Raw genomic sequence first — 55,688 nt, 5'->3', positions numbered from 1 at the left:
CGGCATCCTGCTCGGCGCGCATTCGCAGTGGTCGGCGCCGTTCTGGCTGCTGGTGGCCTTGTCGCTGCTGATCTGGCTGGCCGGCACGCGGGTCGTGCCGCCGCTGGACCAGCACCTGTCGCGCCAGCGCGAGCCGCTGGCGCGTGCGTTGCCGAACCTGATCGGGCTGTTCGCCAATGCGCGCCACCTCAACGCCTTCGCCCTGACGCTGATGCTGACCACCTCGCAAATGCTGGTGATTCCCTTCATCTCGCCGATGCTGGTCGCCAACCACGGCATCGAACCTTCGCAGCTGTCGTGGATGTACATGGCCGGCGGCGTGGCGGCGTTCTTCACCTCGCGCCTGATCGGGCGCCTGGCCGACCGCCACGGCAAGCAGCGGGTGTATCGCATCGCGGTGGCGGTGTCGCTGTTGCCGGTGCTGTTCGTGACCCACCTGCCGGCGGTCGGATTCCTCGCGATGCTGTTGTTCTTCCCGTTCTTCATGGTCTCGATGAACGGCCGCATGGTGCCGCTGCAGGCGCTGCAGACCACGGTGCCGCAGCCGCAGCAGCGCGGCGCCTTCCTCAGCGCGAACAGCGCAGTGATGTCGCTGGGCACCGGTCTGGGCGCGTGGTTGGGCGGGCTGATGCTGAGCACCGATGCGAGCGGACACATCGCCGGTTACGGCACGGTGGGCTGGGTCGCCGCGGGTTTGGCGCTGTGTTCGGCGCTGTGGGTGGGACGCGTGAGCGCGGCCGATGCGCCGGCGGTGGCGCCCGCGCAGGCGGACGCGCGCGGCGACGCGGCCTGAGATCGCCGCCGCCGCTTCGATCCGTCCGACGATCCCTTCGATCCCGCAAGGCGCGCAGGGCGCCGACGCATTGGCCTGCGTCGGCGCCGTTTTGCGTAGAGATGCCTAATCATCGAGCGAACGACCGAAGACGTTTCGTCTTCGCGCCGCCGCTTGCGCGCCGAGCTACGCAACCAGGAGACCGACCGTGTCCGATCCCCATCCCAAAGTCCCCAAGCCGTCGTTCGCGGATCGGATCAAGGGCTTCGCCGAATCCTTCGCCAAGCATTCGGCGAACGAGTTCGATCTGTCGGGCACCTGGCAGGATTTCTCCCACAGCGCGCCCGAACCCCCGACTGCGAAGCCCTCGTTCGCGTTCAAGCCCATGGCGCCGCAACCGGTGCCCGTGCCGACGTTCTCGATGCCGTCGTTCGGCGCGCCCCATCACGGCCCGACCGGTCGCCCGGCGCCGCTGCCGCCGATGCCCGCGCCGTCGTCGTCTTCCTCCGGCACCGGCGGCATCGAACTCGATCCGCTGACGGCCGCGGCGATCATGCACGACGGCTACAAGGACAAGAGCACGCGCGACCTCAACGGCTGGACCCGGGTCGGCGACGAGGAACTGCGCGCGTTGCCGCAGCCGCTGAACCCCGACGATTTCCACCGCCATCCCAGCGGCATGCGCGCGGACCTGTATCGCAAGGGCGACGCCTATACGCTGGAATTCCGCGGCACCCAAGTGGCGGCCGACTGGCCGCACAACATCAGCCAGGCCACCGGCTACGGCAGCGGCCAGTACGACGCCGCGGTGGAGTTGACCGAACAGGTGAAGGCGTCGCTGCCGGACGGCCTGAAGTTCGTCGTCGGCCATTCCAAGGGCGGCGGCCAGGCCTATGTGAGCGGGCAGGCCAACGGCGTCGATAGCGTCATCGCCAACCCGGCGTGGCCGCATGTCGCGACGTTGGAAAAATACGGCGTGGTCATGGACGCGTCCGAGCTGCGGCCGAAGAACACCACCTTGCACGTGAACGGCGAGCCCTTGACCGCGCTGCAACAACTCGGCGCGACGTCGCTGGTGCAGCCGCACGGCCCGATGCTCGACTTCCAGCCCCCGCCGCACGTCCCGCGCCAGTCGCCGCTGCTGCGCCACTATGTCGAGGGGATGGAGCCGGACATGGACATGGCCAAGAACATCATCAGCGGCCTGGACCGCATGGGCTACCAGACCTTCATCCACGGCGCCAAGGTGTTGGAGAACGCATGCGCGGACCAGCGCGCCGGCGAACTGGCGACGCTGGCCAAGAGCCAGCACATGCCGCAGGTGGACGCAATCATCAAGGGCGAGAAAGGCGGCGGCTTCCTGGTCTGCGGCGACGTGCACGACTCCAGCGCGCAGAGGATCCATTTCGGAGGCGCGGTGCCGGAAGGCGAACTGGCGCGCGACACCTGCAAGCGGATCAACGATGCGCTGCAGGCGAACCCGGCGCAGACGCAGGGCGGCGCGCCGCAGCAGGCGCAGACGGGACCGGGTTTCGCGCGCTGAGCGAACGCGGCGGGAGCCGCGGCGAAGGCACGCGCCGGTCCGCGCGCCTTCGCGCGCCGCGAACGCATCGGTGCCACAATCGGGACCGCCAAGAACGCTAAGGAGAGCTGTGATGGGTGATCCCAACCGCGTCGCGAATCCGCCGCCGCCGCCGAACCAGGTGCCGCCCGAGCCGAACCCGGCCAGCATCCTCGGCCCGGGCCGCGCCACGGCCGGGGTCGATCCGCCGGTTCCCCCGCTCGCCGGATCGGGACAGGGCACCGCGCTCGGCGGCCTGTTCATCAACGACCGACTGTTCACCTATCGCTTCGAACGCGACCTGTTGCCGGTGCCGGGCGGTCACGTGGTGTCCACCGGCGCCGCGCTGACCGGCCTGGACGGCGCGACCACCCGGCTGGAAGCGGGCAGCAGCACCGGCCGGTACACGCTGGCGGTATCCGGCGATCCGCGCATCGGTTCGGCGGTCGGCGCGCTGCGCATCGGCGACGGCGTCGATTCGGCGACCCTGGGCGGCGCGATCAATCCCGCCACCGGCGCCAACATGGTGTTCGGCGGCCTGCAGTTCGATCGCGACTCCATCGCCGCGCGCTATGGCTGGGACCGCAACGGCAGCACTGTCGGCGTCGACGGCCGCCTCGGCTTGTCCGGCGGGACCGCGCTGACCGGCGCGTACGAATACGCCAGCGCCGCCGACCGCCACCGCGTCTCGCTCGGCTACGAGGGCGGCAACGCCGGGCCGAACCTCGGCACCGGCGTGGCCTGGGCGCCGAACGGAGTCAATTTCAACGCGTTCGCCAATGTGCCGGTCGGCGGCGGCGAACACCCGTGGCGGCTCGGCGCCAGCGGCGCCTACGACACCGGCACGCGCCAGGGCAACGCGCTGGCGACCCTGACGGCGCCCAATTTCCTCGCGCCGAACCTCAACCTGGATCTGGCGGCCGGCGCGGACATCCGCGACGGCCGGATCGCGGGGCCGCAAGTCGATGCGCGCTTGCGCTATGCGCCGCCCGATGCTGGCGGCGCCAATGCCTTCATCCGTTTCCAGGGCAACCAGGACCGCGAGGCCGTCACCTTCGGCCTCAGTTTCCCCCTCGGCGGCGACGCGCCGCGCTCGCGTCCTTCCGGCGAAGGTCTGCCGGGCTTGCAGGTGCCGCCGCCGCCGGATCGGCGCAGCGCGAACGAACCGCAGACGCGCGGACTGGATGCGGCGCTGGGCGAACCGCGGATCGGCCCGCCGGCGCCGGCGGACGGCGGCGCGCGCCGTCCGGGCGATCTCTCTTCGCTGCTGCACGACCTGGGCAACGGCGACCGCACCGCGCTGGCGGCCGCGGCCGCCCTGGGGCCGGGCCAGGAACTGCGCCGCGCGGCCGTCGCCGAAGCCGACCGCCAGCAGGCGCAGCAAGCCACGGCCGCGCCGATCCAGACGGCGCAGGCGCCGGAGCGACCGGACGCGCCAACGCGCGGCGCGCGTTCGCTGGGGTGAACCTGTGGCGCGTCTGGCTGGCCGTGTCGTGCGTATGGTCCGCCGACGCGGATCGGACGGGACGCGCCGACGGCCATCGATAAAGGCAGCGCTCGCAGCGCGTCGAACCGACGCAGCCCCGCCGCGCGGAGCTGCGTCGGCCGCCTCGCGCGGCCCCGCTCAGTTCACATCGATCGCCCGCGGCGACTTGCCCAGCGGGCCGTAGCCGCTCAGGCCGAAATCGCTGACCGTGCGGCGCACGCCGGTGGCCGGATCGACCTGCAACAACTGGCCTTTGCCATCGGTGCCGCTGTCGCCGTCGACGACGTAGATGACCTGCTGGTCGCGCGACCAGCGGATCGCGACCGGCCGTGAGCCGAGCGGACCCTGCGCCTGCGCGCCGAGATCGCTGATCAGGTGACGATAGCCCGAGGCCGGATCGATCTTGACCACGGCGCCGCGTCCGTCGCTGCCGGCGTGGGCGACCAGCACATGGATGCTGCCGTCGCTGCCGGCGATGACCGAGTTCGGAGCGCTGTCGCGGCTCGGATCGACCCAGCCCTGCAGCACGTCGCCGAAGTCGCTGAGCACCGAGCGGCCCTTGTTGATCGGATCGATGGCCAGCAACGCGCCCTGTCCGTTGGTGCCGGTGGTCATGTCGGTCACCAGCATCTTGCCGCCGAGGCCGAGCGCGCCCGGCCGCCAGGTCAGGGCGACGGCCTGCGCGGCGCGCGCGCCGCGGCCGTCGCCGAGGTCGGAGAACACGCTCCGGCGGCCGTTGCCGTCGAGCTTGAAGATCGCCGCGCGGCCGTCGGTGCCCGCGCGCCGGTCGAGCACGAAGAAGCCGCTGAGCGGCCCCAGCAGCACCGGCGGCACGTAGATCACGCCCTCGGGCTGGCTGCCCAGCGGGCCGCGCGAGGCGTCGCCGAAATCGCTCATCACCGTGCGCTTGCCGTTGGCCAGGTCGATCTCGAACACCGCGCCGCGGCCGCCGGTGCCGGCTTTGGCGTCGGTGGCGACCCAGCGGTCGTCGCCGCCCCACAAGCCGGTCGAGACGCGGGCCAGGCCGCTCGGCGTCGCGCCGAGCGTGCCCTGGGCGATGTTGCCGAAATCCGACAGCGTGCGCCGATAGCCGCTGACCGCGTCGATGGCGTACAGCGCGCCGCGGCCGGTCGCGCCGCCCGCCTGGTCGAGCACGATCAGGGCGCCGGGCGCGGGATAGGTCGATTGGGCGTTGGCAACGGCGGCGGTGCCGAGCAGTACCGCGAACAGCAGGTGTCTTGCGCGCATGGACGATCTCCGTGGGGTGAGGGCTGCGGCACCGCCGCGCCCGCCGCGGACGCGCAAGCGCGAGCGGCGTGCCAGGGAGAAACTCACCACGGTCGCGCCGGCGATGCCGTGATCCATCGCGTGCGGTGAGCGAACGATAGAAGCGGTGAGCGCGAAGCGCGGCCGCGCGCAACGCCGCAGCGTGAAACTGGTCGCGCCGGTTTATCGAATTCGGGCCGTCGAGGTTGCGTCGATGAAAGTCGGTCGCCGTTGCTCGATCGTCGGCGCGCGGTCGTCGGCGTCGGTTGGCGATGTCGGACCGCTATGTCGGAGTCTCGCGCCCGAAGCGGACGCACGCGCCGCGACTGCCGCCGGGCGCGCAAAACAGCGCGAAAACAAAAAGCGGAGCCCAAGTCTGGGCTCCGCTTCTCGTCGCGATCCTGTCCGCTCGTGGCGAGCGTTCAGATCTCCACGATCGGACCGCCCGGATCCGGCGCCGGCGGGCAGCCCGCGCTCTGGCTGCAGACGGCGATCAGGCGCCAGGCGCCGCCGCGGCACTGGTAGTAGTAGCCGGGATCGCGCGGATGATCGTAGGGCACCAGGAACATGTGGCCCTCGGCCGACGCCGTGCATTCATAGGTCGGCTCGGCCGCGGCCGGCGCGGCGGCGATCATGAGCCCGACGAAGAAAGCCGATGCGGCCCCTTTGCCAATCCATCCCTTCATGCGGTATTCCTCCGTTGAAAGCCGCCGCGGCTCATTCCCTTTGCGGGGTCATGACGACGCGCGTCCTTGCGGTACCGCGATGCGCGCGCGTTCCGGAAGCGGCGGCGGCTTCCGGACATCCTGGCAGGCGACGCTAGCACATGATGCGGCGCGTCATGGGGTGCGTACTGAGCCTCACTATCGAGCGCGGGCATGTCTCCGGTTTCGACACGAATGTTCGGCCGCCGCCACGCGCCGCGCGCCGCGACGTTCGCGCACGCAAGTCGCTGGAAATGCGCGTGGTCCGGCATCGGTATGGCTCGTGCGACGCAGTCGTGGCGCGGCAATTTGCGGTCGCGACCCGGCACGAAACCTCCTTGCGCTTCGCGATTCGGCCCGCGCTGTCGCATTGACTTGCCGGTGAGGCCGGTGCAAGGCTGAAACGGTGTCTGGAACGGCACGGACGGGACGAAACACCGATGCGGCGATCGCGCCGCTCCGTCCATCGGGGTCTTCAGGCATGCACAGAAGTGTCCTCGCAACGTACCCGAACGCAAAAGGAGGGCGTGCTGTTAACGATAGCGATCTGGTCGCGATGGCGGATCCATTTCCATAGCGACTTTCATCCGCACGGGGTGCGGCACGATCCGGTGCCGCCGAATCGTTGAATTCCGATAATGCTCCACAAGGAGGAATCGTCATGGCAATGGACAAGCAGGCCGCGGATCTGACGATCGCGTGGCGTAATCAGGCCGGCGCCGATCATCCGGCCGGGCCGTTGTTCTCGAGCGGCGAGTTCGCGCAGGCGGATTTGGTGTTCGACAGCGTGGACGGCTGCACCGCGTCGCTCTGCACGGGATCGTGCACGGTCATGTGCTGCATCCTGGGTTGATATGGCGTCTGTAGCGGACGCACGCGGTTTCGAAGCATCGCTGGGCTGCCTGACCTCGTCCGCGCTGGACGATCTGGCAGCCCAGCTTCGTTCCAGCCCCGGCCTGGGCGAGCGCGAAGCCGAGCGGGTGCTGCAGGCGACCGGCGAATCGCTGACCACGGTGGTGCACGCCAAGGTCGGGCGCCTGCTGTTGCTGGAACTCAACGCCGCGCGCGTGACCGGCCGGCTGGGCGAGGACGGCAGCGCGCAGGAACGTTGGCAGCGTTTCATCGAACTGGCGTCGCAACGCGAGTTCTGGGACGGGCTGCATCCGCACTATCCGACCCTGCTGCCGCGGGTGCGGCGTATCGTCGAGCATCGCTGCGCGGCGTCGCTGTCGTTCGCCCGGCGCTGGAGCGAAGACCGACCGCGCCTGGCCGAACTGTGCGGGGGCGACCCCGGCGAATTGCAGTCGCTGCGTTTCGGCGCGGGCGACAGTCATTGCCAGGGACTGACCGTGGCCGTGGTGGCCTGCGAAGGCGGCCAGGTGGTGTACAAGCCGCGCTCGCTGGCGATCGACATCGCGTTGCGCGGATTCCTGCGGATGCTCGAACGCGCGCACGGCGCAGCGTTGCCGATCGCGGTGCCGCGAGTGGTGGATCGCGGCGGGCACGGCTGGAGCGAATTCGTCGCCCATCGCCATGCGGCCGGCGAAGACGAATTGCGCAGCTTCTACCTGGGCATCGGCCACTGGCTGGCGGTGATGCGCCTGCTCGGCGGCACCGACCTGCACGCCGAGAATCTGATCGCGCACGGCGGTCGCCCGGTGGTGGTGGATTGCGAAACCCTGTTCACGCCGAGACTGCCGACGCTCGCCTCGGGCCTGGGCGACGGCCACGACCGCGCCGTCGATCTGGTCTCCGGCACCGTACTCAACATCGGCCTGCTGCCCACGCGCGGCGCCGGCCTGGGCTGGCGCGGCGTCGACAATTCCGCGGCCGGCATGCTGCCGGGCCAGCAGCCGATGATGAGCCTGCCGGGCATCGTCGACGCGGGATCGGACCGGGCACGGCTGGGCCAGCAACTGGTGGCCGCGCCGGTCGCGCAGAACCATCCCAGCGCCGAACCGATGCTGCATCGTTATTGGCCGCAGGTGTTGCAAGGCTTCGATGCCTCGACCTCGACGCTGCAGCGAATGGACGCGGACGGCACGCTGCGCGCGACGCTGGCCGCCTTCGCCGATTGCCAGGTGCGGGTGGTGCCGCGCGCCAGCGAGGCCTATGCCGAGATCGGCCGCATGCTGTGGCATCCGGTGTCGTTGCACGACGAAGCCAAGGCGCGACGCACCGCGCACGAACTGCTGGCCAAGATGGCCGCCAACGTCTCCATCGCGCCCGACGATCCGCACGTGATCGACGCCGAGATCGACGACCTGCTCGACGGCGACATTCCGCTGTTTTCCACCCGGGTCCGCGAGGGACGCCTGCACGGGCCGCGCGGCACCCGGTGGCTGGCGCCGGGCGATCTGGCGGAGCGATCCTGGCGCCGCTGGAAAGCGGCGGATTTCGAGATGGAGCGGCGCTTCATCGGCGCCTCGCTGATCAGCGCCTACGCCAACGACGGCTGGATGCCCGATATGCCGCAACTGCGGGTCGAGCCGCGCGTCGAGGATCTCGACCGGCGCCGGCGCGAGCAGGTCGCGCGCATCGTCGGCCGCATGATCGACAACGCCATATTCGGCGACGACGGCACGGTGGCCTGGGTCGCGCCGGGTTTCACCGCCGCCGGCTGGGCGGTGCAGCCGCTGGGCGTCGACGTCTACAACGGCGTGTCCGGCATGGCCTTGCTGGCCGGCGCGTACCTGCGCGAGGCCGCGGCCGGACGCGCGGACCGGCTCGACGGAGTCGAGCCCTTGTTCGCCGCCAGCGTGCGCACGCTGGCCTTCGCCGAGGCCCGGCGCGCCGAGCAGCGACGCGGACGGCTGAAGCTGCGGCCGCGCACGCCCGGCGCGTACGTCGGCCTGGGCTCGCAGATCTGGACCTGGCTGCAACTCGCGCGTTGGGGACTCGATGACGGCGACGGCCTGGCCCGCGCGCGCGCCCTGGCCGAGGAACTGCCGGAGTCCGCCGCGGCCGACGAGGTCAACGATGTGCTGATGGGAACGGCGGGCGCGATCGCGCCGCTGTTGATGCTGGCGCGCGCCAGCGGCGACGCCGGCTACGCCGATCTGGCCAGCGACCTGGGCCGGCGCCTGGTCGAGCGCGGACGACGCGAGGACGGCCGCCTGTTCTGGACCCACGAGCGCTGGCCGCAAGGCCTGGGCGGGTTCGCGCACGGCGCCAGCGGCATGGGCTGGGCGTTGACGCGGCTCGCGCGCGAGACCGGTCGCGGCGAGCATCACGACGCCGCGCAGGCCGCGTTCGCGTTCGAAGACGCCTTGTTCGATACGCAGGAGGGCAACTGGCGCGACCTGCGCATGCTGCCCGGAGTGACCGCCTCGACCGCGTGGTGCCACGGCGCGACCGGCATCGGTTTGGCGCGCGCGGACCTGGACCGGCGATACCTGCAACCGCGCACGCGCGAAACCTTGCGCGCCGCCGCCGCGGCCACCTGGCGCGCAGGCTTGGGCTGGAACCATTGCGCCTGCCACGGCGATGCCGGCAACGGCGAATTGCTGGCGCATGCGATCGATGCCGGGGTCGGCCCCGAGGGCGTGAGCAGGACCGACCTGCTGGCCGCGCTGGTGACCGGCCTGGAACGGCACGGGGCCTACTCGGGCGGCCCGCGCGAGGTGTTCTCGCCGGCGCTGTTGCCCGGCATCGGCGGCATCGCCTATCAGTTGCTGCGCGCGCACGCGGACAGCGATTTGCCGACGATCCTGGTGCCGGCGGTCGACTAGCGCCGCCAACGCGGCCGGCGGCCGCCGAGCGCACGGACGCGGCCGCGTCCGTGCGCGCGACGCATCACCAGATCTTGATCCGCTGCTCCGGCGCCAGATACAGCGCTTCGCCCGGCTTGGCGCCCCAGGCGTCGTACCACGCGTCGATGTTGCGCACGGTCTGCGCGCGCTGCGCGGCCGGGGCGTGGCCGTCGGTGAGGATGCGCTGGCGCAGGGCGGCGTCGCGGATCTTGCTGCGCCAGGTCTGGCCGAACGCGAGGAAGAAGCGCTGGTCGCCGCTGAGGCCGTCGATCACCGGCGCGTCCTTGCCGCCGAGCGACTTGCGGTAGGCCATGTAGGCGATGGTCAGGCCGGAGACGTCGGCGATGTTCTCGCCGGAGGTCAGCTTGCCGTTGACGTGCAGGCCCGGCAGCGGCTGGTAGGCGCTGTACTGCGCGGCGAGTTTTTGCGTGGCTTCGGCGAAGTGCTTGCTGTCTTCCGGCGTCCACCAGTTGTGCAGTTTGCCCTGGCCGTCGAATTCGGCGCCGGTGTCGTCGAAACCGTGGCTGATCTCGTGGCCGATCACCGCGCCGATCGCGCCGTAGTTCGCGGCCGGGTCGGCGTCGGGATCGAAGAACGGCTTGTCGAGGATCGCCGCGGGGAAGTTCATCGCGTTCTGCAGCGGCAGTTGCACCGCGTTGACGGTCTGCGGGGTCATCCACCACTCGCCGGCGTCGACCGGCTGGCCGAGCTTGCCGATCTGGTGGCGGTATTCCTGCAGTTCCGCGCGCAGGCGGTTGCCGAGCGCGTCGTCGGCGCGGATCTCCAGCTTGGCGTAATCGCGCCAGCGCTCGGGATAGCCGACGCCGACCCGCATCGACTTGGCCTTCTCGCGCGCCTTGGCCTTGGTCTGCGCCGACATCCAGGCCAGCGAGTCCACGCGCTCGTCGAACGCGGCGAGGATGTTGTGCACCATCTCCTCGACCTTGGCCTTGGACGAAGCCGGGAAATACTTTTCCGCGTAGAGCTTGCCGACCGCGTCGCCGAGCGCGGCGCTGGTCGCGTCGAGCGCGCGCTTGCCGCGCTCGCGCGCCTGCGGGGTGCCGGCCAGGGTGGTGCCGTGGAAACCGAAGGCCAGATCGGTATAGGCCTTGGGCAGCTCGCCGGGGCCGCGCAGGGGTTCGTTCCAGGCGGCGTGGTCGAGCGCGTGGAAGGTCAGGTAATCCTGCCACGCCGGCAGCGGTTCGCTGCCGACCAGACGGGCGATGCCGGCGATCGCGCCGGGCTGCCAGGCGACGACGGTTTTCTGCGCCGACAGTCCGGCCGCGTCGAAGAACGCGGTCCAGTCGATGCCCGGCGCGCGCTGCGCGAACGCGGCGGCCGGCCACGGGTTGTTCGACTTGTGCACGTTCTGCGAATCGATCACCGGCGCGTGCGCCTTGGCGATCTTGGTTTCCAGCGCGAGGATCGCCTTGGCCTTGGTTTCGGCATCGGCGACGCCGGCTTGCTTCAACAGCGCGGCGATGTAGGTTTCGTAGGCGGCGCGGGTCGCCGCCATGTCCTTGTCCTGCGACAGGTAGTACTCGCGGTCGGGCATGCCCAGGCCGCCCTGCATCAAGGTGGCGACGTAGGCCGGTTCGTCCAGGCTCTTGGCGACGAACACGCCGAACAGGTTGTCGGTGTGGAAGTTGGTCGCGTTGAGCGGATCGGTGTCGGCGCGCACGCCGGCGCCGAGCACGCGCGAGAGGTCGGCGCGCGAGGCGATGGCCTTGATCGAATCCAGTTGCGGCTGCAGCGACTGCAGGCCGCGCTTCTCGATCCCGGCCTCGTCCATGTAGGCGGCGTGGAAGTCGGCGATGCGGCGCGCGTCGCTGCCGTCGGCGGGCTTGCTCGCGGCCAATTGCGCGATCAGTTCGGCGTTGCGCTTCTCCGCGGTTTCCAGCAGCACGGTGAACGCGCCGTAGTTGGAGCGGTCGGCGGGAATCTCGAAGTTCTTGCGCCAGCCGCCGTTGGCGAAGGCGTCGAAGTCGTCGCCGGGCTTCACCGACTTGTCCATGCCGGCGAGATCGACGCCCGACACCGGCGTCGCCGCTGCGGCGGGCGCCGCGGCCGCGGGCTTGGCGGGCTCGGGTGCGGCCGCTTCGTTGCCGGCCGGCTTGCACGCGGCGAGGCCGCCGGCGAGCGCCAGCGCCAGGCCGAGGGAGAGGAGGTTGGGACGCAGGGACATGGGCGTGATTCCGTGGCGGAAGCGTAGGGACGCGGCCGACGGGCGCTTGCCGGCGTCTCGCCGCCGCCGGTGCGGGCGGCGCTGGGCCAGCGGTCGGCGCGCGGCCGGTCGCGGGGAACGGGGAACGGGGAACGAGGAGCGGGCCGACAGGCGACGGCCTTCGAATAGCCGGCGCATTGTGCGCCAGCCGGTCCCGGGGCTGGAAGTGCGTGAAGTCCGCGGGCCTTTTGCCGGCGCGCGCGCGCGACCGGCGGCCGGCGGCGCGGTGGCGGCCGCCACGGTCGTGGCATGACGACGCGGCAGCGCTGCCGCGCAGGCGACGATCATGGGCGCCGCGGCGAAACCGACAGACCCGGCAAAACGCGGGCCGGCCGATCCCCGCCCCGGTGTCGCGGCGGGGGGGGATCGGCGAACGTCGCCGCGGAGCGCCGGCGAGGGGACGTCCGGACGCGTCGGGCCGACGTCGACGCGACGTGTCCGCGCGCCGCGCGTTCAGTCGCCGTCGGAATCCTGCGACAGATCGCAGAAGCCGCCCTGGGCATCGCACAGGTTCGGATACCACTTGCTGGCGGTGCCCTTCTCGATCTCCGGCCGCATCTCGGAGATCACGCTGTCGACCAGCTTCTTGATGTTGTCCGCTTGGGTCAGGTCGAGCTTGCAGTCCTGGCCGTCGTTCTTCTTCTTCATGTAGCGGGCTTCGATCTCGGCGCTGTACTTGATGTGGCTGCCGCGATGGATCGGCAGTGGCGTGGCCATCGCGCTCTGGGTGGCGGCGTCGGACGGCAGCGCGATCAGGTTGGCCGCGCTGTCGGAACTCCAGACCTGGTTGAGCGGGGTCTTGTACGCATCGGGCAGCGCCCGCACCTGCGCCATCGGAAACACGTGATGGGCCTGCATCTTGTCGTTGACGCTCAGGCCGAGCAAAGACCTGCGCCGGTCGCCGTTGGTCATGAGGTTGGGATAGCTCTGCAGGCCCGCGTTCTGCTCGGAATCGCCGAGCGGGCCGACGTGCGCGCGCGGGTGCGGCGAGGCGGCTTCGCGGTCGAGGGCCGCTCGTTCGGCTTCGAGCAGGTTCAACGGCGAGGGATCGCCGGTGGCGGGCCAGTCTGCGCAGTTCACTTGCGCCGAGGCGGTCGCGCACGCCATCGACAGGACGAGCGCGGCCAGCGCGGCGGCGGTCTTGCGGGGTGGGGGAATGAGGCGCATGTGATCTCCTTTCACATAGGGTCGATGGCGAGCCGGGGCATCGGCTCTGGCGGCGGACCGGCATCGATTTACGCTTGCGGCGCATGCATCGCGGCGCCGATCGCGGGATGCGATCGGTCCGCGGACATGCATTGCACTGCATCGCGTCGTGCTGCGCATGCGCCGCGATGCGCGATGCCGTCCGGCCATTCGTTATCGGCAAGCGCGCGGGAAATGGCAACGACGCAGTTCACTCATTGGCGATCGGCATCATGAAGATCGTGACTGTCATGACGCGGCGTGCGGATTCAGGCACGCAGGCGATGTTCGCTTCGCGTTGTCTTCATCGAGCTGAAGACGTGGCAGTCCGCGCGAGGGGCGCGACATCGCGGTGCGCAACCATGGCCTCGCTTCACCTTGCAACGCGGGGAGGTCGGTCTGCAGACGCGAGCCCGCAGTCAGGCCCGTCGATTCGTTGCGATGAGCAAACGCGGCGCGCGGCGCTCAACGCGCGGCGCGCGGGCGATCCGTGCGCGGTTGCGCTTGCCGCAGGCGCATCGGCTCGTACGGCGTCCAGTCCACGCACATCAAGGTGAAGTCCTGGTCGGCCGGCACCAGCGTCGGGCCTTGAGTGGCGGCGAAGGTGCGCACGGTGTAGACGATGTTCGCGTCGTAGTCCGGGCCAACGGTGTCGGAGTACTGGCTGGGCTTGATGCTGGAATGGATCGAGATGCTCGATGCGCGCGCGGTGCCGTCGCTGAGGCTGGCGTTGCAGATGCCTTGGGTGAACGAGTAGGTGTAGACCCCGGATTCCTCGTCGATCTCCGAGTCCAGCGGATAGCCGACGCTGACCCGGTAGACGCCGGGAGCGACGCGTACGGAAGACGAGCCGGCGTAGCAGTCCGCGCCGTAGCGATAGGCCCGCAGCGAGCCGTCGGCATTGATGTACGCGGCGCATTTGGCGTGCGCGAGCGGCGCGGCGATGGTCGCGGCGACAAGAACGGCGAGCGCGGCCCGGGCGCGAAGTCCGCGGCCGGTGCGTCGCGTCGATGGCGTCGATGGAGTGTTCATGCGCGTGAGGCTCCTCGCCGAAGCGGCGGCAGCGCCGGATCGCCGGCCGATGCCTGCCATCAGTTGATGCAGAGCATCGAGAAATCCAGGTCGGCCGGGACCAGGGTCGGGCCCGTGCCGGCGGCGAAGGTGCGCACCGTGTAGGTGACGCGGCCGTTGTGCGTCGAGGGGACCGGCTGCGGCGACATGGGCGGCTTGAAGTCCGGAACCATCTTCACGCTGGCCGCGCCGGCGTGCTCGCTGCCGGCGCTGATCGTGCAGATGCCGGGGTGGAACGTGCGGATCGGCGCGCCGGTGGCCGGATCGGTGTCGTCCATGAGCGGATAACTCACTCCGACCGTATAGACCCCGGTGGCGATGCGCGTGGGCCAGCCGATCCAGCAGTCGCCTTCGCCGCGTACCGCCTGGACGGTGCCGTCGGCGTTGATATAAGCGTTGCAGGTGCCGTATGCGGACGCGAGCGCCGGCATCAGCGCGGCCAGTGCGAGGCCGCATGCGGCGTAGCGGCGAAGCGCGGCGGCGGTGTCGCGCTTCGGCGCGGGTGCGGCGTGCGTGGTTTTCATGCGCGCGAATCTCCCATCGATATCGCCGCATCGACGGCGTCGGCGCGGCCACCAAGGTGCGCGGCGATCATGGTCGCGGGCGTTGCCCGTGTCTGTGATCGAGCGCCTCGTTGTCCGCGGCGGATTGCGCGTTCTGGGAGGCCGCTCGCCGTTTCTCGGCGCGCGCCGATACGGCAACGCAGTCGTGGCGATATCAGTCCGGCACGACTTGATGGATTTCGAACCAGTCGTCGAACTCGTTGTCCTGCGCGGTCGGGAAATCCGCGGGCAGGTCGGCCAGCAGCTCGCCGCCGGTGACGTTGTCCGCCGGCAGCACATGGCGGTCGTACATCGGCGTCGGCAGCGCGGGTAGGCGCAGGTCCGGGGGAAACGACGCCACCGGCTGGATCGGATAGCTGTCCATGTTCTTCAGCGCCTGCAGCGGCGTTCGATCGACGGGCTTGTCGATGCGCACCGCGCGCCAGTCGATGCGGATGAATTCCGGCGCGTAGGCGTACAGGTGCGCGTCGTCGGTCTCGGACGGATCGGACAACGGGTTCTTCGACGCGCGCACGCAGTAGTACACGCCGTACCAGTGATCGCGCTGGGCCTGTTCCTCGTAGCGGCGGCAGGCGTCGAGGTAGTTGTCGATGTATTGCTCGACGGTGGCGTGGTTGGGATTGGCGATGGTGGTCAGCGGCACCAGGTTGCGCCAGGTGTCGCCGCGCCCGTGCCAGCGGCCGTTGACCAGATGGCCGCGGATCCAGCCGGGCGGGCGGTCGCCGACGAAGGTGTCGGGCGGGCCGCCGGCGAGCACGCGGTCCCACGGCGCGCCGCCCACCGACGGATAGTTGGTCTGCTGCGCGTCGGGCATCTTGAGGTCCGGTCCCAGCACCGCCGCCGCCCAGCTCGCGCCGAAGTCGGCGATCTGGCGCCGGGCGAGCGCGCCGGCGCCGGCGCGGATGTTGAGGAAGATCGGCGTGTTCGGGCTCCAGCGCTTGCGGTCGTAGACGATGCGGCTCATGGCGTCACCTGGGGTGTGGGCGATCGGCCCGGCGGGCGATCGGTGCGGCGCTACGTGCGCGGGAAACCGCGCGCGGCCGGCGTCGCCCGGCACGGCGCCACGGCGCATGGGCGCATCGGCGCAACGGCAGCTGGTCGGATGGGCCGGCACAGGGAAAACGCGCGCGGCGTCGCGGCGTGAAAGCGGCCGGGTCCGGCGCCGCCGGTGTCGGGCGCGGGCGACGGGTCGGCGTGGCGACGGCGGCGTCCGCCGCGGGCGCCGCTCGCGGCGGGGTGACAGCGCGAAGCCCGCCACTACAATGCCGCATCGCACCCCTGGAACGCCGCAATGGAACCCCACGTCGACCCTGCCGCGGCGCCCGGCCCCGGCGTCGCTCCCACGCTTGCGGCGACGTCGCTGAAAGCGCCGCCGGCGCGCATCGCGGCCTGGCTGTTCGCCGCGGCGGCGCTGTTCCTGGTGCTGAAGTTCGGCCTGCTCAGCGCGCTGCTGTCGGGGTTGCTGGTGTTCCAGCTGGTGCACACGCTCGCGCGCCTGGCCGACCGGCGGATCAAGGGGCAGTGGGCGCGGCTGTTCGCGGTGATGCTGATCGCGGCGCTGGTGGTCGGCGGCCTGACCCTGGCGACCCTGGGCCTGATCGCGTTCTTCCGCGCCGACACCGGCGGCGAGCAGGCGCTGCTGGCGCGGCTGATGGACGTCATCGACGCCTCGCGCGCGCAGGTGCCGGCCTGGGCCCAGCCCTACCTGCCGGAAGACCTCAGCGACCTGCAGCGCGCGCTGAGCGCGTGGCTGGACGAGCACCGCGGCGAGTTGAGCCTGGTCGGCGCCGAAGCGGTGCAGCTGGGCGCGCGGCTGGTGATCGGCATGGTGCTCGGCGCGATGATCGCGCTGCAGGACGAACTGCAGCCGCTCAAGCTCGGTCCGCTGGGCTCGGAAATGCTGGCGCGCGCCGCGCGCCTGTCCGACGCGTTCCGCCGGGTGGTGTTCGCGCAGATCAAGATCTCCGCGCTCAACACCGCGTTCACCGCGGCCTTCCTGCTGATCGTGCTGCCGTTGTTCGGCGTGCACCTGCCGATGGCCAAGACCCTGGTGGTGCTGACCTTCGTGGTCGGGCTGCTGCCGGTGGTCGGCAACCTGATCTCCAACACCCTGATCACTGTGGCCGGTCTGTCGGTGTCGGTCTACGTCGCCGCGGCGGCGTTGCTGTATCTGGTGCTGATCCACAAACTGGAATACTTCCTCAACGCGCGCATCGTCGGCGGCGAGATCCAGGCGCGCGCATGGGAGCTGCTGCTGGCGATGCTGATGATGGAAGCCCTGTTCGGCATGCCGGGGCTGGTGGCCGCGCCGATCTACTACGCCTACCTCAAGCGCGAACTGGTCGAGCAAGGCTGGATCTGAGGCCGCGCGGGCCGCGCCCGCGCCGTTGATCTGCGACGCGGCACCGAACAGCCGGGCCGCGCGGCTCGCGCCTGCGCGCGCAGGCGGTTGCATCCGAAACGAACCGATGCGCGCTGGGTCCATCGCGCGGCGGCGCGTGCGCGGCCGACGTCATCGCGGTCCGCGCAGCGTGCGCGGGAGCGCTGCGAATCGCCAAGGCGTTCAGTTTCTGTTTCGTAAAAACGCCTTGTATCGAGTGGGGTGTCGCGGAGAAAAAACGTTCTGGATATTAGACGGGTCGCATTTTCTGTGACCTTCGTCGCTGGTACGCGCGGCCCGGTCGGCGGCGCCAGTTCATCGCGTTGCGCCGGCCGCACGATCCGTGCGGCGCGGCCGCAAGGAGAAGCAGTGAATCCGAAAGCGCTCATCGCAGCGAGGGCGGTGCGGACCGGCGCGGCCGTGCCGCGCGCATTCGCGGACGAATCGGCGGGAGGCCGGATGTTGGCGGCGGCGCGTTCGCGCGCGAGCGGCGACGATCATCCGCATCCGCGCTCGGCACAGACGCGGACCCGGCTCGACGACGCGCAGTGGCGGGCCATCGCCGCGCGCCTGCCGCCGACGCTGACCCGGCGCGCGCAACGCAACGCCCCTCGCTATCGGCGCTTCGTCGAGGACGTGCTGCAGGTCGCCGCCGGCGACCTGCGCTGGCGCGAACTGGAGCCGAACGCGGGCAGCTGGCGCACGGTGTACATGCGTTTCCTGCGCTGGTGCGAGGACGGCGTGTGGGACGGCGTGATCGATGCGTTGCAGGCCGAGCCGGAACTGGCCCGGGCGCTGCGCCGGCGCGTGGACGAGCATCGGCGCGCGAGCGGGCGGCGCCGGCAGACCGCGGCGCCGAAGACCGACGCCGCCGCGCACGCGCATCGGCGCGGCGACCGCGCGCGCTGACGCGCGAGCCCGCGTGCTCACGTGTCGCCGCGCAAGCCGATGCATCCATGCGCCGCCGCGCAAGCCGACGGCGCTTGCGCGCATGCATCGCCGATGGCGCCGCGCATCGCGGCGCGAAATGTTACCCGGAATACATTTGCATCCCGATGGTGGGGAGCGAGCGGAGCCGGCGCGTTTCTAATGAGGACGACGCGCGCTTCGCCGGCGCGAGTGGTCCGGGCCGCGCACGCGGCACCGTCCCGACCAACGCCGACGCGCGCCGCGATGCGCGGCCGCGGCGCGGACCCAATCCCCTGGAGATCAGCAATGAAGCGTGCTTCCGCAATCGCGTTCGCCCTCGCCCTGGCCGTGCCCGGCGCGTGTTTCGCCGCCGACGGCACCGTCCACTTCGAAGGCTCGGTGATCGCGCCGACCTGCGTGCTCACCAACGGGCCGTCGCCGGCCGACATCCGGGTCAAGCTGCCCGCGGTCGCGGTGTCGGCGCTGTCGGCCGCCGGCGAAGTCGCCGGCCGCACGCCCTTCATCATCCGCGTCGCCGATTGCGATGCCAGCACCACCCAGATCCAGACCTTCTTCGAGCCGGGCCCGACCATCAACACCAGCAACAACAACCTGACCCTGCAGGGCGGCGCCGGCACCGCCGGCAACGTCGAGCTGCAGGTGCTCAACGCCGATTACTCGCAGGTCTTGCTGGGCAACCCGCTGGCGCTGCAGAACAGCCAGCAGGTCGCGGTCGATACCGGCGGCGCCGCGCTGCGCTATTACGCGCAGTACTTCGCGACCGGCGCGGCGACCGCCGGCTCGGCGAACAGCAGCGTCACCTTCACCATGATCTACCAGTAAGTCCCCCATCCCATCTGCGTGCCGCCGACGACGGCCGGAGCGACGCTCCGGCCGCGACGGGCGCGGCATGTCCGGAACAACCCGAGGAGTTGGCGGTATGCGACAAGATTGGAAGAAGCAGACGGCGCTGTGCGTGGCCACCCTGGCCGCGCTGTCGGCCGGCGCGGCGCAGGCGCAGCAGGGCGACCCGCTGTATCGGTATCAGTGGCACCTGATGAACTACGGCCAGGCGGTGATCGGCGATACCCGGCCGGTCTCGGGCATCGACATCGGCATCGACGACCTGCACGACTACAACATCCGCGGCAAGGGCGTGATCGTCGGCGTGCTGGATCGCGGCATCGAGATCGCCCACCCCGACATCGCCGCGAACATGGTCCCCAACGGGTCGTGGAACTTCATCAACCAGACCCACGACACCACCCCGACCAACGGACAAGCGCATGGCATGGCCGTCGGCGGCATCATCGGCGCGGTCGGCTGGAACGGCATCGGCGTGCGCGGCGTGGCGCCGAGCGCGCGGCTTAAGAGCTTCAACTTCCTCGATGCCGGCGGTTCCAACGACCAGGTCCGCTATGCGTGGTGGGATGGCGCGCTGGCCAAGGACCAAGACGTGTCCAACAACAGCTGGGGACCGGGCTTTCCGATCTTCCTGCCGACGATCTCCGAGAACGAGCTGGCGGCCTGGGAGAACCCGATGTCGGCCACCCGCGGCGGACGCGGCGTGGTGTACGTCAAGGCGGCGGGCAACAGCTTCAGCTACGTGGGCGGGTCGTCGTTCCGCAACGGCGAAAACCTGTGCGCCGCGAACCGCCCGGCGGTCGGCTGCAGCCAGTCGATCTTCGCCAGGGAATCCAACTTCTTCAACGTCATCACCGTGGCCGCGGTCAATGCCGCCGGCAGGCGCTCCAGCTACTCCACGCCCGGCGCGTCGATCTGGGTCTCGGGCCTGGGCGGCGAGTACGGCTGGGAACGCGCGACCCTGGCTGCCCAGCAGACCACGCCGGAGGACCAGGCGGCGCTGGCGCGGTTGTCGGCGGTGAACTTCGACCCTGCGATCATGACCACCGACCTGTCCGGCTGCGCCCTGGGCTACAACACCAATCAGGTCCGGCCGGCGACGACGTGGTCGCACGACAACGTCAACCGCCTGGAATCCGACCAGTCGGCGATCGACAACACCTGCAACTACGCCGCGACCATGAACGGCACCTCGGCCGCGTCGCCGACCGTCAGCGGCGTGGTCGCGTTGATGCTGCAGGCCAATCCCAAGCTGAGCTTCCGCGACGTCAAGTACATCCTCGCCACCACCGCGCGCCAGATCGATCCGCAACAGGCGCCGGTCGTCGACGCCGCCGGCAACGTGCTCGCGGCGGGCTGGACGGTCAACGCCGCCGGACGTCCCTTCAGCGCCTGGTACGGCTTCGGCCTGGCCGACGCGACGATGGCGGTGACCCGCGCCACCGGCTTCAAATCGCTCGGGCCGTTGCTCGACAGCGGCTGGCAGCGCGCGGCGCTGGACCAGGCGCAGCCGATCGGCAACACCGCGGCGCCGGCGCGCGCGACCATCCGCATCGCCGGCGGCGCCGCCCGCATCGAAGGCGTGCAGATCGGCTTCGACACCAGCGCGCCGGCCCGCAACGCGTATCCGTATGTCGCCACGACCGTGCGGATCTCCTTGATCTCGCCGAGCGGAACGCGCGCGATCGTGCTGCCGCCGGGATCGCTGCCGGTCAACGACGGCGGCACCCTGAGCGCGTCGCTGGCGTCGGTCAACGCCTTCCTCGACGAACCCGGCAACGGCGACTGGACGCTGGAAGTCGCCGACACCGCGCTGGCGGCGGGTGCCGCCGCCAACGCCAACCTGTCTTCGTTCAAGATCCGAGTCCTGGGGCGCTGAACATGAAAATCCAAACCCAAACCTTGTACGGCGCGCTGCTGGCCGTCGCGTTCGCACCGGCCCTGGCCCAGAACGCCGCCTCGCCGGCCGAACTGACCCAGGCGGCGACCGGCCCGGCGTTCACGGTCGGCTCGACCGAGTTCCGCCTGGCGCCTTCGGCGGTGGTGCGCCCGGCCGACGCCAGCGCCGCCGGCGCGGGCATCGGCCTGCCCACCGCCGGCTACACCGTGGACCTGCCGGCGAAAACGACGGCCGCGCGCGCGCAGGCGCAGTCGACCAGCAACCCAGGCGGGCTGGTCGCCGCGGCGCCCGCGGGCGGCGGCGAGAATCTCGCCGTCGCGGTGTCCGCTTCGGGCGGCACGGTGATCGTCAAGCCCGAGCTCGACGTCTACATCACCCACATCGGCGTGGTCGATGCCCTGGTCAAGGACAGCGGCGGCACGCTGCTGTACTCCTCCGACGTCGGCGGCAAGGCGACCATCGGCTTCGGCTCGGTGGATCAGGCGATGGCGGCGCGCGAGCGGATCCTCGGTCGCGCGGGCGTCAAGGACGTGGCCCCGGTCTTGCTCGAACAGCGCCAGGTCGCCTGGTAAGGCGCCTTCCGCGGCGCCGGCCGTAAGCCCGGCGCCGCGATGAAGGCAAGGCGTTCGCGGCGCGCCGGCGACGGCCCGCGCATCGGTCGTGGTGCGCGGGTTCTCGCCGGCGCGGCGCGTGCGCGCGGCGAAGAGATCGATCGAAATGCATTCTCCGATCCCAATGCATGGCCCGCTCGAAAAGCCGGGCGAAGCGCGGGCCGCGGCGCGCACGGCGGCCGACGATGAGGCCGGATTCGTGCGCTTGAGCGAACACGAGTGGGCTCAGTTCGTCGAGGTCGCCCGCACGCTGATCCAACTGCGCCCGGCCGAAGAGGACAACACCCGCCGCTTCGTCGAGGCCGTGTTGACGGTGATGTCGGGGCGGCGCTTCTGGGCGCAGCTGCCGAGCGAACGCTTCGGCAAGTGGTATCTGCACCATCACCGCAATCTGCGCTGGCTGGAGCGCGGGGTGTGGCTGGCGCTGGCGCAGCGCGGCGCGTTCGGGCCGGAGCGCTCGCGGCAGATGATCGGGTTCGTCGAACGCCAGCGCGCGAGCCTGCAGCGCCAGCGCGCGCGCAGGCGGGCGCGGCTGTTGTCGAAGGACGGTTGAATCGCGGCGCCCGCGCCGGACACGGCGCGGGACAACGGCGGTTGCGGCGTGCCGGCGTTATCGCGGCCGGACTGCCAGGCCTCGCGACATCGAGCGGATGCGTTGAGCGCGGCGGCGAGAGCCGCCGGCGTTCAGCACGGCAGATTGCACGAACTCGCGCAGTACGCGGCCTTTTGCGCGCGCGAGTAGAACGTCGACACGCAAAAGCCGTTCGCGACCCAGGCGCCGCAGCGACTGTGCTTGTCGTGGCAGGCCGGCATCGGATTGGGCAACCGCAGCCCGGGATAGCCGCCTTCGGCTGCGTCGGCGTGCGCGCGCGCCGTGTTCGCGGTACGCGCCCTCGCGCCGCGCCGGGACGCGCCCGCTTCGGCCGGGCCGATGCGATACGCCTGCCGATAACCGGAAACGGTGGTGGACACGCCGGCGATCCAGGCGCCGTTCGGGCTCATCGCCGCGGGCAGGTTGGTGTGGCCGCCGAGCGTGCCGAGATCGCGCATGTCGTCCGCCGGCGTCCACGAGAACGCGATCTGCGCGCCCTGCGCGGTCTCGGTCATGCCGAGGATGCGGCCGTCGTCGGCGATCTGGCGCGCGTAGGCCTGGCTGCCGCCGAGCAGGCCGAGGTCGAGGCCGTCCTCGTGCGCCGGCGCATCGGCCGGCGCCCAGACGAAGCTGCGCGCGCGGCCGTCGCTGGCGATGTAGTTGCCGGCGACCAAGCCGGCGGCGTTGATGTCGGCGGCGAACACCTGCTGGCCCTGCGCGGCTTCGCGCGGCAGGCCGCGCAGCAGCGCCGGCGCGGCCAGCGTCGGCAGCCAGCGCACCGCGGCCATGTCGCCGGCCGCATCCTCGCAGGTACCGGCGATGTGGCCGGACGCGGCCACCGCGACGGCGATGCAGCCGCCGCCGCTGGCGATGCCGGGCAGCATCGCGACGCCGTAACCGCCCAGCGCGTTCGGCGTCCAGCGCACCGCGACCGTGCCGCCCTGGCGCAGATCGCAACTGCCGACCGCGACCGGCGCGGGCGCCGGGTCCAGCGCCATGACCCGGCATTGGGTCACCGGCGACAGCAGCGGCGGCAGCGTTCCGGGCACCGGCAACGCGGTGGCCGCGGTGCGGTCGCTCTTCCAGATCACCGGGACGTCGCGGCCGCCGGGGCTGGTGCTGACGCCGACGACGGCGCCGGCCGGGTTGATCGCCGTCGCCATCGCGCGGTCGTCGCCGATGCGGCCGTTCAACAGTTGCGGCGCTGCCGCCGGCAGCGACGGCGTGCGCCACACCACCGGCCGCCGTTCGCCGGCGTCGCCGAGTTCGCAATTGCCGGCGATCTGCCCGTCGCGGGCGATGCCCAGCGCTTCGCAGACGCCATCGAGTTGCAGTCCGCGCAGCGGCAACGCCACGACGCTGCCGGCGGCCCAATAGGTCGGCAGGAAATCGCCGGCGGCGTTGCGGCATTGGCCGGCGGCCGCGCCGCTGTCGTTGACGCCGACGGCGGTGCAGGCGCCGCCGCCGAGACCGCCCAGCGCGGTCGGCGCGGCCTGCGCGGCGGGGATGGCGAGCACGGCCAGCAGCGCGGTGTGCAGGAACGGATGCGAGGCGAATCGGCGCATGGACGCTGCTCCAGCGAAGCGGGTGCGGGGGACGAAACGGGGCGGTGCCCGCGGGTGCTGCGGAACGATCCTAGTCGGCGTCTGTGCGCGCGCTCGAAAGCGCATCACAAGGTGAGGGTGGGTGAGGTTGCGAAGGCGGGCCGCGCTCGGCGACGTGTTCGCGCCGTGACGGATGCTCGCGTACGAGGCGCGGCTTCGTCGCGGTGCGGCAACGCGGATGCGCACGCATGACGCGCCCGCTTCGCGCGCAGCGTCGAAACCGACGCGATCCGCCATGCGTTGTGCTCGCGCTCAGCAGGCGGCGCCGCGCCCGGCCGTCGCCGCGTCTGCGAACGATTCAGCCTCGCCGGGGCTTTTTCGCGCCGCGCTAACGCCGGCCGCTCCAGTTTGTAGCGGTACGCATTCGAACGCGCCCCACGGCGGGCGCCCACTACGGCTTCGACCGGTTCATTCAAGGAGAAACGGCATGACCATGCGCATTGCAGGCATCGCAGTTCTGGCGTTCGCGTTGGCCGGCACCTTCGCTGCACAGCCGGCCCGCGCCGCTGGCGCCGAGACCAAGTGCCACATGACTTTCGACACTTCGGGCTGGGCGGTCATCTACAAGCACATCAACGGCAGCGGCCGCGTCACCTGCGACAACGGCGAGACCGCCAAGGTCAAGATCCACGTCCGCGGCGCCGGCCTGACCGCGGGCAAGTACAGCATCGAGAACGGCAAGGGCGAGTTCACCAAGCTCAACAGCATCAGCGAGATCTACGGCACCTACGTCACCGCCGGCGCCAACGCGGGCGTGGTCAAGAGCGCGGAAGGCCTGGTCATGACCAAGGGCCAGGTGTCGCTGGCGGTGAGCGGCACCGGTCGCGGCTTCAATCTCGGCGTCGATGTGAGCGGCTTCGAGATCGTGCGCGCCAAGTAAGTCCGGCGCGCATCTCCGGCGACGCGGCCGCGCTGGCTGCCTCGCCGATCGCAGCAACCAGGGCGCCGCGAGGCGCCCTGGTCGTTTGCGGTGTGCGAGCGCGGGATCGCGCTCGGCGCGCGCCGTCGCGCCGCCTTGCGCTGGACCGCCGTCGTTGCGCGGTGGGCGCCGGCCGGCCGCGGCGAATACTGTATCCGCGCCGGCCGTGCGCTGGCGCGCGTTTGTTTCAACGCGGCGCCTGCGGCCGGCGCGCACGGCGATATTGCCCAGCAACATCGCCGGGTGCCCAGCCCAATCGCCTTCACGCCGCGAGCGTGCGCGCGTCACGCATCGGCGCGAAAAGCGCCGAAGTGGCGGCCCGGCGCGCGCGCGCGGCCGCGCGCTCGCCTAGGATCGGAGCCCTCCAGCGCGCCCGGGACAGCGTCGCCGGAGGAAGGCGGGAACCGCCATCGCGAATCCTTCCGGTGTGTTCGTGCGCCGCACAGCGTTGCGGCGCGCGGCTGCGTCGTGTCCCGCCTGTGTGGGGTGTCCACCACCCCGCAAGGAGAAGAACCATGAAACAGCTGATGCGGGTGGCCGCATTCCTGGTCGCGTCCCTGTTCGCCGGCGGCGCCTGGGCGCAGAACTGGCAATTGGTGTGGAGCGACGAGTTCAACGGTTCGATCGGGCCGGACTGGGTGTTCGAGACCGGCAACGGATCGGGCGGCTGGGGCAACAACGAACTCGAATACTATCGGCGCGAGAACGCCGGCATCGAGAACAACGCGCTGGTGATCACCGCCAAGCGCGAGGACTTCGGCGGCTTCCGCTACACCTCGTCGCGGATGAAGACCCAGGGCATCCGCAACTTCCGCTACGGCAAGATCGAAGCGCGCATGCGGCTGCCGTCGTTCATGGGCGCGTGGCCGGCGTTCTGGGCGCTGGGCTCGAACCTGCCGCAGGTCGGCTGGCCCGATTCGGGCGAGATCGACATCATGGAGCACGTCAACAACGAAGACCGCACCTACGGGACGATCCACTGGCGCGACCACAACGGCAACTACGCCCAGTACGGCGGCAACACGCCGGTCAACGTCGCCGACTGGCACGTCTACGCGATCGAGTGGGACGCCAACGCGATCCGCTGGTACGTCGACGGCAACAAGTTCCACGAGGCCAGCATCCAGGGCAGCGTCAACGGCACCGAGGAATTCCACCGCGACTTCTTCTTGCTGCTGAACTTCGCCATCGGCGGCAACTGGCCCGGCTTCAACGTCGACGAGAGCAAGCTGCCGGCGAAGATGCACGTGGACTACGTGCGCGTGTACAGCGGCGGCGGCAGCAACCCGGGCCCGAGCACGACGCTGGAAGCGGAGAACTTCAGCGCGCAGAACGGCGTGCAGGTCGAGGCGTGCTCGGAAGGCGGCTACAACGTCGGCTGGATCGAGGCCGGCGATTGGATGGCCTACAACAACGTCAACTTCCCCAGCAGCGGCAGCTACCGGATCGAGTACCGCGTGGCCAGCCCCGGCGGCGGTTCGCTGTCGGCCGATCTCAACGCCGGCGCCACCGTGCTCGGACAGTTGAACGTGCCGGCGACCGGCGGTTGGCAGAACTGGACCACGGTGTCGCACACGGTCAACGTCAACGCCGGCACCTACAACTTCGGCGTGTTCGCCCAGCAGGGCGGCTGGAACATCAACTGGATCCGCATCACCAAGCTGTAAGCGCGATGCGCTAGCGCAGCGGGCGCCGCCGAGGCGGCGCCCGTTGTCGCGCGCGGATCAATCCCAGGAAGGGGGTGGACGAAATACAGCAGTCACGGGAACGGCGGATGAGGCAGGTGCGCGTCGCCCTGAGTCGGCTGCATCGGGGCTCAAGCCCCCGGAACGCCCTGCGTGCGTTATCGTAACTTTTGTGGTTACATGTTGTTTCCGGCCCCGGCCGAAACTCCCGTGCGTACATGAACGCCCCCGATTCCGCGTTTTCCGATGCCGCCGCCGTGGCCGGCTATGCCGAACGCACCGCGCGCCTGGTTCCCGGCCTGCACGACCTGCAGCGGATGGCCGCGCTGCTGCTGGCCGAACGCGCGCCGGCCCAGGCGCGGGTGATGGTGCTCGGCGCCGGCGGCGGGCTGGAGCTGAACGTGTTCGCCCAGGCGCAGCCGCAGTGGCGCTTCGACGGCATCGATCCGTCGGCGGAAATGCTGCGGCTGGCGCGCGCGGCGTTGGGGCCGCTGGCCGCGCGCGTGGCGTGGCACGAGGGCTATGTCGACACCGCGCCGGACGGGCCGTTCGACGCGGCGGCCTGCCTGCTGACCCTGCATTTCCTGGCCGAGGACGAACGCCGCCGCACCGTCGCCGAAGTCCATCGCCGGCTCGCGCCGGGCGCGCCGTTCGTGGTCGCCCACCACAGCTTCCCCAACCAGGGCCCGGCCATGGACCGCTGGCTGGCGCGCAACGCCGCGTTCGCGATCGCCAACGGCGTCGCCCCGGCGCAGGCGCTGGGCGGCATCGAGGCGTTCAAGCAGCGCCTGCCGGTGTTGCCGCCGGCCGTCGACGAAGCGATCTTGCGCGAGGCCGGTTTCGCCGACGTCGAGTTGTTCTATGCGGGGCTCACGTTCAAGGGCTGGGTCGGCTACAAGGCCTGAGCGCGCGACGTCGCGGCCGAACGCGGCGCCATGCCTCGGGTATCCTGCATCGCGATACGCACGAGGCAGGGAGCCACGCAATGCACAAGCCAGCGCTCGACAGCGGGCCCGATGCGCACGCCGTTGCGGCGGATGCAGCGTTCGCACAAGGTCAGGCATGAACCCGAAACCCGAGCGCGCGCGCCCGGCTCTGTGGATCGCGCCGCTGGCGTACGGCGTTTTCGGCCTGGTCGCGGCCGGCGCGCTGGCGTTCGCGCTGGCGCTGGCGCCGTTCCAGGCGCGGCAGCTGCTGGCGAACCTGTCGATGTCGCCGACCATCGAGGCCAGCGACAGCTTCCTGGTCTCGCGCCTGGCCTACCTGCGTTCGCCGCCGCGGCGGGGCGACGTCGTCGTCTTCGCCGTCGCCCCGCGCGCCAACGGCAAGCGCTACTACGCCGCGCGCATCGTCGGCGTGCCCGGCGACCGGGTGCAGATGATCGCCAGCCGCCTGCATCTCAACGGCCGCGCGGTCGCGCGCGAGCCGGTGGCGCCGCCGGGTTCGCCCGAAGCCGCTTCGCCGGGCTATCGCAACAGCTTCCGCGAGCGCCTGCCCGACGGCGCGAGCTACGAAATCTACGACGCATTCGACGATGCCCCCGGCGACGACACCGCGGCCTATCCGGTCCCGCACGGCTGCTACTTCGTGCTCGGCGACAACCGCGACAACGCGGTCGACAGCCGCGATGCGCGCACCATCGGCTGCGTGCGGCGCGAGGCCATCGTCGGCCAGGCGACCTACATCTACGATGCGGTCTGGCGACCGCGGGTGGGGCGCAAGATCCGCTGAGCGGCGGATGCGCCTCGCGCATCGCGCCGCTCCGGCCGGCGCGCGCTGCACCGGCCGAAGCGGGAATCACAGGGTCATGCGCCAGGCCCGGTGCGGGTTGGGCACTTCGGTGAAATCGCAGGCGTATTGCTTGAGCCCGCTGCCGTTGTGGCCGGGTGCGGCGTCGACATAGCGCGAGATCACGCACAGGTTGCTGTAGTTGCTCTTGATCGCCCGCCGGTCGTACGGCGCGCCGTTGTTGAGCAGCACCCATTGCTGGGTGATCGAGCCGTTGCAGGTCGCCTGCTGCAGGCCGATGCCGGCCGCGGTGGAGACCGATTGCAGGTCCAGGCACAGGCCGCTCTTGACGTTGACCAGCCGCGCGATCGCCGCGGCGTTGTCGCCCTGGCGCGAGGACACGCCGATCATCTGGGTCTCCCATTGCTGGCTGGGGTCGCCGCCGCAGGTCCACGGATACACCGTGGCGCCCGGCGCGGTCGAGCCTCCCGCGGCGCTGAAGCAGTAGCCGCCGATGTTGGCCTGGGGGCTGGCCATCGCGATGACGGTGGAAGCACCCGCGACCGCGTCCTGGCCGAAGCCGGCGCAGGCGAGCAGGGTGGTGGCCAGGGCGAGCGCGGCGCGGCGCGCGCAGAATCCGTCGATCATGTCCGTCTCCGTTGACAGTGAGTGAAGCGGCGGCCTGGCGGCGCGCCGCTGCTTTCTCACTCGGGAAACGGCATGGGAACGGCTCATGCGCGCGGGCGCGGGACTGGGATCGGCGGCGTCGGTGCGGCGCGCTTCGATGGTGCGCGCTTCGATCGTGCGTGCCTCGATCATGCGTGCTTCGACGGGACATGCGTCGATGCGGCGCGCCGCGATGCGGATCGCCTGGTTGCCGGTGCGGCGTATCGCAGTTGCGGCGCGGCGGATGGTTCTTCGCGGCGGTTGGGGTTTACCCAGCGCCTTCGGGGAGGCGCGCAATTATCTTGATCTCGAAGTCGAACCCGGCCAGCCAGTTCACTCCGATCGCGGTCCAGTTCGGATACGGCGGCTCGCCCATGACCTGCAGGCGCACCTGCTGGATCGTATCGAACTGTCGCTGCGGATCGGTGTGGAAAGTGGTGACGTCGACGATATCGTCGAACGTGCAGCCGGCGGCGGCGAGCACCGCGGCGAGGTTGTCGAAGGCCAGCCGCACCTGTGCGGCGAAGTCGGGCTCCGGCGAGCCGTCCTCGCGGCTGCCGACCTGGCCGGAGACGAACAGGAAGCCGCCGCTGCGGATCGCCGGCGAGTAGCGATGCTGGCGATAGAGGTCGTGGCGGGTGGCGGGAAAGACGGCGTCGCGTCGGGACATGCTGCGGTTCCAGTGGGGGAGGGGCGCTGCGCGGGGCTTGCCAGCAGGCTGCAGCGCGGCCACTGTAATTCGTGCGATCCGCGGCGATAATCGTCGCCGGAACCAATTGACTCATGCATCCCATGCACGAACGCAACGGCAGCGAACTGCAGCAGATCGAAGCCTTCGCCGCGGTCGCCGAACACGGCGGCTTCGCCGCGGCGGCGCGCGCGCTCGGCCGCGACGCCTCGGTGGTGTCGCGGCGCATCGACGCGCTGGAGGCGCGGCTGGGCGTGCGCCTGCTCGCGCGCACCACCCGGCGCGTGGTCCTGACCGAAGTCGGCGCGACCTACCTGCAGCGGGTGCAGGCGATCCTGGGCGAACTGTCGGCGGCCGACATCGAGGCGCGCGAAGCTGCGGCCGCGCCGCAGGGCCTGCTGCGGCTGGCGTTGCCGGCGGCGTTCGCGCAGCGCTGGATCGCGCCGTGGCTGCCGCGGTTCCTGGCCGCTTATCCGAAGCTGCGGCTGGAGCTGTCGCACAGCGATCGTTTCGTCGATCTGGTCGCCGACGGCTTCGACGCGGCGGTGCGCATCGGCGAACTCGCCGACAGCCGGCTGGTCGCGCGGCGCCTGGCCGGGTTCGAGACGATGCTGTGCGCGGCGCCGTCCTACCTCGCCCGCGCCGGCCATCCGCAGCGGCCGGACGAACTCCAGCGCCACGCCTGCCTGGGCATGCCCAAGGCGCGGTTCTGGCCGGAGTGGAAGCTGATCAAGGGCAAGCAGCGCAGCGTCCAGCGCATCGACGCGGCGATCGTCTCCGACGACGGCGAGGGCCTGTTGGCCGCGTGCATCGAAGGCGCCGGCCTCCTGCCCGCGCCGCAGTGGCTGGTCGGGCGCGAACTCGCGCAGGGACAACTGGTGCGGGTGTTGCCGCAGTGGCGCATGGACTACGACGGCGCGATCCACGTGGTGCTGCCGCCGGGACGGCTGGTGCCGGCGAAGACCCGCGCGTTCGTGGACTGGCTGGCGCGCGAGTTCGAGCCGCAACCGCCGTGGTTGCGCGCGCCGCGCGCGCGCGGACGACGCGAGGCTTGAGCCTGCGCGCGCGGCGCGCGGCCGCGCGGGTGCCGCGCCGGTAGCGCGGCCGCTGGCGTCGCGGTGTCTACCCGTCGAGCGCGCGCCATCGCGACCGTGCCGACGATCCGGCGCGCGTGAAGCGCATGCAGTACGAGTGGCGCGGCAGGAGCGGGTCGCGGCCGAGCGGCCGATCAGGGCGGTGGCTCGCGAGTCGGCGCCGGCCCTGCGCGAGCGCGCGGCATCCGCCCGCGCCGCGATGAAACGACGGCTTCGTCGCCCGCGCCGATGCGCCGGCGACGAAGCCGCGGCGGCTCAGCGCTTGGACACGCCGCTGCCGATGCCGGTCACCGACGAGGCCGGGCGGCCGTTCTTGGTCGGCGCCGACTTGTAGTAGACCTTGCTGCCCGCGCCGGTGATCTCCACGCGCTTGACCGAGTCCACCTGGACCGTGTTGCCGGCGCCGTCGACGGTGACCGAGGTCAGCGGGCCGGACACGGTGATGCGGTTGTTGGAGCCGACGATCTGCAACTGGCCGCCGGTGCCGACGAAGCTGCGCTCGATGTTGGTGCCTTCGATCGAGATGTTGCCGTCGGATTCCTCGACGGTTCCGGTGTCGCCGATGCCGGCGGCAAGCGACGGACCGGCAAGGCCCAGGGACAGCAGCAGGGCCAGCGAAGCGATCTGGTTCTTCATGAATTCCTTCCTTGATTGGGTTGCGGCGCATCGCGCGGCCGTGCGGTGCACGGTCTTGGGGGACAGGGGAGCGCGGATGCCCGGCGATTCTAGCCAGCCGGCGACGACGGGTTTGCGACCGGCGTTGCGCCGCCGCCGCAACCGTTAAGCCAAGAGCGCGGCGGCGCGCCCCGCGACAGCGCCGGCCGTGGAAGGACCCCAGGTCCGCCGCGGAAGGGGCCCGGGCCCAACGGCTGTTGTGGGAGAGCCTTCAGCCCAACGGCGGTCGTGGGAGGGCCTTCAGGCCCGACGCTTTCGTACCCGCTCGCCGCGCACCCTCACCTCGCACCCTCCATCAATGCGCCTGCGGCTTCCCCTCGCCGCGATGCCGCAGCCCCGCCAGCTTCTGCGCCACGCGCCGCACCAGCAGATAGAACAGCGGGATGTAGAACACCGCCAGCACCGTCGCGGTCAGCGTGCCGCCGACCACCGCGGTGCCGATCTCGATGCGGCTGTTGGCGCCGCCGCCGGTCGACAGCGCCAGCGGCAGTGCGCCGAAGATGAAGGCGAAGCTGGTCATCAGGATCGGCCGCAGGCGCAGGCGCGCGGCTTCCAGCGCGGCTTCGACCGTGCCGGCGCCGCGGTGCTCGGCCTGCTCGGCGAACTCGACGATCAGGATCGCGTTCTTCGCCGCCAGGCCCATCGTGGTGATCAGGCCGATCTGGAAATAGACGTCGTTCTCCAGCCCGCGCAAGGTCACCGCCAGCACCGCGCCGACCAGGCCCAGCGGCACCACCAGCAGGACCGCGATCGGGATCGACCAGCTCTCGTACAGCGCGGCCAGGCACAGGAACACCAACAGCAGCGCCAGCGCGTACAGCAGCGGCGCCTGGCCGGTGGACAGGCGCTCCTGGTAGGACAGGCCGGCCCAGGCCACGCTGACGCCGGGGATCTCGCGCGCCAGTTCTTCCATCCGCGCCATCGCGGTGCCGCTGCTGACGCCGGGCGCGGGCGTGCCCTGCAGCTCGGTCGCCGGTACGCCGTTGAAGCGCAGCAGCGCGGTCGGCGCCTGCGCCCAGCCGAGCGTGGCGAAGGCCGAAAACGGCGTCATCTGCCCGTCGGCGCCGCGCACATGCCACTGGTACAGGCTGTCGGGCTCGTTGCGGAACGGCGCGTCGCCCTGCACGTACACGCGCTTGACCCGGCCGCGGTCGATGAAGTCGTTGACGTAGGTGCCGCCCCAGGCGGTGGACAGGGTCGAGTTCACCGCGTCCTGGGTCAGGCCCAGGCTGGAGAGCATCTGCGCGTCGCTGTTGACCCGCAGCGTCGGCGTGTCCGGCAGCAGGCTCGGGCGCACCGAACCCAGCAGCGGATCGCGCTGGGCCGCGGCGATCAGCCGCTCGCCGGCGGCGGCGAAGTCCGCGCGCGACATGCCGCTGGTGTTCTGCAGTTCCAGGGTGAAGCCGGTGGTCTGGCCGAAGCCGCGGATCGGCGGCGGCGCCAGCACGAACACGCTGGCGTCGCGCAGGCCCGACAGGCCCTTGCTGACCCGGTCGATCATCGCGTCGGCGCTGCCGGCGTCGGTCTCGCGCTGCGACCAGTCGGTCAGGCTGATGAAGCCCTGGCCGGAATTCTGCGCCGCGGTCGGGCCGCCGCCGCCGGCGACGATGAAGGCCGCGCTGATGAGCTCGGATTCGTTCTTGCTCAGGTATTGGTTGACCTGGTCGCGGACCTCGGTGGTGCGGCCGAGGGTGGCGCCGCCGGGCAGGCGGAACTGGACGTTGATGCGGCCCTGGTCTTCCGACGGCAGGAAGCCGGTGGGCAGGCGCAGGAACAGCAGCGCGAGCAGGCCGGCGATGCCGGCGTAGACCAGCAAGGCCAGCCAGTGGCGGCGGAACATCAGTTGCACGCTCTGCAGGTAGCGGCCGGTGGCCGCGTCCATGCCGCGGTTGAAACCGCGACCCAGCCGCGCCGGCAACGCCGCCAGCCCCGGCGCGCGCCGCGCCAGCCAACCCGGGCCCTGCGCCGCCTGCGCGTGCGGCGACTTCAGCAAGGTCGCGGTCAGCGCCGGGCTCAGCACCAGCGCCACCAGCACCGACAGCGCCATCGAGGAGACGATGGTCAGCGAGAACTGGCGGTAGATCACCCCGGTGGAGCCGCCGAACATCACCATCGGCAGGAACACCGCCGACAGCACCAGCGCGATCGCGATCAGCGCCACGTTGATCTCGCGCATCGAGGCGATGGTGGCCTGGCGCGGGGTCATGTTCGGGTTCTCGTGCATCAGCCGCTCGACGTTCTCGACCACGACGATGGCGTCGTCGACGAGCAGGCCGATCGCCAGCACCAGGCCGAACAGGGTCAGCGTGTTGATCGAGAATCCGGCCGCGTAGATGATCCCGAACGTGCCCAGCAGCACTACCGGCACCGCGATCGCCGGGATCAGCGTGGCGCGCCAGCTCTGCAGGAACACGAACATCACGATCACCACCAGCACGATCGCTTCGATCAGGGTCTTGACCACCTCGCCGATGGAGAGCTTGATGAAGTCGGTGGCATCGTTGAGGTAGGCGACCTTCCAGCCCTGCGGCAGGTTGGCCGACAGCCGGGTCACCTCGGCGCGGACCAGTTCGGCCGATTCCAGCGCGTTCGCGCCGGGCGCCAGCTGCAGCGCCATGCCGGCGGCGGGATGGCCGTTGAGCAGGCTGGAGGAGTTGTAGTTCTCCGAGCCGATCTCCACCCGCGACACGTCGCCGAGCCGCACCGCGGCGCCGTTGGCCTGGGTCTTGAGCACGATCTGGCGGAACTGGTCGGCGGTCTGCAGGCGGGTCTGCGCGGTCACCAGCGCGTTGAGCATCTGGGTGGCCGGCTGCGGCTGGTCGCCGATCTGGCCGGCGGCGACTTCGGCGTTCTGGCTGCGGATCGCCGCGACCACGTCGCTGGGCATCAGCTGGAACGAAGCCAGCTTGGCCGGGTCCAGCCACACCCGCATCGCGTACGGGCTGCCGTAGACGTTGGCGTCGCCGATGCCGGCGATGCGCGAGATCGGGTCCTGGAAGTTGGTGGTGAGGTAGTCGGCGATGTCGCGGTTGGTGACGGTGTTGTTCTCGTCGTAGATCGCCACCAGCATCAGGTCGTCGGGGTTGGCCTTGCGCACCACGATGCCCTGCTGCTGCACCTGCTGCGGCAGCCGCGGGATCGCCTGCTGGACCTGGTTCTGCACCTGTACCTGGGCGATGTCGGGATCGACGCTGGTGTCGAAAGTGACCGAGATGGTGACCTGGCCGCGCGAGGTCGAGGTCGAGCTGAAGTACAGCATGCCGTCGATGCCGGTCAGCGTCTGCTCGATCACCTGGGTGACGCTGTTCTCGATGGTCTCGGCCGAGGCGCCGGGGTAGTTGGCGCGGATGCTGACGTTGGGCGGGGCGACGTTGGGATACTGCGAGATCGGCAGCGAGCGCATCGCGAACGCGCCGCCGAGCATCACCACGATGGCCAGCACCCAGGCGAAGATCGGGCGCTCGATGAAGACGCGGGAGATCATGCGCGGCCCTCAGCCTTGCTTGGTCGGCTGGGCGGACGCGGCGCCGGGAGGTTGCAGCTTCTGCGGGGTCGAGGCCGGCACCGCGCGCACTTGCGCGTCGCGGCGCAGCGAGCCGATGCCCTGGGTGACGACCTTGTCGCCGGGATTGAGGCCGGTGGTGACGATCCAGTCGCTGCCGTCGACGCGGTCGGCGCCGATCGGGCGCTGCACCGCCTTGTTGTCGGCGCCGACCACCCAGACGAAGGCGTCGCCGGTCGGTCCGCGCACCAGCGCCTGCTGCGGCAGGCGATAGGCCGAGGTCTGGGTGGCCTGGGCCAGGCGCGCGCGCAGGAACATGCCCGGCAGTAGGGTGCCGTCCGCATTGGGCACGCGGATGCGCAGGGTCACCGTGCCGGTGGTTTCGTCGACCAGCACTTCGGAGAACTGCAGCGTGCCCGGCTGCGGATAGGGCTTGCCGTTGGGCAGGAAGATGCGCGCGTCGGCCTGGCTGGCCTGGACGTTGCCCGACGACAGCTGTTCGCGCAGCGTCAGCAACTGCTGCGCGGACTGCTGCACGTCGACGTAGATCGGGTCCAGCCGCTGGATCGTCGCCAGCGGCGCGGCCTGATCGGGCGTGACCAGCGCGCCGACGGTGACCAGCGAGCGGCCGATGCGGCCGTCGATCGGCGCCGGCACCGTGGCGAAGCGCAGGTTGATGCGCGCGGTCGACAGCGCGGCCTCGCGCTGGGCGACGTTGGCGCGCGCCTGGTCGGCGGCGGCGACGGCGTTGTCGTAGTCCTGGCGACTGATCATCTGCGCGCCGACCAGCGACTTGTTGCGCTGGGCCAGCAGGTCGGCGGCGTTGAGCGCGGCGCGCGCGTTCTTCAGGTCGGCTTCGGCCTGCTCGACCGAGGCGCGGTAAAGGCTGGGATCGATCTGGTACAGCGGTTGCCCGGCGCGCACCTGGCTGCCTTCCTGGAACAGTTGGCGCTGCACCAGCCCGCCGATCTGCGGGCGCACCTCGGAGCTTTGGAACGCCACCGCGCGGCCGTTGAATTCGCTGGTGATCGCGACCGTGGTCGGTTGCATCACCACGTAGCCGACCTCGACGGTCGGATTCTGGCCCTTGCCGGGTTTGTCCTTGGCGCCGCCGCAGGCCGCCAGGGCCAGGCAGGCGAAGGCGATCAGGGGCAGGCGATGGGTCGATCCGGCGCGGTTGGCGGCACGATGGGCAAGAGGTGCGTCGAACAAGCGGGTGTCCATGGGTCCGGGGGGCGCCGTGTCGGCTAAACCGTCGCCGACCTTAGCATTCTCACCCGGTCGCGACGCTGACATGAAAATGACAACGCGCGGTCGGCGGATCGGTGTACACGGCGCAGCCCCGCGGACCTTGCCGACCTTGTCGGATGGGCGTGCGCAGCGGCGGCCGGGGGGCTGACGGGTTCCGGCTCGGAACGGCCGCAGATCGACGCTGGCGACGGGGATACCCATGCAGCGAGACCCGTCGCCGCACTTTCTTGGCGCATGTGATGTGCGGGCGATATGCGTTGCATGCATACAAGTTGGCAGCCCTCGCCACCAGCCGTTGAAACGCAACCGGCGCCGCGCCCGCGCGGGCGATTTGCGCACCTATACTCGATCCGGCGCCGGCACTGAGCCGGCGTCGGGTCTTTAATCCAAGGAGATATGGAATGAAGCGAAACGCTATCGGTTGGACGGCATTGGCGATGCTCATGTTCGGTATGGGCTTCGGTGCGTCGGCGACGGTGCCCGACCCGCAGGAATGCCTGGACTCATGCAATTTCTGGTTCGACCAGTGCCTGTTGGAGGGTGATCCGTCCAAGACCTGCGCCAAGGAGAACGTGGCCTGCATCCGCACCTGCCTGCTGTTGAGCAGTCAAGGCGGCTGAACCTGGCGGGCGCCGGCAGCGCTCGCGCACCGTATCGCATTCCGGCCGCGGCGATCCCGCGGCCGTTTTCGTCGCACGGCACGCGCGGCCGATGCCGGCCGGAACGACGCGCGCGCTGCGGCGATGCCGGCGTCGCGTTCGCACTTCGCGCGGCGGTGGGGGCTGCCTGCGCGGCGCGCCCGTCGCGATCGCCTGCACGTCCCGCTCAACTACATGAACGCGGGCACTTAGGGGCGGCCCTAGTTATCGCCGCGGCGTTGCGCGGCTACCGTGCGCCCAAACCCATCGCAGGGCGCCGCCATGACCGACATCCAGCAAAAAGCCAGCGAAATCCTCGACAAGGGCTACCGCTGGCTCATCGCCGACAACTACGAGCAGCGAATGGATTTCTTCGCGCAGGAGCTCGACAAGCTCGATCCGTCCACGCGCGAGTCGTTGTTCCAGGAGATCCTCAAGCAAGACTCCGGCGCGACCCGTTCCTGGCTGACCGTCGACCGGCTCAACTCGCTGGTCGGCGAGGGCACCATCACCGACCGCGAGCGCCAGTCGATCTTCGACTCGTTCGGCCAGGCCTATGTCGATGGCCAAGTGTCGTTCGAGGACGCGCTGTCGTTCACCAACATCTACGGTTCCGGCGCGGTCGCCGGCGGCGGCATGCTGACGCCCGATCCCGACCAGCTCAACGACCTGATCGGCACCCTGACCTCGAGCAACTCGTCCGCGTCCAGCGCCTTCATCGAGAAATTCGCCGGCGACATGCTGACCCAGCGCCTGTACGTCGACGGCCATCCGCAGATGCCGGAAACGCCGGCCTACGCCGGCATCCTGCTCAACGCCCTGGACCAGTCCGGCGGTTCGGACGCGGTCAACGCCGCGCTGGGCCGGCTCAGCCCTGACCAGCGCAACCAGTTGCGCGACGACGTGTCCCAGTACGGCATGGGCCTGCAGGCCAAGCACGACGCCGACGGCAGCAACGTGCGCGATCCGATGGCGATCCTGATCGAGAACACCTCGCGCCACGGCACGCCCGAGCAGGTGCGCGAACTGGTCGACTATGTCGGCGAGCACTCCAAGGGCGACGGCCTGGAGAACCAGTACTACACCTACGACAACAAGCCGCTGGACGCCCGCGCCGAAGCCCTGGGCGAACTGATGCAGACCCATGGCGAGACCATCCTCAAGGACGCGCTGGTGCCCAACCCGCAGCAGACCGCCGGCTCCAGCAACGAGAAGAGCACGGTGATCGGCGAGAACCTCGCCGCGCTGTCCAATCTGGTGCGCCTGACCGGTTTGAATCCGGACAACAGCCATAGCGCCGCGATCATGGACCAGCTCGGCCGGTTCACCGCCAACGACGTGCGCGTGAGCAACCGCGCCGAAGGCACCGACGTCACCGGCGACGGCAAGATCGACGAGGCCGACATCGAGGCGGTCGACCTGAGCACCACCCGCCTGGCGATGATCGGCGCGGTGATGCAGGACGCGGTGTCCTCCGGCTACGTCGACCTGCGCGCCGACCAGGCCGCGCGCGACGCCTTCGTCGGTTACCTGATCGACCTGGGCGTATCGGCGATCCCGGTCGGCGGCGACTTCGCCGCCAAGGCGATCACCAACAAGCTCGACGGCGTGCTCGGCGGCCTGAGCGAGCAGGCCAAGACCGCGGTCGAGGACGCGCTGACCGCGATTCCCAAGCAACTGCTGACCGACGGCCAGGGCCAGCTGACCGACCAGGCCAAGCAGGCGATCATCGACGCGCTGCCCGAGGACTATCAGTACCTGGAAGGGCTGAAGAACGAATCCAACAGCTTCATCCAGGACGCGATCCTGAGCTCGTCGGCGCGCGACGGCGAGATCACCACGCAGATGGACAGCTACAAGAACTACATCGCCGGCGCCAAGGGCGGGTGACGGGTGAGCGCGCCGCTGAGCGATGGCGTTACGACGCCGCGCGTGCGCGCGGACTGACGCCGCGGTAGCGCAGACCGCGCCGGGCGCGGCATCGGCTAAAGCCGCAGCGCTTCGGTCGCGGCCTCGCGCAGCGCGGCGCCGATGCGCTGCAACACCGACGAACGCACCGCCGCGTGCTGCCAGTACAGCGGCACGTCGAGCGAGCGGCCTGGATCGACCAGCACGATGCGTCCGCCGCGCAAGGCCGCGCCGGTCAGCGACTCCGGCGCCAGGCACCAGCCCAGGCCGAGCGCGGAGGCCTCGACGAAGCCGGTCGAGGTCGGCACGTAGTGCACCGGCGGCGCCAGCCGCGCGCGGGTGATCCGGCGCACGTAGCGCCATTGCAACTCGTCCTTGCGGTTGAACACGATCATCGGCGCGCGCGCCAGCGCGGCGGCGTTCATGCCGTCGGCGAAGTGGCGCGCGGCGAACTGCGGCGAGGCGATCGCGCGGTAGCGCATGACGCCCAGCGGATGCACGTTGCAGCCCTGCAGCGCGTTGGCCTCGGCGGTGATCGCGCCGAGCGCGGTGCCGTTGCGCAGCAGGTCCAGGGTGTGGTCCTGATCGTCGACGCGGATGTCGAACAGATAGCCGTGCTGGCGGTGCAGGCGCGCCATCGCCGCCAGGAACCAGCTGTCGAGCGAATCGTCGTTGACCGCGATCACGACCGGCCGGGTCGGCGCGGCTTCGCGGTCTTCGGGCAGGAAGTCGGCCAGCGCCTCGGCCTCCAGCGCCTGCATCGGCCGCACCCGGCGCAGCAGCCGCTCGCCGGCGCGGGTCGGCCGGCACGGCGCCTGGCGCACCACCAGGACCTGGCCGAGCCGGTCCTCCAGCGCCTTGATCCGCTGCGACACCGCCGAAGCGGTGACCGACAGCCGCCGCGCCGCGGCTTCGAAACTGCCTTCCTCGAGCACGGCGGCGAAGGCCGCGAGTTGCGGATGGAGCAGGTCCATGGCCGGCCCTTCATTAGAAATTCTTCATAGAGTAAAGGAAAATTAGCTGGTCTTAAGCGGGGCGCGCCGGCAGGATGCCGCGTCCCCGCCGCTTTCCCGGAGTTTCGTCATGCTGTCCGCCGCCGCCCTCGCCGGTTTCCTCGCCAGTGCCGGCCTGATCATCGCCATCGGCGCGCAGAACGCGTTCGTGCTGCGCCAGGGCCTGGCCCGCCGCCATGTCGGCCCGGTGGTGGCGATCTGCGCCTTCAGCGACATCGCCCTGATCCTGGCCGGCGTCGCCGGCATCGGCGCGCTGGTGCAGGCCTGGCCGACCCTGCTGCAGGTGCTGCGCTTCGGCGGCGCCGCCTTCCTCGGCGTCTACGGTTTCCTGGCCGCGCGCCGCGCCTGGCAGGGCAGCGGCGGGCTGGCCGCGTCCAACGCCCAGCAGCAGACCCTGCGCACGGCGGTGCTGACCTGCCTGGCCTTCACCTTCCTCAATCCGCACGTGTATCTGGACACCATGGTCCTGCTCGGCAGCCTGTCGACCCGCTACGACGGCGATCTGCGCTGGGCCTTCGCCATCGGCGCCTGCCTGGCGAGCGTGGTCTGGTTCGCTTCGCTGGGCTTCGGCGCGCGCCTGCTGCAGCCGGTGTTCCGCAACCCGCGCGCGTGGCGGGTGCTCGACGGCGGCATCGCCTTGTTCATGTGGGCGCTGTGCCTGATGTTGCTGTTGCAGCCGCTGGGCTGAGCGCTTCGGTGCGGCAACGAAAAAGGCGCGCCGCGGGGCGCGCCTTTTTCGTTCGCGCGGCGCTCAGACTTCGTTGTTGATCTCGGTCTCGCGCTGTTGGCCGGCTTCGCGCGCGGCCTGGGCCAGGTCCGGGCGGCCGGCGTTTTCGTAGCGCTGGGCGATCTTCTCGCCGATCGCGGCCGCTTCCTTGCCGAAGTCTTCGCGGCTGTTGCCGCTGTAGGTCATGCTGGCGTCGATCTCGGCCTTCACCGCCTGGGTGAACTCGACCTTGGCGTCGGTCACCGCCTTGGACTTGGTTTCCCATTCGCCGTGGGTGGCGGAGGGCTGCTCGCTGTCGTCGAGCGCCTGGGCGTACTTGGCCGCGGCCGCGTCGCTGGCCCTGGCTTCGTCGCTGGGCACGAACACGGTTTCGCCCGGATAGATCAGGTCGGCGCTGCGGGTGTTCGGATTCGACGCGGGGTCCAGGCTGAATTGAGGATTGGCCGCCAGCAGCTGCGCCAGCGGGATGTCGTTGGCCTCGGCGATCTCGCTCAAGGTGTCGCCGGGTTCGACCACGACCGGTTTATAGCCGACGGGTACGGCCACCTGCCGGTTCTCGATCTCGGCCTTGGTGTTGACCAGGTCGCCCAATTGCGGGCCGGAATAGGACGGGCCGTTCAGGGTCGTCATCGCTTGCCTCGGTGCGTGCGGGGGATGCCGGGGCATTGCAGCCGATGACGGGGACGGATCACAGCTGGGGCTGACCCTAATGCTTGCGTCGCGGTGTCATGGCGTGGGCATGACCACCCGCGCGCCGTCGTCGCCGCGCCGCGCCGCGCTTATTGCACTTGATAGTCGACGCCGATGACGCCCAGGTCCGGATTGGCGATGCGCAGGAACGCGCCGTAGGTCAGGTCGATGCAGACCGCGCCGCCGAAGCCGCCGCGATCGTTGATGCGCACCACCACCGAACGGCCTTGATAAGTCACGCGCACATTGGTGCCGAACGGCAGCGAGTTGTGCGCGGCGGCCAGGGCGAAGCGGTGGAACGGTTCGCCGCTGGCGGTCGGCCAGCCTTCCGGAATCTCGCCTTCGGCGCCGTACCAGGTCGCATTGCACACCGCCAGCGTACCGCTTTGCGCGGAGGCGCCGGGATCGAGCAGCTCGACGGTGGGCACGGACGGGTAGTTCGGCGACAGCGGTTGCTGTGCGAACGCGGTTGTGGACGCGCACAGCGCGCCGGCGACGAACAGGACGCGGACGAACGGACGCAGTGCGGTAGCGGGCATCGCGGTTTCCTCTGGCAAGGGGGCGGGCGAACGGCGCGCGCGCGGTGCCGCCGGATCGCGGCACCGCGCGCGGCCGCGCGGACGCGCGTCCACGCCGCATGGGGGAGGTCATGCATGAGGCCGGCGCGCAGGCGCATTGGACGTTGCGTTTGTTCAAGGCCGCGCGAAGCCGTGCCGGCATTCGTTCGCAGTTTTCCGGCGCCGCGCGTCACGCGCGGTGAGCGTCGGTGGAGCCCGTGCGGTCTTGTGTGGCGGGGCTCGCAATGCGGCGGGTGCGCGCATCACAGACGGCGTTCACGATCCTGACGCGATGGCGCGCGTGGTACCCCGGAGAAGCGCGCCGCACGCGGTGGCCGAGTGTGCGGTGCGACGTCGTTTGCGCGGATGGAGACGTGGCGCTTGGCGGGCTGCGGATTTTGCAGCGGGCGTGCGAACTCTTCCGTTCGACTTCGGGCGCCGACGCAGGCGTTCGAGTTTTCCGTTCGGCATTCGGATGCCGATGCAAGCGTTCGAGTTTTCCAGTCGGCTCCGGACGCTTTCGCCGGCGTCCGAAGTTCTTCGCCGAGGCTCAGAGCTCGAGCACCCAGTCGTTATAACCGGGGAAGTAGGTCGGATGCTTGTCCATGTACTCCTCGACCTCGTCCATGTGCTCCTTCTCGCGCTTGAAGTCGGCCTTGCGCTTATCGGGGTCGAGGAACTCGACATAGGTGTCGGCGCCGCGGTCCTTCTCCCACTTGCCCTTGAAGTCGGCGAATTCCTCGCGGTGGAAGTCGAAGATGCTGCGGTCGCCCGGCGCCTGGCGGCCGCCCCAGTCGGCGCCGCGCAGTTCGCGCAGGTTGTTGATGTAGTCGCGCGCGTTGCCGAAGCTGTTGAGCGTGGTCACCGCATAGTCGTACTTGAGGTTCCAGTCGCCCTGGGTGACGCCGTCGTCGCCGAGCTTTTTGAACCAGTCGTACTGTTCGCTGGCTTCCTTCTTGTCCTTGGCGTTGTTGACGAACACCGAGACCAGTTCCGAGGCCACGCTCAGCAGCATGCCGATCGGCCCGAGCCCGCGGGTGATCGCGCCGACCACGCGCTCGGCGACCGCGCCGGCGGCTTGCCCGCCGACCGCGGAAACGAAGCGGCTGCCGGCCTTGAGCACGTCCGGGGCGAGGTCGAGCGTGCCGGAGACCACGTTGAGCACCGCCTCGGCCTTTTCCGCGCTGGAGCTGTCGCCCTTGAACGCCTCGGCCGCGCCCATGCCGCCGGTGACCACGCCGAGCACGCCTCCGGCCTTGCCGGAATAGTCGGACAGCACCTTCAGCGTGGATTGCGAGATGCGCGAGAGATTGCCCTGGGCCGGATCGCCCGCGGTCCGCTCGATGCCCTCGACGATCTGGTCGCGGTTGGCGATATCGGTCGGCGGGATGTCGGCCGCGCCGACGTTGTCGCCGATCGCCGACACCGCCTGGTTGCCGTAGCGCGTCTCCACGCCGATGTTCTCCTTGACCGCCTTGTCCACGTCGAGCAGGTCCAGCGCCGAGCCGTCGATGCCCTTGCCCAGGTTGGACAGCAGCTTCTTCGCATCGGGCAGCGAGCCGACCATGCCGATGATGCCGCCGGCGACGGCGAGCTTTTCCTCCGGCGTCTCGCCGAACCCGTCGTTGACCAGCCCGCGCACGGTCGAGGCGATGCCGATGGCGCCGCTGACCGACGGCAGCAGGCCGCTGGAATCGAGCTGGCCGATCAGGCCGCGGATGCTGTCCTTCCTGTCGCTCTTGAAATCCACATCGGCGAAGGCCTTGTCGATGTCCTCCGGCGCGTAGCCGTTCGCGCGCAGTTCCTTCGCCACCTGGGCGAAATCGCGCTTGGCGTCGTCGCCGCCCTTGTCGAGGAATTCCTTGACGCCTTCGGTCAGGTCGACCGGCAGCTTGGCCTTCTCCATCGCGGTGGTGATCGCGCCGAGGCCGGCCTCGACGCCGTCCACGTCGGCCTCGGGCGTGAATTCGCCGTCGGCGAGGCCGGCGTCGATGTCGCGCGCCAACGCGTTCATCGCGAACGTCTGCCCGGCGGACTTGGCCCGCTCGGGATCGAGCAGGCCCAACTGCGAGACCGCATCTTCGACATCGGCCTGCGCGCGCGGCTGGTCCCACTTGGGCAGCTTGCCGATCTCCTGCACGTAGTCCGGGCTCTCCACCACCTTGGCCAGTTTGTCGGCCATCGACTTGCGGTCTTCTTCCGGAACCTTGCCGACGGCTTCCTTGAGGCTCTTCTCGTACAGCGCCGACACCTGTTCGTCGCGCATCAGCGCGTCCAGGCGCCGGTTGATCTTGCCCTCGTCGAGCATTTCCTTCATGTCGGCCGGTTCGAGCTTGAGCAGGTTCTCGGTCTCGGTCTTGGTCCGGCCGCCGACGTTGATGTGGCGGTTCTCGTAGACCGGATGGACGAACTTGCCGTTGGTCACCGCGCTGCGCGCCTCGACCATGCGCAGGAACTCGGCCTGCGGGCTGCCGTCGTAGAGATCCTTCTTGCCCTTGATCTCGTCGATCATCAGCTTCATCGCCGCGTCGCCGACCTTGAGCTTGTGGCCGTCGACTTCCTCGCTGGTCTCCAGCGAGAACACGTCGGTCTTGGCGGTCGGGTCGAGCTTGGCGCGCTCGCGCGCGTTGTCGATGGTCTGCTGGCCGACGTCGAGATAACTGCGCTCGGCCAGCGCGTACACGTCGGGCGCGCTGGCCTTGTCGACCGCGAACTTGCCGCCGTCCTTGGTCTCGAAGCGCAGCCAGCCGTCCTTGTATTCGCCCGGGTAGGAGACGTTCTTGATGTCGTCGTAGACGACCCGGTCGTCCTGGCCGAACTCGCGGAAACCGCCGTCGAGGATGTCCTTGGGCGGCTCGGCCGGCTTGTCGTCCTTCGGCGCTTCGGGCTCGGGTTCGGGCGCGGGCTTGCGCCCGGTGTCGACGAATTCGGCGGCCTTGTCCTTGGGGATGTGGTCGTCGCCGAAGCCGCGGCCGACCGCGTCGAGCAGGCGCTTGCGGTCGCTGTCGTCGAGCCGTCCGTTGTCGACGAGCTTGTCGAGCCGGTCCTTCTGCAGCCACGAATCCAGCGCGCCCTTGTCCTTCTCCATCACCGTGCCGATGAAGCGGCCGCGGTCCTGCGGGCTCAGCGTGGGCAGGAATTCGCTGGCCAGCGACTCCAGGCGGCGGTCGTAGTCGTCCTTCTTGGCCTTCTTTTCGCCGACATCGTGCAGCTTGTCGGCGAGCTCCTCCAGTTCGGCCTTGGTCGGCGACTTGTAGTCGCCGTTGCCGGGCACGTAGGTGGCGGCCTTGGTTTGCAGATTGAGGGCGGGAACGGACATGGGCGGGCTCGCGGTTCGTCGATTCGAGTGGGGTTCGGATCGCGGGCGCCGCGCGGTCGCTGGACCGGGCGCGCAGCGGCGATGGATCGTGCGTGGGATGCGTTTCCACCATGGAACCGGCGCGCGCGGCGGTGAACTGGGGCAAACCCGAGGTCGGCCGCGGCGAACTGCAAACCGGACGTGCAGATTCGCGATGCTGCGGGCGTATACGCTTGCGCGCGGCGACGGCGATGCGGTCAATCTTTCAACGCACGCGTCGGTGCGCGCGGCGCCGCGCGAGGCCGGCGCCGCGCGGTCGGCGCGACGCTCAGCGCGAAGGTTCCCAGAACTTCATCGAACCGTATTCCCAGCGATACGGCGCGCCGGTGTCGCCGAGCACGAACGCGACCAGATGCGCGAACGCGGGTTCGGCGCGCACGTCGTTGGACAGCAGCACGACGCAGCGGCGGCCGCGTTCGATACAGACCAGGGTGTTGCCGGTGTTGTCGTCGTGGCCGCCCTTCATGAAGCCCGCGCCCTGCGGCCCGCGAAACGCGACCACGCCCAGGCCGGCGGCGAGGTCGGGACGGCGCTGCGCGGCGGGCAGGTCGGGCTGCAGCACCGGGAACTGCGAAGCGCTGGCGATCGGCAATTGCGCGCGGACCATGTCCTTGCGCGAGCGCGGCGACAGGCCTTCGCCGCGCACCAGCGCCGCGGCGAAGCGGGCGATGTCGGCGATGCTGGTGTCCATCGAGCCGGCGGCGCGCACCCGGCTGCGCTCGTCGTGCGCCACCGCGGTTCCGTCGAGGGTCCAGCCGTCGGCGAGGTTGGCGGCGAAGCGCGGCTGCCAGATCATGCCGGTGTCGCGCATGCCCAGCGGCGCGAACACGCGTTCGTCCATTTCCCGGCCCAGGTCCAGGCCGAGTCCGCGTTCGAGCGCGAACTGCAGCAGGATCAGGCCTTCGCCGGAATACGAATAGCGCGTGCCCGGTTCGAAATGGATGCGCAGGCGGCGGTCGGGTTCGAGGAAGGCGAAGTTGGCGAAGCCGCCTGAGTGGGTGAGCAGGTGGCGGGCGGTGAGCGTGCGCCAGCGCTCGTCGCCGGCGAGGTCGGCGTAGGGGCCGTACTTGCGGTCGGCGGGGTAGTCCGGCAGTGGTCGGTCGAAGTAGTCGGCGAGCGGGCGGTCGAGTTCGATCCTGCCGTCGTCGACCAGTCGCATGACGGTGTAGGCGAACACCGCTTTGGTCAGCGAGGCGCCGTACATCACCGTGTCGGTGCGCAGCGGTTCGCCGCGCGCGTTGCGTTCGCCGTAAGCGCGGACCTGGACGACGCGGCCGTCGTCGACGACCGCGACCGCCAGCCCGCGCGCGCCGGTCGCGGCCATGGCGCGGGCGACTTCGGCGTCGAGCGCGGCCGGCTCGGGCAGTGCGTGCGGCCGGGCGAGGGGGCGTGCGGCGGCCGCGGGCAGCGCGGCGGCCAGCAGCAGGGCGGCGAGCAGCGCGGCGGCGCGCGGGCGGCGGAGCATGGATGCGGGCAGGGGCATGGCGCGTTCTCCTGGGATTCACCACACTCGACGCCCGGGGGCGGCGGAACTTACATCGTTGCGTGGCGATGCCGCGGGCGGGGGCGGGTGGGGGACGGGTGGGGCGATGTAAGTTCCGCCGCGCCGGCGCGTCTGCTCGGTCGAGACCCACGAACGGATCCCGATCCATGACCTTCCCGACCGCCCGCATCGAGAGGAGCGAGCCGATGAGCGCAAGCGAGCAGTCCCGGTTGGCCGAGTCGCTGGCGCGGCAGTACGGGCGGCTGGTGTTCCAGGCCGCCTACCGCGTGCTCGGCGACGCGGCCCAGGCCGAGGACGTGCAGCAGGAGGTATTCCTGCGCCTGCTGCAGTCCGACGGCCGCGACGCGATCGAGTCCTGGCCGGCGTACCTGTCGGCGGCGGCCTCGCGCGCGGCCATCGACGTGCTGCGCCGGCAGCGGCGCTGGTGGCGGGCTCTGCCGCTGTGGCGCGCGCAACTGCCCGGCGCGGCCGAATCGGCCGAGCAGGCGAACCTGCACGACGAACGCGCGCGCCGCCTGCGCCAGGCGCTGGCCGGGCTGCCGCGGCGCGAGGCGCAATGCTTCGGCCTGCGCTACCTGGAAGGGATGGAGATCGAGCAGATCGCCCGATCCCTGCAACTGAGCGTCAACAACGTCAACGTCGTCCTGCACCGCGCCCGCCGCCGGCTCGAAGCCGAGCTGGCCGAACGCGGCGATACCACGGAGATCGCGCCATGAACCGCCACGACCACGAACTCTCCGCGCCGCTGGCCGACGCGGTGCGCGCCGCGCAGGCCGCGCCCGCCGACGCCGCCGACGCCGCCGACGCCGCCGACGCGGCCCAGGCGCGCTTGCTCGGACGCCTGCGCGCGCAGCCGCGTCCGGCCGACGGCGCGCGCCGACCGGCGCTGCCGCGCTGGCTCGCCGCCGGCGCGTTCGCGGCGCTGGCGGTGGTCGCGGTGTTGGCCGTGCCGCTGCTGCCGGGCGGCGGCGACGCCTTCGCCGCCGTGCAGCAGCGCCTGCGCGAAGCCGCGGTGCTCGACCTGCGGGTAATCCAGCGCATCGACGGACAGGTGCTGCAGACCTCGCGCACCGTGGTCGACCGGCGCGGCGTGCTGCGCACCGATGTCGGCGCGCAGCTGAGCGTGATCGTCGATCCGCCGCGCCGGCGCGTGCTGACCCTGCTGCACGATTCGCGCGAAGCCAGGATCATGCCGCTGAGCGCGCAGGCCGCGGCCGCCGCGGGCGACCTGGACTGGTTGCGCGAACTGCGCGACTTCCAGGGCCGCGCCGAACGCCTGCCCGACCAGCGCGACCGCGATGGCCGCACCGTGCAGCGCTGGTCGCTGCGGCTGGGCGGCACGCCGGCGGAAATGTGGGCCGACGCCGCCGGCCTGCCGCTGCGCCTGCGCCGGGCCGGGCCGGGCGGGCTGCAGATCGACTACCGCTTCACCCTCGATCCGCCGCTGGCGCCGGGCTGGCTCAGCAGCGAGCCGCCAACGGGGTATGCGCTGGAGGACGCGCCGCGGTGAGCGGCGCCGGCGGCTATCGCGGCGCTTCGTCGCGCAGGTTCTCGCGCTGCGGCAGATCGCGCTGCGGTAGATAAGGCAGCGCGAACAGGTACAGCCCGGTCAGCGCCAGCAGCGCGAGCGGCGCCAGCGGCAGGTAGGACATCCACAGCAGCGGCCGCTCTTGCGCCAGGGCGATGGTCGTGGCGATCACGCACAGGAAGAAGACGACGGACGTCCAGCGGTGGAACTGGCGGATCCAGCGGTTCGCGCGCATGGGCGTTCTCCAGGTCGGTTGGCGGGCGCGGGCGAGCCGCGCCCGTGCGGCCGCGGGATGCGGCCGGGTGCGAAGGTTCGGGCGGCCGGAACGGCCGGGGAGGATCGGTCCGCGAACCGCGGGCCGGGACGCGCGGTTCGGCTGCGGCGGCGCGGACGCCGCTGCTGCGCGGGCGGCGCACGGCGCCGCCGGATGCGGCGCCGCGCCGGCGCGGGCTCAGCCGCGCGCCGGCGTCTGCTGGATGCGGATCAGGTTGCCGGCCGGGTCGCGTACCGCGCAATCGCGCAGGCCGTAAGGCTGGTCGACCGGTTCCTGCACGATCTCGGTATCGCCGGCCTGCAGCTTGGCGAAGGTGCCGTCCAGGTCGGGCGTGGCCAAGTTGAGCATGGCGAAGCTGCCCTTGGCCATCATCTCGGCGATCGCGCGTTGTTCGGCGTCGGTGAGGCCGGGCGTGGCCTGCGGCGGGTACAGCACGATCGCGGTGTCGGGTTGGCCGGCCGGGCCGACGGTGATCCAGCGCAGGCCCTGGTAGCCGACGTCCTTGCGCACTTCGAAGCCGAGCGCGTCGCGGTAGAACGCCAGCGAGGCGTCCGGGTCGGTGTGCGGGAGGAAGCTGGAATGGATGCTGAGGTTCATGGCGGCGCTCATGGTGGCGATGTCCTGCGGACGGTGGCGGGAGAGGCCATGCTAGGCGGGCGCGCGCCGCTACGCTTCTCGATTCCTGATCGGTCGCGTCACCTGCTTGGCGACGCAGGCCGGCATGCCGTCGGTGGCGTCGGCGTGCTGGCGCTGGTAGACGCTCGGCGGCATCCCGACCAGTTCGGCGAAGCGGGTGCTGAAGGTGCCCAACGACGAGCAGCCGACCGCGAAGCAGACCTCGGTGACGCTGAGTCCGCCCGCGCGCAGCAGCGCCATCGCCCGTTCGATCCGCCGGGTCATCAGGTAGGAATAGGGCGATTCGCCGTAGGCGGCGCGGAACTGCCGGCTCAGGTGCCCGGCCGACATGTGCGCGCCGCGCGCCAGCGCCTCCACGTCGAGCGGTTGCGCGTACTCGCGGTCGATGCGGTCGCGGACCTTGCGCAGGCGCGCCAGGTCGCGCAGGTGGACCGGGTCGATGGGGCTGTCGTTCACGGCGGCGATGCTGCCACTGTCGCCGGACGCGCTCAAGCCGGCGCGGGCGCGCGAGCGACGCGCACACCGAGGACATGACAGCGGACATGACAGCCGGCGCGACCGATGGCACGGGCGCGCGCCGGCGCGAGCCGGCAGCATCGGCGCGATAGCGCGCGCCGGCCGTCGCCGCGCGCCGCCCCGCACGCCTCAGCCAAGGAGCACCGTATGCCCCGCTTGTGTTCCGCGCTCTTCGCCAACGCGCTCTTCGCCAACGTGTTCTTCGCCATCGCGTTCCTCGCCGTCGCCTGGCTCGCGGCCGCGTCGCCGGCCGCCGCGGCCGATAGCGCGTCGTTGGTCGGCACCTGGCGGGTCGAGCGCATCGTCGACACCGACGCCGCCGGCAAACGCCACTATCCCTACGGCGAGAAACCCAAGGGCTACATCGTCTACGACCCCAGCGGCCACCTGCACGTGCAGATCATGCGGACCCCGGCGCCGCCGCCGTTCGCGGCCGGCGACGACGCCAAGGGCAGCGATGCGGAAACGCGCGCGGCGTTCCTCGGCTATGCCGCCTACTTCGGCACGTATCGCGTCGATGCGGCCAAGGGCGTGGTGGTGCACCGGGTCGAAGGCAGCCTGATGCCCAGTTACACCGGCACCGACCAACCGCGGCCGTTTCGGATCGACGGCGACGTGCTGACCATCGAAGGCGACAGCGAGGGCGTGCACTTCGTGCGCCAGTTGCGCCGGGTGCGCTGAGCGCGCTCAGTCGGACGATGGATTCGGCGACAGTTCGCCGTTCCAGTCGTTGAACAAGAAGCCGCCGGTGCCCTCTTGCAGGGTCGTCTGCACTTCGATCAGGGTGTTCATCTCGTCGAGGGCTTCGTCGAGGTCGTCGATGGCGATCTCGAAGCGCGCGTCGCAGCCGCGCAACGCGTCTGCGTAGCCGCCGCCGGCGGCGGTCGCGGCCGCTTCCCGCGCGACCTGCGCGCCGTGGACGAACGCGATCCGCAGCACCGGGCCGTCTTCGTCCCAGCGCACCTGCAGCCCTTGCGCCGCGGCCGCGACCTCCAGGCCCTGCGCCGACAGCGTGGCGTGGGCCCAGTCCAGGTCGAACGCGGCGGCGGGAAAGAGCACCATCGAGACGGCGGCGGTCATGGTGCGTTCCTTGGCGGGGCGCGGGTCGCGAGACGGCCAGGATAGCGCGCCTGCGTGCCCCGGCCCTGCCGCGTCGGGATCGCGGCGCGGGCGGGCGCGGCGCCGGGGCTGGCTGCGCAGCGGCGACGCGGGCCCGGATTCGTCGCCGCGCAGCCGGTTTCGTCGCCCTGCCGGCGGTTTCGTCGCAACGCGCTTGCGGCGCCGGCGCGCGCCGCCGCAGTCTGACCCTGCGCCGGCCCCGCGGCGCCGTCCTGGAAGGAAGCCGCCCCGTGAAGACGCTGTTCGTCCTGCTCGCCTGGTGCCTGTTGTTCGTGCTGTGCTGGCCGCTGGCGCTGCTCGCGCTGGTGCTGTGGCCGCTGGTGTGGCTGCTGTCGCTGCCGCTGCGTCTGGTCGGCATCACCCTCGGCGCGGTGTTCGCGTTCCTGCAATCGCTGTTGTACCTGCCCGCGCGCCTGCTCGGCTGGCGCCCGGCGGCGCCGCAGTACGCGCCATGAGCCCGGCGCTGCGCGGCGGCCCCGCCGCGCAGCGCCGTCCTCGGCCGGCCGCGCTCAGAAACCCGACAGCCACTGCGATACCGCCTGCAGGAAATAATCCGGCGGCTGGTGATCGCGCAATCCGCCGCCGCCGGAGTACTGGCCGCCGGCGTACAGGGTGAAGCGCACGCCGGTCTTGCAGCCGCGATAGTCGCGGGTTTCGCCGTTGCTGTCGTAGCGGCTGGAACACTGTTGGCGGGCGGTCCAGAACGCGTTGTGTTCCTTGCCGAACAACCCGTCCGGACTGGCGGCGCCGAAATGGTCGTCGTCGCGGCCGAAGAAGGTCCACACCGCCGGCATGCCGGTGCAGTCGGCATCGCTGGCCGGCGAGCCGAACCAGTACGGCCGGTTCGCCGCCACCGGCGCGATCGCGCGTAAATGCGAACCCAGATAGCAGCCGACCACCGCCGCCATGTCGCCGCCCCAGGAATGGCCGGTGGCGAAGACGCGATCGGTGTCGATCGAATAATCGCGTTCGACCTGGGCCAGCAGCTCCTCGGCGAAACGGATGTCGTGCCAGCCGTCGTAGGGGCTGGCCTTCGGGCCCAGCGCCCAACCGGTGACGTCGCCCCAGACGTACAGCTGGTCGGGATAGACGAACACGGTGTCGTCCATCCAGCGTTCCAGGCCGACCACCTCGGGCGGCCGCCAGCCGGCGCCGAACCATTCGTGCATCTCGCGCCCGCTGGTGTCGGTGCCGGCGAACACCACCACCAGCCGGTAGCGCTTGTTGCGGTCGTAGTTGGCCGGCAGCGCGACGTAGTAGCTGCGCTCGCCGCCGGCGGCGTCGGAAAACACATGGGACAGCTGGCCGCTGGGCGGCGTTGCGTCGGCGGCGGGCGCCGGGGCCGGCAGGGCGGCGGCGAGCAGTGTGAGCAGCATGGGGGTTTGAATGGGCGAGCGCATCGTTCGACCTGTCGTGAGGGAAGGCACGGTGGAGGCGGCGGGCGCTGCGCCGGGCCGGGGAGAGTCGGGCCTGGCGGCGCGACTCGCCGTGCGGTCGGGGGGAATCGGCGTTCGCCCTCGTAGCCCCTGGCGGGGCGCGCCCACCTTCGCGCAGCGCGCGCGGCGCGTCTTGACCGGTTTGCGCCGCGCCGATGCGGATATGCGCCGAGTGCGCATCGAGGCGAAGAATTCGCTGTGACCGCGGCCGCAATCGGCGAAATCGCCGAAATCGCCGGTTCGGGGCAGCGATCGCGCGGCTGTCGCCGGCTAGTGGCCAGCACATCGACGCGGCTGCGTCAATGCATTCGCCGCGATTTACCGCGTTCAGCCGCGATGACCGCCGGCCCAACCGCGATGCCGCGCGAACCGCGGGCGGTCGCATCGCGCGTGTAAAATGACGAACTTTTAGCCAGACCAGTTTGATAGTGGAAGCTTCTCGACGGGCGGCGGTCCGTGGTCCGACCTTCATCCGCCTGCTCGCCCGCCTCGCCGATGCCGACGCCGCGCCCGATGCGCAGCCGCTGTCGGACCGGCTCAGCCAATGGATCGAATGGACCCAGACCCTGGCGCTGTCGGCAGCGTTGGACGGCGCCCCTGCGGTTGCGGGTTTCGGCGTGGCCGGCACGGTCCAGGCCGAGGCGCAGGAGTGCGCGCGGGTGCGGCGCATGCTGGCCGCGGCCATCGACGGCGATCGCGCGTTCGCGCCGCCGCGCGCGGGCGCGGCCATCGCCGGGGCCCGCTCCGCGGCCGCGGTCGAGGACGCCGGCGATTACCCGTTCTTCCGCCAGCGCTACCTGGTGCTGCAACAGACCCTGGAAGCCGGCGCCGGCCGCCTGCGCGAACGCCTGCGCGAGCGCCTGACCGTGGCTTCGCCCGAACTGGCCCGGCTGGCCGCGCTGGATGCGGTGATGGAACGCGCCCTGGGCCGGCGCGAACGCAGCCTGCTCGGCGCCGCGCCGGCGCTGCTGGGCCGGCGCTTCGAACGCCTGCGCGAACGCGCGCAGGACGCCGCCGACGGCGGCGAACCCGACCGCGAGACCTGGCTGCCCCGCTTCCGCGCCGACATGCGCGAGGCCTTGCACGCCGAACTGGATCTTCGACTTCAACCTGCGCAGGGCCTGCTCGACGCCCTGCGCGCACGCGCAAACGACTGACATGCTCAACAAATCGCTTCACGCCGCCGTCTTCGTCGCCGGCCTCGCCATCGTGGCCTGGGTCGGCGCGGTCGCCTTGAATTCGCATCCGCTGGCATTGGCGGTGCTGGCGCTGATCGCCGCCGGCTACCTCGCCGGCGGACTGGAACTGCGCCGCTATCGCCAGGCCACCGCGACGCTGCAGCGCGCGCTGGACGAACTGCCCGCGCCGGCGGAGGCAGGCGACGGCGAACGCCTCGACGCCTGGATCGGCCGCCTGCATTCCTCGCTGCGCAGCCCGGTGCGCCTGCGCATCGAAGGCGAGCGCGTGCCGCTGCCGGCGCCGACGCTGGCGCCGTATCTGGTCGGCCTGCTGGTGCTGCTGGGCATGCTCGGCACCCTGTTGGGCATGACCGCGACCCTGCGCGGCACCGGCCTGGCGCTGGAAAGCGCCAGCGACCTGCAGGCGATCCGCGCCGCGATCGCCGCGCCGGTCGCCGGCCTGGGCTTCGCCTTCGGCACCTCGATCGCCGGCGTCGCCGCCTCGGCGATGCTCGGCCTGCTCGCGGCGCTGTGCCGGCGCGAGCGCGCCGCCGCCGTGCAGCGCCTGGACGCCGCCGCGAGCGGCGCGCTGCACGCGCACTCGCGCGCGTTCCAGCGCGAGCGCCGCCGCGCGCAGGCGTTCGAACTGCTGCAGCGCCAGACCGAGACCATGCCCGCGCTGGTCGCGCAGTTGCAGGCCGCGATGCAGGCGCTGGAACGCCACGGCGAAAGCGCGCACGAGCGCCAGCTCGAACGCCAGGACGCGTTCCACCAGCGCAGCGAGGCGGCGTACGCGCGCCTGGCCGAATCGTTCGAGCGCTCGCTCAAGGACAGCGTCGGCGAAGGCGCGCGCGCCGCGGGCGCGGCGCTGCAGCCGGTCGCGGACGCGACCATGGCCGCGCTCGCGCGCGAGAGCGCGGCGCTGCACGAACGCGTCGGCGACGCGGTGCAGCGGCAACTCGACGGCCTCAGCGCCGGCTTCGCCAGCGCCGCCGGCGCGGCCGCCGACGGCTGGAGCCGCGTGCTGGCCGACCACCGCGGCGGCAACGAAGCCCTGCTGCGCGAACTGCGCGGCGCGCTGGAAGGATTCGCCGGCACCTTCGAGCGCGGCGCCGCCGGCCTGCTCAAGGACGTGTCGACGCAATTGGAAGCCAGCCACGGCCGCAGCGCGCAGGCCTGGGACGACGCGCTGGCGCGCCAGGGCGAGGCCAACCAGGCCCTGGCCGAGCGCCACCAGCAGGCGCTCGGCGGCGCCGCGGCCGCGTTCGAACGACACGCCGCGGCATTGGTGACGGTGGTCGAGCGTTCCCACGCCGAGCTGCAGGACGCGCTGGAATCGCGCGACCGCGAACGCCTGTCGGCCTGGACCGAATCCTTCGCCGCGATGAGCGCCGCGCTGGGCGAGCGCTGGGAGCAGTCGCAGACGCTGACCGCGCAGCGCCAGCAGGACATCTGCGCCACGCTGGCGCGCAGCGCCGACGAGATGTCGGCGCAGGCGCACGAGCGCGCGCGCGGCACCCTGGCCGAAATCGAGCGCCTGGTCGACGCCGCCGCCGAAGCGCCCAAGGCCGCGGCCGGCGTGGTCGCCGGATTCGAAACGCATGCGGCCGGGTTGGTGCGCATCGTCCAGGACTCGCACGCGCAGTTGCAGGCCGCGCTGGAATCGCGCGACCGCGAACGCCTGGCGATGTGGACCGACGCGTTCGGCGCGATGACCGCCGACCTCGGCCAGCGTTGGCAGCAGGCCGGCGAAGCGGTCGCCGGCCGCCAGTTGGAAGTCTGCGACACGCTCGCGCGCACCGCGCAGGAGGTTTCGGCGCAGAGCCAGGCGCAGGCGCGCGACACCATCGTCGAGATCTCGCGCCTGGTCGATGCTGCGTCCGAAGCGCCCAAGGCCGCGGCCGAAGTGGTCGCCGAGCTGCGCCAGAAACTTTCCGACAGCATGGTCCGCGACACCGCGATGCTGGAAGAGCGCAACCACCTGCTGGCGACGCTGGAAACCCTGCTCGACGCGGTCAACCACGCCTCCGGCGAACAGCGCGCCGCGGTCGATGCGCTGGTCGCGTCCTCGGCCGAACTGCTCGAACGCGCCGGCGCGCGCCTCAACGAACGCGTCGAAGCCGATGCCGGCAAGCTCGACGCCGCCGCCGCGCAACTCGGCGCCGGCGCGATCGAGGTCGCCAGCCTCGGCGACGCCTTCGCCGCGCTGGTGCAGCAGTTCGGCGAAACCCACGAGCGCCTGGCCGACCGCCTGCAGGGCGTGGAGGTCGCGCTGGACAAGTCGCTGGCGCGCAGCGACGAGCAACTGGCCTACTACGTGGCGCAGGCGCGCGAGGTCGTCGACCTCAGCGTGCTGAGCCAGAAGCAGATCATCGACGAACTGCAGCGCGTGGCTGGCGGCCAGGCCGCGGCGCAGGCCGGCGACGGGGCGCGGGCGGCATGAGCGCGCTGATCGAGGACGACGCCGGGATCGATTCCGGCGCGCCGGTGTGGGCCGCCTTCGGCGACTTGATGTCGGTGTTGCTGGGCGTGTTCGTGCTGATCCTGGTCGGCGTGATCGGCGCGCAGATGCAGCTGTCCAGCCGCCTCGACGAGGAAGTGAAGCAGCGCAAGATCGAAGCGCAGCGCCGCCAGACCCTGGAGCGCGCGCTGGCCGCGCCGCTGGCGAGCGGCCGGGTGACCCTGGTCGACGGCCGCATCGGCATCAGCGGCAACGTGCTGTTCGCGCTGAACTCCGACCGGCTGCAGCCGCAAGGGCGCGAACTGCTCGATACCTTGGCCGGTCCGTTGACCGAGTACCTGCGCTCGCGCGACGAGATCCTCATGGTCAGCGGCTTCACCGACGACCGCATGGTGCGCGAGAGCAACCGCCAGTTCGCCGACAACTGGGAGCTGTCGGCGCAACGTTCCTTGACCGTGACCCGCGCGCTGATCGCCGCGGGCGTGCCGGAAAC

The 55,688-nt window shown here is 70.9% G+C and carries 50 protein-coding genes and 1 pseudogene (2 of these 51 cut by a window edge); 27 read left to right on the top strand and 24 right to left on the bottom strand.

Features of this window, described 5'->3' with window-relative positions; genetic code table 11:
• From JHW41_RS22245 to JHW41_RS22235, 3 genes are all read left to right on the top strand, one after another.
• On the top strand, positions 1 to 793 hold the 3' portion of the coding sequence (locus tag JHW41_RS22245; protein WP_250447343.1) for an MFS transporter. 461 nt of this gene lie to the left of the window's left edge; 793 of the gene's 1,254 nt are visible here — the last part of the coding sequence; the start codon falls outside the window, past its left edge; it ends in the stop codon at positions 791 to 793.
• Positions 794 to 980: 187 nt separating this feature from the next.
• Positions 981 to 2,315 (top strand): hypothetical protein, encoded by a 1,335-nt coding sequence (locus tag JHW41_RS22240; protein ID WP_250447340.1) that lies wholly within the window; start codon positions 981 to 983, stop codon positions 2,313 to 2,315.
• A 112-nt stretch (positions 2,316 to 2,427) separates the two neighbouring features.
• Positions 2,428 to 3,798 (top strand): hypothetical protein, encoded by a 1,371-nt coding sequence (locus JHW41_RS22235; RefSeq protein ID WP_250447337.1) that lies wholly within the window; start codon positions 2,428 to 2,430, stop codon positions 3,796 to 3,798.
• Between the two features lie 159 nt (positions 3,799 to 3,957).
• Here the strand turns inward: JHW41_RS22235 and JHW41_RS22230 are convergent, their stop codons facing one another.
• Entirely contained in the window at positions 3,958 to 5,067 is a 1,110-nt protein-coding gene (locus JHW41_RS22230; RefSeq protein WP_250447334.1) for a hypothetical protein, read from the bottom strand.
• Positions 5,068 to 5,507: 440 nt separating this feature from the next.
• A complete protein-coding gene (locus JHW41_RS22225) occupies positions 5,508 to 5,771 on the bottom strand; it encodes a hypothetical protein (RefSeq protein WP_139382009.1) in 264 nt (87 codons plus the stop codon).
• 140 nt (positions 5,772 to 5,911) lie between these two features.
• On the opposite strand from JHW41_RS22225, the gene JHW41_RS22220 reads away from it, so the two are divergent.
• The 3 genes from JHW41_RS22220 (at position 5,912) to JHW41_RS22210 (ending at position 9,520) form a co-directional block, all read left to right on the top strand.
• On the top strand, positions 5,912 to 6,163 hold the full coding sequence (locus tag JHW41_RS22220) for a hypothetical protein (protein WP_250447303.1): 252 nt from the start codon (positions 5,912 to 5,914) through the stop codon (positions 6,161 to 6,163).
• Positions 6,164 to 6,450: 287 nt separating this feature from the next.
• Positions 6,451 to 6,642: a DUF6229 family protein gene (locus JHW41_RS22215; protein ID WP_057946061.1), complete on the top strand. Its 192-nt coding sequence runs from the start codon at positions 6,451 to 6,453 to the stop codon at positions 6,640 to 6,642.
• A 1-nt stretch (position 6,643) separates the two neighbouring features.
• Positions 6,644 to 9,520 carry a type 2 lanthipeptide synthetase LanM family protein gene (locus JHW41_RS22210; RefSeq protein ID WP_250447272.1) on the top strand — a complete coding sequence of 959 codons (2,877 nt, stop codon included), beginning with the start codon at positions 6,644 to 6,646 and terminating at the stop codon, positions 9,518 to 9,520.
• Between the two features lie 64 nt (positions 9,521 to 9,584).
• Here the strand turns inward: JHW41_RS22210 and JHW41_RS22205 are convergent, their stop codons facing one another.
• The 5 genes from JHW41_RS22205 to JHW41_RS22185 form a co-directional block, all read right to left on the bottom strand.
• Positions 9,585 to 11,726 (bottom strand): M13 family metallopeptidase, encoded by a 2,142-nt coding sequence (locus JHW41_RS22205; protein WP_250447269.1) that lies wholly within the window; start codon positions 11,724 to 11,726, stop codon positions 9,585 to 9,587.
• A 492-nt stretch (positions 11,727 to 12,218) separates the two neighbouring features.
• On the bottom strand, positions 12,219 to 12,932 hold the full coding sequence (locus JHW41_RS22200) for an AHH domain-containing protein (RefSeq protein WP_250447265.1): 714 nt from the start codon (positions 12,930 to 12,932) through the stop codon (positions 12,219 to 12,221).
• A 483-nt stretch (positions 12,933 to 13,415) separates the two neighbouring features.
• Positions 13,416 to 13,982, bottom strand: a complete 567-nt coding sequence (locus JHW41_RS22195) for a hypothetical protein (RefSeq protein ID WP_250447262.1) — start codon at positions 13,980 to 13,982, stop codon at positions 13,416 to 13,418.
• A 59-nt stretch (positions 13,983 to 14,041) separates the two neighbouring features.
• Positions 14,042 to 14,545, bottom strand: a complete 504-nt coding sequence (locus tag JHW41_RS22190) for a hypothetical protein (RefSeq protein ID WP_057946065.1) — start codon at positions 14,543 to 14,545, stop codon at positions 14,042 to 14,044.
• A gap of 193 nt (positions 14,546 to 14,738) precedes the next feature.
• Positions 14,739 to 15,548, bottom strand: coding sequence for a hypothetical protein (locus JHW41_RS22185; RefSeq protein ID WP_250447260.1), 810 nt, complete (start codon positions 15,546 to 15,548; stop codon positions 14,739 to 14,741).
• A 327-nt stretch (positions 15,549 to 15,875) separates the two neighbouring features.
• Between JHW41_RS22185 and JHW41_RS22180 the strand changes: the two genes are divergently transcribed.
• The 6 genes from JHW41_RS22180 (at position 15,876) to JHW41_RS22155 (ending at position 21,801) form a co-directional block, all read left to right on the top strand.
• On the top strand, positions 15,876 to 16,946 hold the full coding sequence (locus JHW41_RS22180) for an AI-2E family transporter (RefSeq protein ID WP_078999976.1): 1,071 nt from the start codon (positions 15,876 to 15,878) through the stop codon (positions 16,944 to 16,946).
• Between the two features lie 240 nt (positions 16,947 to 17,186).
• Positions 17,187 to 17,873: a transposase gene (locus JHW41_RS22175; RefSeq protein WP_250447257.1), complete on the top strand. Its 687-nt coding sequence runs from the start codon at positions 17,187 to 17,189 to the stop codon at positions 17,871 to 17,873.
• 306 nt (positions 17,874 to 18,179) lie between these two features.
• Complete coding sequence (locus JHW41_RS22170) at positions 18,180 to 18,716, top strand: fimbrial protein (protein WP_057946068.1); 537 nt, start codon at positions 18,180 to 18,182, stop codon at positions 18,714 to 18,716.
• Between the two features lie 97 nt (positions 18,717 to 18,813).
• Positions 18,814 to 20,616 (top strand): S8 family serine peptidase, encoded by a 1,803-nt coding sequence (locus JHW41_RS22165; protein ID WP_250447254.1) that lies wholly within the window; start codon positions 18,814 to 18,816, stop codon positions 20,614 to 20,616.
• A gap of 2 nt (positions 20,617 to 20,618) precedes the next feature.
• Entirely contained in the window at positions 20,619 to 21,209 is a 591-nt protein-coding gene (locus tag JHW41_RS22160; RefSeq protein ID WP_250447252.1) for a hypothetical protein, read from the top strand.
• 244 nt (positions 21,210 to 21,453) lie between these two features.
• On the top strand, positions 21,454 to 21,801 hold the full coding sequence (locus JHW41_RS22155; protein ID WP_250447249.1) for a transposase: 348 nt from the start codon (positions 21,454 to 21,456) through the stop codon (positions 21,799 to 21,801).
• A 131-nt stretch (positions 21,802 to 21,932) separates the two neighbouring features.
• Here JHW41_RS22155 and JHW41_RS22150 read toward each other — a convergent pair whose 3' ends face one another.
• On the bottom strand, positions 21,933 to 23,405 hold the full coding sequence (locus tag JHW41_RS22150) for a hypothetical protein (RefSeq protein ID WP_250447246.1): 1,473 nt from the start codon (positions 23,403 to 23,405) through the stop codon (positions 21,933 to 21,935).
• A gap of 466 nt (positions 23,406 to 23,871) precedes the next feature.
• Between JHW41_RS22150 and JHW41_RS22145 the strand changes: the two genes are divergently transcribed.
• The 4 genes from JHW41_RS22145 to lepB all read left to right on the top strand — a co-directional run bounded on the left by JHW41_RS22145 (position 23,872) and on the right by lepB (position 27,779).
• Complete coding sequence (locus JHW41_RS22145) at positions 23,872 to 24,324, top strand: hypothetical protein (RefSeq protein WP_078997645.1); 453 nt, start codon at positions 23,872 to 23,874, stop codon at positions 24,322 to 24,324.
• Between the two features lie 554 nt (positions 24,325 to 24,878).
• Positions 24,879 to 26,030, top strand: a complete 1,152-nt coding sequence (locus JHW41_RS22140) for a carbohydrate-binding protein (RefSeq protein ID WP_250447243.1) — start codon at positions 24,879 to 24,881, stop codon at positions 26,028 to 26,030.
• Between the two features lie 236 nt (positions 26,031 to 26,266).
• Positions 26,267 to 26,953 carry a class I SAM-dependent methyltransferase gene (locus JHW41_RS22135; RefSeq protein WP_250447240.1) on the top strand — a complete coding sequence of 229 codons (687 nt, stop codon included), beginning with the start codon at positions 26,267 to 26,269 and terminating at the stop codon, positions 26,951 to 26,953.
• A 157-nt stretch (positions 26,954 to 27,110) separates the two neighbouring features.
• Positions 27,111 to 27,779, top strand: a complete 669-nt coding sequence (lepB, locus tag JHW41_RS22130; protein WP_250447237.1) for a signal peptidase I — start codon at positions 27,111 to 27,113, stop codon at positions 27,777 to 27,779.
• Between the two features lie 66 nt (positions 27,780 to 27,845).
• Here lepB and JHW41_RS22125 read toward each other — a convergent pair whose 3' ends face one another.
• Both JHW41_RS22125 and JHW41_RS22120 read right to left on the bottom strand, forming a co-directional pair.
• Positions 27,846 to 28,424, bottom strand: coding sequence for an RICIN domain-containing protein (locus tag JHW41_RS22125; protein WP_250447235.1), 579 nt, complete (start codon positions 28,422 to 28,424; stop codon positions 27,846 to 27,848).
• 286 nt (positions 28,425 to 28,710) lie between these two features.
• Complete coding sequence (locus JHW41_RS22120) at positions 28,711 to 29,112, bottom strand: RidA family protein (RefSeq protein WP_078997650.1); 402 nt, start codon at positions 29,110 to 29,112, stop codon at positions 28,711 to 28,713.
• A 113-nt stretch (positions 29,113 to 29,225) separates the two neighbouring features.
• On the opposite strand from JHW41_RS22120, the gene JHW41_RS22115 reads away from it, so the two are divergent.
• A complete protein-coding gene (locus JHW41_RS22115) occupies positions 29,226 to 30,185 on the top strand; it encodes a LysR family transcriptional regulator (RefSeq protein WP_250447232.1) in 960 nt (319 codons plus the stop codon).
• Between the two features lie 294 nt (positions 30,186 to 30,479).
• Here JHW41_RS22115 and JHW41_RS22110 read toward each other — a convergent pair whose 3' ends face one another.
• From JHW41_RS22110 to JHW41_RS22100, 4 genes and pseudogenes are all read right to left on the bottom strand, one after another.
• Positions 30,480 to 30,860, bottom strand: coding sequence for a DUF3060 domain-containing protein (locus JHW41_RS22110; protein WP_250447229.1), 381 nt, complete (start codon positions 30,858 to 30,860; stop codon positions 30,480 to 30,482).
• Between the two features lie 89 nt (positions 30,861 to 30,949).
• Positions 30,950 to 31,171 (bottom strand): annotated as a pseudogene (locus tag JHW41_RS27620) (DUF6053 domain-containing protein); the annotation flags it as partial.
• A gap of 23 nt (positions 31,172 to 31,194) precedes the next feature.
• The gene (locus tag JHW41_RS22105) at positions 31,195 to 34,383 is read right to left on the bottom strand and encodes a multidrug efflux RND transporter permease subunit (protein WP_284499509.1); all 3,189 of its coding nucleotides are present in this window, start codon (positions 34,381 to 34,383) and stop codon (positions 31,195 to 31,197) included.
• Between the two features lie 9 nt (positions 34,384 to 34,392).
• Positions 34,393 to 35,625 carry an efflux RND transporter periplasmic adaptor subunit gene (locus tag JHW41_RS22100; RefSeq protein ID WP_078997654.1) on the bottom strand — a complete coding sequence of 411 codons (1,233 nt, stop codon included), beginning with the start codon at positions 35,623 to 35,625 and terminating at the stop codon, positions 34,393 to 34,395.
• 428 nt (positions 35,626 to 36,053) lie between these two features.
• Between JHW41_RS22100 and JHW41_RS22095 the strand changes: the two genes are divergently transcribed.
• Positions 36,054 to 36,272, top strand: a complete 219-nt coding sequence (locus JHW41_RS22095; RefSeq protein ID WP_250447226.1) for a hypothetical protein — start codon at positions 36,054 to 36,056, stop codon at positions 36,270 to 36,272.
• A 300-nt stretch (positions 36,273 to 36,572) separates the two neighbouring features.
• Positions 36,573 to 38,180 (top strand): hypothetical protein, encoded by a 1,608-nt coding sequence (locus tag JHW41_RS22090; RefSeq protein WP_250447223.1) that lies wholly within the window; start codon positions 36,573 to 36,575, stop codon positions 38,178 to 38,180.
• A 95-nt stretch (positions 38,181 to 38,275) separates the two neighbouring features.
• Here the strand turns inward: JHW41_RS22090 and JHW41_RS22085 are convergent, their stop codons facing one another.
• Positions 38,276 to 39,172 (bottom strand): LysR family transcriptional regulator ArgP, encoded by an 897-nt coding sequence (locus JHW41_RS22085; protein ID WP_078997659.1) that lies wholly within the window; start codon positions 39,170 to 39,172, stop codon positions 38,276 to 38,278.
• Between the two features lie 109 nt (positions 39,173 to 39,281).
• Here JHW41_RS22085 and JHW41_RS22080 point away from each other — a divergent pair, with 109 nt between their 5' ends.
• The gene (locus JHW41_RS22080) at positions 39,282 to 39,899 is read left to right on the top strand and encodes a LysE/ArgO family amino acid transporter (RefSeq protein WP_057946084.1); all 618 of its coding nucleotides are present in this window, start codon (positions 39,282 to 39,284) and stop codon (positions 39,897 to 39,899) included.
• Between the two features lie 63 nt (positions 39,900 to 39,962).
• On the opposite strand, the gene JHW41_RS22075 is transcribed toward JHW41_RS22080, so the two are convergent.
• From JHW41_RS22075 to JHW41_RS22060, 4 genes are all read right to left on the bottom strand, one after another.
• Positions 39,963 to 40,568 (bottom strand): LysM peptidoglycan-binding domain-containing protein, encoded by a 606-nt coding sequence (locus JHW41_RS22075; RefSeq protein WP_158229870.1) that lies wholly within the window; start codon positions 40,566 to 40,568, stop codon positions 39,963 to 39,965.
• Positions 40,569 to 40,717: 149 nt separating this feature from the next.
• Complete coding sequence (locus JHW41_RS22070) at positions 40,718 to 41,167, bottom strand: septal ring lytic transglycosylase RlpA family protein (RefSeq protein ID WP_250447220.1); 450 nt, start codon at positions 41,165 to 41,167, stop codon at positions 40,718 to 40,720.
• A 568-nt stretch (positions 41,168 to 41,735) separates the two neighbouring features.
• Positions 41,736 to 44,504: a hypothetical protein gene (locus JHW41_RS22065; protein WP_250447217.1), complete on the bottom strand. Its 2,769-nt coding sequence runs from the start codon at positions 44,502 to 44,504 to the stop codon at positions 41,736 to 41,738.
• A 307-nt stretch (positions 44,505 to 44,811) separates the two neighbouring features.
• The gene (locus JHW41_RS22060) at positions 44,812 to 46,026 is read right to left on the bottom strand and encodes a serine hydrolase domain-containing protein (protein ID WP_250447214.1); all 1,215 of its coding nucleotides are present in this window, start codon (positions 46,024 to 46,026) and stop codon (positions 44,812 to 44,814) included.
• A 167-nt stretch (positions 46,027 to 46,193) separates the two neighbouring features.
• On the opposite strand from JHW41_RS22060, the gene JHW41_RS22055 reads away from it, so the two are divergent.
• Together JHW41_RS22055 and JHW41_RS22050 are read left to right on the top strand one after the other, a co-directional pair.
• A complete protein-coding gene (locus tag JHW41_RS22055; protein WP_250447212.1) occupies positions 46,194 to 46,763 on the top strand; it encodes an RNA polymerase sigma factor in 570 nt (189 codons plus the stop codon).
• Positions 46,760 to 47,557 carry a hypothetical protein gene (locus tag JHW41_RS22050; protein ID WP_250447209.1) on the top strand — a complete coding sequence of 266 codons (798 nt, stop codon included), beginning with the start codon at positions 46,760 to 46,762 and terminating at the stop codon, positions 47,555 to 47,557. The genes JHW41_RS22055 and JHW41_RS22050 overlap by 4 nt, the downstream gene beginning before the upstream one ends.
• Before the next feature lie 13 nt (positions 47,558 to 47,570).
• On the opposite strand, the gene JHW41_RS22045 is transcribed toward JHW41_RS22050, so the two are convergent.
• The 3 genes from JHW41_RS22045 to JHW41_RS22035 form a co-directional block, all read right to left on the bottom strand.
• Positions 47,571 to 47,810 (bottom strand): hypothetical protein, encoded by a 240-nt coding sequence (locus JHW41_RS22045; protein ID WP_250447207.1) that lies wholly within the window; start codon positions 47,808 to 47,810, stop codon positions 47,571 to 47,573.
• A 216-nt stretch (positions 47,811 to 48,026) separates the two neighbouring features.
• Complete coding sequence (locus JHW41_RS22040; protein WP_231783937.1) at positions 48,027 to 48,458, bottom strand: VOC family protein; 432 nt, start codon at positions 48,456 to 48,458, stop codon at positions 48,027 to 48,029.
• Positions 48,459 to 48,515: 57 nt separating this feature from the next.
• Positions 48,516 to 48,941 carry a helix-turn-helix transcriptional regulator gene (locus JHW41_RS22035; RefSeq protein ID WP_057949926.1) on the bottom strand — a complete coding sequence of 142 codons (426 nt, stop codon included), beginning with the start codon at positions 48,939 to 48,941 and terminating at the stop codon, positions 48,516 to 48,518.
• A 207-nt stretch (positions 48,942 to 49,148) separates the two neighbouring features.
• On the opposite strand from JHW41_RS22035, the gene JHW41_RS22030 reads away from it, so the two are divergent.
• Positions 49,149 to 49,682, top strand: a complete 534-nt coding sequence (locus JHW41_RS22030; RefSeq protein WP_250447204.1) for a lipocalin-like domain-containing protein — start codon at positions 49,149 to 49,151, stop codon at positions 49,680 to 49,682.
• Positions 49,683 to 49,688: 6 nt separating this feature from the next.
• Here the strand turns inward: JHW41_RS22030 and JHW41_RS22025 are convergent, their stop codons facing one another.
• A complete protein-coding gene (locus tag JHW41_RS22025) occupies positions 49,689 to 50,081 on the bottom strand; it encodes a hypothetical protein (protein WP_250447201.1) in 393 nt (130 codons plus the stop codon).
• Positions 50,082 to 50,350: 269 nt separating this feature from the next.
• Between JHW41_RS22025 and JHW41_RS22020 the strand changes: the two genes are divergently transcribed.
• The gene (locus JHW41_RS22020; RefSeq protein ID WP_078997674.1) at positions 50,351 to 50,575 is read left to right on the top strand and encodes a hypothetical protein; all 225 of its coding nucleotides are present in this window, start codon (positions 50,351 to 50,353) and stop codon (positions 50,573 to 50,575) included.
• A gap of 54 nt (positions 50,576 to 50,629) precedes the next feature.
• Here the strand turns inward: JHW41_RS22020 and JHW41_RS22015 are convergent, their stop codons facing one another.
• Entirely contained in the window at positions 50,630 to 51,496 is an 867-nt protein-coding gene (locus JHW41_RS22015; RefSeq protein WP_250447198.1) for an alpha/beta hydrolase family esterase, read from the bottom strand.
• Positions 51,497 to 51,984: 488 nt separating this feature from the next.
• Here JHW41_RS22015 and JHW41_RS22010 point away from each other — a divergent pair, with 488 nt between their 5' ends.
• The 3 genes in view from JHW41_RS22010 to JHW41_RS22000 are tightly spaced (at most 1 nt apart) and all read left to right on the top strand, a layout consistent with a single transcriptional unit that may run on beyond the window.
• Positions 51,985 to 52,713, top strand: coding sequence for a DUF3348 family protein (locus JHW41_RS22010; protein ID WP_250447195.1), 729 nt, complete (start codon positions 51,985 to 51,987; stop codon positions 52,711 to 52,713).
• A gap of 1 nt (position 52,714) precedes the next feature.
• Positions 52,715 to 55,177, top strand: coding sequence for a DUF802 domain-containing protein (locus tag JHW41_RS22005; protein WP_250447193.1), 2,463 nt, complete (start codon positions 52,715 to 52,717; stop codon positions 55,175 to 55,177).
• Positions 55,174 to 55,688 carry the 5' portion of an OmpA family protein gene (locus JHW41_RS22000; RefSeq protein ID WP_250447190.1) on the top strand. Its footprint extends 145 nt past the window's final position, so the window shows 515 of its 660 coding nt (coding positions 1–515); its start codon is at positions 55,174 to 55,176; the stop codon falls past the right edge of the window. The genes JHW41_RS22005 and JHW41_RS22000 overlap by 4 nt, the downstream gene beginning before the upstream one ends.

This window comes from Lysobacter enzymogenes (genome assembly GCF_023617245.1).
GTDB lineage: Bacteria > Pseudomonadota > Gammaproteobacteria > Xanthomonadales > Xanthomonadaceae > Lysobacter > Lysobacter yananisis.
The sequence above is the reverse complement of the archived record's forward strand: the minus strand, read 5'-3'. Positions and strand labels throughout refer to the sequence as shown.

What these genes read in the sequence shown, in the direction of transcription:
- JHW41_RS22235 (WP_250447337.1), top strand. Translation starts at nt 2,428, where the DNA reads ATGGGTGATCCCAACCGCGTCGCGAATCCGCCGCCGCCGCCGAACCAG.
- JHW41_RS22230 (WP_250447334.1), bottom strand. Translation starts at nt 5,067, where the DNA reads ATGCGCGCAAGACACCTGCTGTTCGCGGTACTGCTCGGCACCGCCGCC.
- JHW41_RS22225 (WP_139382009.1), bottom strand. Translation starts at nt 5,771, where the DNA reads ATGAAGGGATGGATTGGCAAAGGGGCCGCATCGGCTTTCTTCGTCGGG.
- JHW41_RS22220 (WP_250447303.1), top strand. Translation starts at nt 5,912, where the DNA reads ATGATGCGGCGCGTCATGGGGTGCGTACTGAGCCTCACTATCGAGCGC.
- JHW41_RS22215 (WP_057946061.1), top strand. Translation starts at nt 6,451, where the DNA reads ATGGCAATGGACAAGCAGGCCGCGGATCTGACGATCGCGTGGCGTAAT.
- JHW41_RS22210 (WP_250447272.1), top strand. Translation starts at nt 6,644, where the DNA reads ATGGCGTCTGTAGCGGACGCACGCGGTTTCGAAGCATCGCTGGGCTGC.
- JHW41_RS22205 (WP_250447269.1), bottom strand. Translation starts at nt 11,726, where the DNA reads ATGTCCCTGCGTCCCAACCTCCTCTCCCTCGGCCTGGCGCTGGCGCTC.
- JHW41_RS22200 (WP_250447265.1), bottom strand. Translation starts at nt 12,932, where the DNA reads ATGCGCCTCATTCCCCCACCCCGCAAGACCGCCGCCGCGCTGGCCGCG.
- JHW41_RS22195 (WP_250447262.1), bottom strand. Translation starts at nt 13,982, where the DNA reads ATGAACACTCCATCGACGCCATCGACGCGACGCACCGGCCGCGGACTT.
- JHW41_RS22190 (WP_057946065.1), bottom strand. Translation starts at nt 14,545, where the DNA reads ATGAAAACCACGCACGCCGCACCCGCGCCGAAGCGCGACACCGCCGCC.
- JHW41_RS22185 (WP_250447260.1), bottom strand. Translation starts at nt 15,548, where the DNA reads ATGAGCCGCATCGTCTACGACCGCAAGCGCTGGAGCCCGAACACGCCG.
- JHW41_RS22180 (WP_078999976.1), top strand. Translation starts at nt 15,876, where the DNA reads ATGGAACCCCACGTCGACCCTGCCGCGGCGCCCGGCCCCGGCGTCGCT.
- JHW41_RS22170 (WP_057946068.1), top strand. Translation starts at nt 18,180, where the DNA reads ATGAAGCGTGCTTCCGCAATCGCGTTCGCCCTCGCCCTGGCCGTGCCC.
- JHW41_RS22165 (WP_250447254.1), top strand. Translation starts at nt 18,814, where the DNA reads ATGCGACAAGATTGGAAGAAGCAGACGGCGCTGTGCGTGGCCACCCTG.
- JHW41_RS22160 (WP_250447252.1), top strand. Translation starts at nt 20,619, where the DNA reads ATGAAAATCCAAACCCAAACCTTGTACGGCGCGCTGCTGGCCGTCGCG.
- JHW41_RS22150 (WP_250447246.1), bottom strand. Translation starts at nt 23,405, where the DNA reads ATGCGCCGATTCGCCTCGCATCCGTTCCTGCACACCGCGCTGCTGGCC.
- JHW41_RS22145 (WP_078997645.1), top strand. Translation starts at nt 23,872, where the DNA reads ATGACCATGCGCATTGCAGGCATCGCAGTTCTGGCGTTCGCGTTGGCC.
- JHW41_RS22140 (WP_250447243.1), top strand. Translation starts at nt 24,879, where the DNA reads ATGAAACAGCTGATGCGGGTGGCCGCATTCCTGGTCGCGTCCCTGTTC.
- JHW41_RS22135 (WP_250447240.1), top strand. Translation starts at nt 26,267, where the DNA reads ATGAACGCCCCCGATTCCGCGTTTTCCGATGCCGCCGCCGTGGCCGGC.
- lepB (WP_250447237.1), top strand. Translation starts at nt 27,111, where the DNA reads ATGAACCCGAAACCCGAGCGCGCGCGCCCGGCTCTGTGGATCGCGCCG.
- JHW41_RS22125 (WP_250447235.1), bottom strand. Translation starts at nt 28,424, where the DNA reads ATGATCGACGGATTCTGCGCGCGCCGCGCCGCGCTCGCCCTGGCCACC.
- JHW41_RS22120 (WP_078997650.1), bottom strand. Translation starts at nt 29,112, where the DNA reads ATGTCCCGACGCGACGCCGTCTTTCCCGCCACCCGCCACGACCTCTAT.
- JHW41_RS22115 (WP_250447232.1), top strand. Translation starts at nt 29,226, where the DNA reads ATGCATCCCATGCACGAACGCAACGGCAGCGAACTGCAGCAGATCGAA.
- JHW41_RS22110 (WP_250447229.1), bottom strand. Translation starts at nt 30,860, where the DNA reads ATGAAGAACCAGATCGCTTCGCTGGCCCTGCTGCTGTCCCTGGGCCTT.
- JHW41_RS22105 (WP_284499509.1), bottom strand. Translation starts at nt 34,383, where the DNA reads ATGATCTCCCGCGTCTTCATCGAGCGCCCGATCTTCGCCTGGGTGCTG.
- JHW41_RS22100 (WP_078997654.1), bottom strand. Translation starts at nt 35,625, where the DNA reads ATGGACACCCGCTTGTTCGACGCACCTCTTGCCCATCGTGCCGCCAAC.
- JHW41_RS22095 (WP_250447226.1), top strand. Translation starts at nt 36,054, where the DNA reads ATGAAGCGAAACGCTATCGGTTGGACGGCATTGGCGATGCTCATGTTC.
- JHW41_RS22090 (WP_250447223.1), top strand. Translation starts at nt 36,573, where the DNA reads ATGACCGACATCCAGCAAAAAGCCAGCGAAATCCTCGACAAGGGCTAC.
- JHW41_RS22085 (WP_078997659.1), bottom strand. Translation starts at nt 39,172, where the DNA reads ATGGACCTGCTCCATCCGCAACTCGCGGCCTTCGCCGCCGTGCTCGAG.
- JHW41_RS22080 (WP_057946084.1), top strand. Translation starts at nt 39,282, where the DNA reads ATGCTGTCCGCCGCCGCCCTCGCCGGTTTCCTCGCCAGTGCCGGCCTG.
- JHW41_RS22075 (WP_158229870.1), bottom strand. Translation starts at nt 40,568, where the DNA reads ATGACGACCCTGAACGGCCCGTCCTATTCCGGCCCGCAATTGGGCGAC.
- JHW41_RS22070 (WP_250447220.1), bottom strand. Translation starts at nt 41,167, where the DNA reads ATGCCCGCTACCGCACTGCGTCCGTTCGTCCGCGTCCTGTTCGTCGCC.
- JHW41_RS22065 (WP_250447217.1), bottom strand. Translation starts at nt 44,504, where the DNA reads ATGTCCGTTCCCGCCCTCAATCTGCAAACCAAGGCCGCCACCTACGTG.
- JHW41_RS22060 (WP_250447214.1), bottom strand. Translation starts at nt 46,026, where the DNA reads ATGCCCCTGCCCGCATCCATGCTCCGCCGCCCGCGCGCCGCCGCGCTG.
- JHW41_RS22055 (WP_250447212.1), top strand. Translation starts at nt 46,194, where the DNA reads ATGACCTTCCCGACCGCCCGCATCGAGAGGAGCGAGCCGATGAGCGCA.
- JHW41_RS22050 (WP_250447209.1), top strand. Translation starts at nt 46,760, where the DNA reads ATGAACCGCCACGACCACGAACTCTCCGCGCCGCTGGCCGACGCGGTG.
- JHW41_RS22045 (WP_250447207.1), bottom strand. Translation starts at nt 47,810, where the DNA reads ATGCGCGCGAACCGCTGGATCCGCCAGTTCCACCGCTGGACGTCCGTC.
- JHW41_RS22040 (WP_231783937.1), bottom strand. Translation starts at nt 48,458, where the DNA reads ATGAGCGCCGCCATGAACCTCAGCATCCATTCCAGCTTCCTCCCGCAC.
- JHW41_RS22030 (WP_250447204.1), top strand. Translation starts at nt 49,149, where the DNA reads ATGCCCCGCTTGTGTTCCGCGCTCTTCGCCAACGCGCTCTTCGCCAAC.
- JHW41_RS22025 (WP_250447201.1), bottom strand. Translation starts at nt 50,081, where the DNA reads ATGACCGCCGCCGTCTCGATGGTGCTCTTTCCCGCCGCCGCGTTCGAC.
- JHW41_RS22015 (WP_250447198.1), bottom strand. Translation starts at nt 51,496, where the DNA reads ATGCTGCTCACACTGCTCGCCGCCGCCCTGCCGGCCCCGGCGCCCGCC.
- JHW41_RS22005 (WP_250447193.1), top strand. Translation starts at nt 52,715, where the DNA reads ATGCTCAACAAATCGCTTCACGCCGCCGTCTTCGTCGCCGGCCTCGCC.